The following is a 56515-nucleotide window of genomic DNA, read 5'->3' on the forward strand; positions in this document are numbered from 1 at the left end:
ACGATACGGCGGACATCGTCGCCGCGTTGAAAGACCGTTTCCCGGCGATTGAGGGGCCGCATAAAGAAGATATCTGCTACGCCACCACCAACCGTCAGGGTGCGGTGAAGGCGATTGCCACACGCGCCGATGCATTGATCGTGATTGGGGCACCCAATTCATCCAATTCCAACCGTTTGGTTGAGGTTGGTGCGAATGGCGGGTGCAGAAAATCCATGCTGGTTCAGCGTGCTGCCGACATTGATTGGGCGTGGGTGGATGATGATATCTATACGCTGGGCCTGACCGCCGGGGCATCGGCACCGGAAGTGTTGGTCGAGGAAGTGATCGCCGCAGCCAAGCAACGTTTCGACGTGACGGTTGAAGAGGTGACCATCACGCAGGAAAACGTGGTGTTTAAGGTGCCGGGGATTTTGTCAGCGGCTGAATAATCGGCGGTGGGGTCAGGCGGGGTTCGATATACCCGTTATAGGCCCGCGCCAAGAATTCCGCACGTGTAATCCCGATTGTCACCAACGCTTCACGCAGGGTGGGCAGACTGCGGTCATCGACAATCCCCAAATCCATATTCAAATCGCGCAGACTGGCCTTGTTATCAAAAGACAATTTGCTGGGGCGGGCGAAATCCTGCGCGCATTTCATGGCACCGGGGCGGGTGAAAGGGTTGGGGCCAAAGCCGTGGCCAATATCCAGAATGTCATCGGGGTCCAGGCGGACGAATATAATATTTTCTCCGTCATTGCGTATGCGTGATGCGATGATCTGTGCGTAATTGTTGATGGACAGCGCGTGATAATGGTCGGCAAAGCTGGTTGGGGGCTGGCCTGCGGGCAAAGGGCCGGCAAAGAAATTACGATCCAGAACCGTTTTAGCCGCGTGGGCCATGGCCGTGTGTAAATTGCCATAGGTCAGGCGCAGGGAATTAAAATGACTGACGCTCATCGGGTCGGTGCGTGATGTTTTGTACAAGGTTGCATCATGTACGGCCATCAGGCTGTTCAGCCAGGCTTGCTTCACATACGCATCCTGTTCGCATCGTTCCTGGGCTGTGATCCAGTCACGGGGACACAGGATGATCCGGGTCATCGGATTATAGGGGCTGGCGTGCAGGGCCGGGGCAGACGCCTTTTGCAGGGCGTGCATACCCTCGTGTATATGGGCGCTGAAAAGCAGGTTTTTATTGTCACGGGCTTTGGGGCCATAGGCGATGCGGTTATTAAATCCGTTACTTGCCGGATCGGCGGGATAAATGAAGGATTGATAGGCCGCCATACAGGATCCATCCGCCGTTGGAATATGGCGGCACCCGATCCGGGACAGTCGATTGATAAAATCAAGTCCAACCGCACCCAGATAAGGATCGTTCAATCGCGCCAGATCGGTGCGTAAAGCGGTCAGTGCAGAATCCAGCACCACCTGCTCGGCGGCATTGTTCCATGCGGATGAAAGCGACTGCGATGATGACGTCGCGGAATGTCGGTCACGCGGCGAATCTTGCATAATAAAACCTGTTCAATCGTTCTTATTGTTGATGGGGATTGTAGGGGGGCGGTTTCATTCTGGCAAGCCCGGCCCCGGTGCATACGGGCAAGGGACTGAAACTCTTGTATATTGTTTTGTATTGCGTTGAATTTGTGCATTGAAACAATTGGAAAATGATATGCTTTCCCTCGTTTGTGATTCACATTTTTTGAAAAATCATCATGGCCGTTTACACAAAAATCGACATAACCGATGCGCACGAATTACTCAGCCATTACAAACTGGGCGATGTGACGAAGCTGGAGGGGATTGAGCAGGGGGTGGAAAACACCAACTATCACCTACACACAACTGCCGGGCATTACATTCTGACCCTGTTTGAAAAGCGTGTTGATCCGGTCAATCTGCCGTTCTTTTTTGCCTGGACCGATTATCTGGCCACCAAGGGCATTACGTGCCCGCACATCGTGCGCGATGCCGATGGTGCGATGATCCGTAACGTGCGTGGCCGCCCGGCGGCGATTATTTCATTTTTGGAAGGCGAAGCCCTGCCGCATGGGAAGATTAACCCGGCGGCATGTGGCGAGGTCGGGGCTTTGCTTGGCAAGATGCACAAGCTGGGCCAAAAATTTGACCAGACGCGTGACAATTCCATGGGTTTGCCCGCGTGGAAGGATCTGGCGGCGCGTACGGCGGGGCGCGCGGATGATGTGGAGAAAGGGCTGGCCCATTTCATCTCCACCGAAATTTTTCAGTTGGAAAAGGAATGGCCGGGTGTGGATGATCTGCCGCGCGGGACCGTTCATGCCGATTTGTTCCCGGATAATGTGTTCTTTAAACGCGGAACGTTGTCGGGGGTGATTGATTTCTACTTCTCCTGCACGGACTTCTTCGTCTATGACCTGATGCTGACCGCCAATGCGTGGTGCTTTGATTCACGCCAGCATTTACTGGCGTCCCGTTGGGATGCGTTTATCGCCGGGTACGAGAGCGCGCGTAAATTGACCAAGGCGGAAAAGGCGTATATGCAATTCTTTGGCCGGGCGGCAGCATTGCGCATTATGTTGACGCGGCTGCATGATTTTCTGTTCCATCCGCATGATGCTATGGTGACGCCGAAAGATCCGGTTGAATATTTAAACATCCTGCGTTGGCACCAAAACCACGATATCGCCGAAAAATGAGTACATCACCGTCCAAAAAAGTTGAAATCTACACCGATGGCGCGTGCAGCGGGAATCCCGGGCCCGGCGGCTGGGGGGCGATTTTGCGTTGGAACGGGCATGAAAAAGAAATGTCCGGGGCCGAGGCCGATACCACCAACAACCGCATGGAAATGATGGCGGCGATTGTCGCGCTGGAAACATTGAAGCGCGGTGTTGTGGTTGACCTGTATACCGACAGTGAATATTTAAAACGCGGCGTCACCGAATGGATGGCGGGGTGGAAGGCCAAAGGCTGGCCCGCTCGCATTAAAAATCAGGATTTGTGGAAACGGCTGGATTCCGTTTTGCAAAACCATGATGTGAAGTTTCATTGGGTGCGCGGCCATTCTGGCCACCCGGAAAATGAACGCTGTGACGAACTTGCGCGCAACGCGATCAAGACACTGCGCTAACGAATCGATTCTCTGTTCACGATCATCGTTTTGAAGGCACCCCTTGTGGATAACTCGGTTATCCACAACGAAGACGCCTGATTCTGGCAAGAAACCGACCCGCTTAAGGTTCCATTAAATTTTGCGGCACAAGGTGGATGTAACAGCGCAGTGCACGAAGCCGCAACACAACGGAAAAATTTAAAAGCGGCACGTGACATCGATCAGAGGAAGGAGCGCACTATGACGACAGACATCAGAATGATGACGACGAACACGCCCAACCCGTTCATGCAGAACCAGGCCCATGCCGGTGACCGGATTGCTTTGCCGATCCCGCCCGCGCCGCATATTGGTATCGCACCGGAAGATAAACCGGATACGCGCTTTGAAATGGAAATTTATGCCCGCTTTATGCGCCATCTGCGCGATGTGCCGAACAGCCGGATGGATATTAAAATCCTGGCCGCGATCGGTTTTACCGCTGACATGATGGATGTGGGTGATGCCATGGTGGCCAAGACGCTGGTGGATATGGGTTTGCGCGCACCGCGCCGGGCGTTCCCGCACTCATTCCTGGAATTTGCCGACCGGACCCAACAACGCAGTGCGTGGGATCACACATCCAGCGCGCCGGACAGCATTGTGGCCCTGCAAACGCACTGGAACGCCATTGGTGAAGACCGATTTGCCAGTACCTCCCGCACGGATTTTGTCACGGTGAACGAATTCTTCCCGACATAAGATTGGTTCCACGGGTTCCTCCCCAAGGAAAAATCCCCCGACCTGTGCGGTCGGGGGATTTTCTCATTCCTGTTTACGCAATCTCAGTCGTTAAATGACCAGTCGCTCTTGCGCCCTTCTTCGTTTGCGCGCGTTGCCTGATATGTCGATCCGCCGAAAATGCCTGTGCGTGGCTGGTCGTTTGTTGCCGGAGCGGAGAGCAGGTTGCTGATCAAATCACCAAATGCGCTGTCGGAACTGTTTTCCGCGTTGGGGTCAAATTCTGTGACCGGGGCCGGGGATAAAGACGACATAAATCCACCACCGCCGCGGGCGTTATAGGCCCCCATAATGGTTTCACGCCAGATCCGTGCCGGGTACGAACCACCCGTTACGCGTTTCATGGAGGTGTTGTCGTCATTCCCAACCCAGACGCCAGCGATATAGGTATCGGTAAAGCCAATAAACCACGCATCACGGAAGTCCTGCGATGTTCCGGTTTTCCCTGCAGCGGGGTATGGCACCTTCGCGCCCTGACCGGTGCCAAATTCCAGCACGCCTGTCATCATGCCGGCCAACTCCTGCGTCAGGCGCGGGTCAACAACCGACCGTCCGCGCACGATGCGGCTGGACCGTTCATAAATCAGGCGGCCATCTTTATCGCGGACGCGGCGAATGGCATAAGGTTGAACCAGCGAACCTTGATTGCCGATGGTGGCATAGGCTGACACCATTTGAATGAGCGGGATGCCCGCACTGCCCAGCGACAGGCTGAGGTCGCGGTTCAGCGGTGCTTCAATGCCCAGACGCCGGGCCATATCAATCACCGAATCCACGCCAAAATGCTTGGTCAGTTGATAGGCAATGGTGTTGAGGGAATAGGCCAAAGCGGCATAAAGCGGGATTTCACCGTAATATTCGCCCTTAAAATTGGTTGGGCGGTATTTGCCCGTGCGGATGGGTTCGTCCACCACGATGGAATTGCGGTTCATGCCGTTTTCCAGCGCGGTCAGATAGACGATCGGCTTAAACGACGATCCGGGCTGGCGATATGATTGCACGGCGCGGTTAAATTGGCTCAAGCCATAATCGGTTCCGCCAACCATGGCCAGCACAGCACCGGAATAATCCATCACGACGATTGCGCCTTGGGATACTTTTTTCTCGGCGGCGTCTTCGTTACGCAAGGCTTTGGTCAGTGCTTCTTCCGCGGCGCGTTGAACACCGGCATCCAATGTGGTGTCGACAATCAAATCAGTGTTGGGCGTGCCGATCATGTCGGCCAGATCGCTCATCACCCAATCGCTGTAATACCGCACGATGTCGCCGCCCGTGGGCTTACGCAATGGGGCGGGGGCTTGTTCGGTGGCCCCTTTGGTTTGGGCGTCGCTCAAATACCCGGCATCACGCATCGCCATGATGACCGTGTCGGCGCGTTCGCGGGCCAGTGACGGGTTGCTGTGCGGGGAATATTTCGACGGGGCCTTTAACAATCCGGCAATGGTTGCGGATTCGCGCAAATTCATTTCGCGCGCAGATTTGTTGAAATAGGTCTGGGCTGCGGCTTCAACCCCGAACGTACCCGCACCGAGATACACACGGTTTAGATAAGCACTGAGGATCTCATCCTTGGTCAGTTTCTGCTCCAGCCAGACGGCCAGCATCGCTTCCTGAATTTTACGTTTGTATGTGCGTTCGCGCGACAGGAACAGGTTTTTGGCCAGCTGTTGCGTAATGGTCGATCCGCCCTGAACGACCCGGCCTGCCGTGATGTTGCGGGCGGTGGCGCGCAGCATGCCGATCGGGTCGATACCGAAATGGTAATAGAAACGGCGGTCTTCAATCGCCAGAACGGCGTGGATTAAATCCGGCGGCAATTCCGCCACGGTGACGTTGACGCCTTTCAGTTCGCCATAACGGGCGACCATTTCGCCACGGTCATCACGGATGGTGATGGCGGCTTTGCGTTCGAAATCCGGCTTGTCGATGAGCTTCGGCAATTCCGCGCCATACCACGCAATCACCAGCGACAGGGCAATGAAACCCCACAGCCCGGCGACAAGGCACCAGCGCAAGGCGCGGCTGAGCAATCCCTCCTGCGGGCGGGATTTCCGGGAGCGGGTGCTTTTACGCGTTGTGCTTTTCTGCGATGTCTTCTTTTTGGCCATGGCGGCGTGATACGGTCTTTTCAGTGTTTCAGCAAGAAATATAGGCCCAACATGCCCAAAATAGGGCGAAAAATGGGTTTTTTACGGATTATGAGCAATCCATCCAGTACCGGCGGCGGGCCGGGAACTGGGCTGTGGCGGCGGTTTCTTCTTCAAATGTACAGCCGGCCCCTTCGATAATCTCAATCGCCGATACGTTATCGGGCGATACGGTGATCAGCGCTTTTTCCAAACCGATATAATTGGCATAGGGGCGCGATTTGGTCAGGATTTTCTTGCCGTATCCCTTGCCGCGCATGGATGGGCGAATGGCAAAGTAAATATTGCCACCCCATTTTTCCAGGTGCCAGTTCAGACGATGACGGATTTTTACGGTACCCAGATAATGGTCGTCCTTTACAAACCAAAGGACGGTTTCCGGCACGGGTTCGGCCCAATCTTGTAGCGGCTGGTGTTCGACCCCACGTTCGGTGCGCAGCATTTTGACGAACCCATCAAAATCGGCCCGCAGGGTGAGCATGTCGTAATATTTCAAACGGTCTTCCGCATGAAATTCGGCCAGCGCTTCAAGGTAGCTGTCTTTATATTCGATGTCGGGGCGGACGAGATGGGAAGCGGTCATGGTTTTTACAGAAGGAAAATCGTTGCCAGACCAAGGAAGGCAAAGAAGCCTATAATATCGGTCATGGTGGTTAAGAAGACAGCCGAGGCCACAGCCGGGTCGGCCCCCAGTTTGTTCAGCACAATCGGGATTCCTGCGCCAAACAAACCGGCATTGATCAGGTTGATGATCAACGCCATGCCAATGACGACGCCCAGCATGGGATTGCTGAACGCAAATCCGGCGACGCAACCGATCAGGATGGCAAAGATGCACCCGTTGATCGCGCCGACCAGAATTTCTTTGATCACGATGCGGCGTTCGTTGATGGATGACAATTCCCGTGTGGCCAAGGCGCGCACCGCCACGGTCAGGGCCTGTGTTCCGGCATTCCCGCCCATGGAGGCCACTATCGGCATCAACGCGGCCAGTGCGACCAGTTGCTCAATCGTATTGCTGAACAGAGAAATGACTGCCGCTGCGGAAAAGGCCGTAAACAGGTTTACAAACAGCCACGGAAACCGCGCCCATGTTGTACCGCGGATGTTGCTGTACAAGTCGTCCTGTCCCACACCGCCGAGTTTCAGGAAGTCTTCCTGTGCTTCTTCGTCGATAACGTCGACGATGTCGTCAACGGTGACCACACCGATCAAGCGACCGGATTCATCAACAACCGGGGCGGATGTCAGGTTTTCACGACGGAACAATTGGGCCACTTCTTCCTGGTCCATCGTGGCCGGAATGGGGTGGATGTCCTCCAGCTTTAAATCTTCCAGTTTTTCCGATCGTTTGGATCGGACAACGCGGTTCAGCGGGATAATGCCGACAACGTGATAGGCCGGGTCAATCACGAACAAGTCAAAAAATTCATCCGGCAATTCTTCGGTCGCGGCGCGCAGGTAATCGATGGTTTTACCAATCGTCCAGAATTGCGGCACGGCCACAAATTCCCGCTGCATCAGACGGCCAGCGGATTCTTCCGGGAAGTTCAAACCTTCTTCCAGCGTGATCCGGGTCTTGGCGGACAGGAAGCGAATAACTTCGTGCTGGAAATCGTCCGGCAGGTCGATGATCAAATCCAGCGCATCGTCACTGTCCATCTCGGAAATCAGGGCGGCAACCTGCCGCGCAGGCATTTCCGTTAGAACCTTACGGCGCAAGCCGCTATCCAGTTCCGAGAACACATACGGGTCGAGCAGATCGCCATGGGTCTGGAGCAGGGTCTGGCGATCCTCGTCCTCGACCTTTTCGATCAGCTCCGCAATGTCGGCTTCGCTCAGGTCGGCCAGTTCGCGCGAGACGACGTCTTCATCGCCGTTGCGCAGGGCCTCAACAATCGCCTGAATGTAACGATCGGTCAGACCGAAAACGACATCATCGCCTTCACCCTCGGGCGCGATTTGCGCGCCGAGGCTGTCGGTGACGTCCTTTTCGATCATATCCTGATCGTTATTATCCATGGGCGATCCCTTTGCGGGTTATGTGTTTTACTTAGACGGCGATGGCCTGTTTTGGCGCATCCGCTCCGCTTTCGCTTTCATGGACCTGTGCGCTGACGGTGGCCAATGCGGTCATGTTGATGATGCCGCGCGGTGTGACCGACGGGGTCAGGATGTGCGCCGGCATCGCCAACCCCAACAGGATCGGGCCAATCGAAATGCCTTCGCCCAGAATACGCAGCATGTTGAAGCTGATATTCGCGGAATCGATATTGGGCATCACGAACATGTTGGCCACGCCGGTCAGTGTGGAATTCGGCATGCTGACGGCACGGATGGCTTCGGACAAAGCAGAATCCGCATGCATTTCGCCATCAATTTCCAGTTCCGGCGCACGATTGCGAATGTCGGCCAATGCGGCGCGCATGCGGCACGCCGTATCCGTGTTGCCCGTTCCGAAATTGGAATGGGACAGCATGGCGATTTTCGGTTTGATGCCAAAGCGGGACACTTCTTCAGCGGCCAGAATGGTCATTTCCGACAATTGCGCTACGCTCGGGTTCGGGTTTACCTGTGTGTCGCAGATGAAGAATGTGCCACGCGGCAGGATCAGCGCGTTCAGCGCCGCCGCCGTTTCCACACCGGGGCGCAGGCCGATAATATCGACAACGTCTTTCAGGTGGCTTTGATATTGGCCAACCGTGCCGCAAATCATGGCGTCGGCTTCGCCTTTACGCACCATCAACGCACCGATAACGGTGAAGTTGGTGCGCAGAACGGTCCGGGCCACGGCCGGGGTGACGCCACGGCGTTCCATGATCTGGTGGTATGACGACCAGTAATCGCGGTAACGCGGATCATATTCCGGATCGATCAGTTCAAAATCCTTGCCCATTTTCATGCGCAGGCCCAGACGCTTCAGGCGGGTTTCCACCACGTCCTTCCGACCGATCAGGATGGGGGATGCCAAATGTTCGTCCACAACCGTTTGCACGGCGCGCAGGACGCGTTCTTCTTCACCCTCGGCATAGACAATGCGTTTCGGGTGGGCTTTGGCGCGGCTGAACAACGGGCGCATCGCCATGCTGGTGCGATAGGTGTAGCTGTTCAGTTTTTCACTGTACGCGGCCCAATCGGTAATCGGGCGTGCAGCCACACCGCTTTCAATCGCGGCCTTGGCCACGGCGACGGGCAGGGTGGTGATCAAACGCGGATCGAACGGCTTCGGGATCAAATATTCCGGACCAAATTCCAGATGTTCGTCCGGATACACGGCGGCCACTTCCGCCGTGACTTCCTTGCGCGCCAGTTCGGCAATCGCGTTGACGCATGCCAGTTTCATGTCTTCGTTAATGGCCGTTGCGCCAACATCCAGCGCGCCACGGAACAGGAACGGGAAGCACAGAACGTTGTTCACCTGGTTGGTGTAATCGGACCGCCCGGTGCAAATAATCGCATCCGGTTTTGCTTCGCGCGCTTCTTCCGGCATGATTTCCGGTGTCGGGTTGGCCAGTGCCATGATCAACGGGGCTTTGCCCATTTTCTTGACCATCTCACCCGTCAATGCACCGGCGGCGGACAGGCCGAGGAAAATGTCGGCGCCTTCCAATGCTTCATCCAGCGTGCGGCTGTTGGTGTCGGATGCAAATTGTTCCTTGTACGGGTCCATCTGCTCAACGCGGCCCTTGTACACGACACCTTTGCGGTCACAGACGATGATGTTCTTCTTCGGCAGGCCCGCATTGACCAGCAGGTTCAGGCACGCCAGTGCCGCAGCGCCCGCGCCGTTGGCGACCAGACGGATATCCTCGAACTTGCGGCCTTTCAGGTGCAGCCAGTTTTTAATGGCGGCGGCGACGATAATGGCGGTGCCGTGCTGATCATCGTGGAACACGGGAATATTCATGCGCTCTTTCAAGCGCTTTTCAACTTCGAAACATTCCGGGGCTTTGATGTCTTCCAGATTGATGCCGCCGAACGATGGTTCCAGCGCGGCGATAATTTCAACCAGCTTGTCGACATCCTTTTCATCAACTTCGATATCAATCGCGTCGAGGTTGGCGAATTTCTTGAACAGGACGGCTTTACCCTCCATCACCGGTTTGGATGCCAGCGCGCCAATATCACCCAGACCCAGAACAGCGGTGCCGTTGGAGATGACGGCAACCAGATTGCCACGGCTGGTGTAGTCCAGCGCTTTCAACGGGTCTTTTTCAATCTCCAGACACGGCACGGCCACGCCGGGGGAATAGGCCAGGGCCAGATCCCGTTGGGTCGCCAGCGGCGTCGTCGGGGTAATGGAAATTTTCCCCGGTGTCGGCAGGCGGTGATATTCAAGGGCGGCGTCGTGCAGCGTGTCTTTCATCATAGTTCTCTGGCTGGTGTTTTGGACATAACCCCTGCGGCCATCGCATTTTTGTGTGGCGGGCGGGGGATTCTCAAAATGTGCCCCAACTGACCAGAATTTCAGGGCTTTTTCAAGGCCGCAGGCGGTATTGGGGTGTGTTCTCCATACGGGTCACGCGTGCGCTTTTTGCATAAGTTTTTGTGCAGAGCAAGGAAATGTTGACATAAAAACGCTGCGGGTGCTAAACCCCGGTCATAGACCTGAGTGACCTCTGCGGAAGGGTAGGACAATGGCGGGTAAAGTCGTTTCTTTTGAATATGTTGATAAAAAACAGCTGAGCGATATTACGGTGTTCACGCGCTTGACCGATGCGTTCTTGCTGGCCGTCAGCCGTGCGGACGATGCGGTTCTTGTCGCGAAAAAGGACACGCTGACCTTTACGGTCGGCTATGACAGCTTCCTGCGCCTGATGGACCAGCTGGTTTTTTACCCGTCAATGGTCGACGCCTTCAACAAAGCCGATGCCCGGATGAAAGAATTTGACGCGCAACGATCCTCGTTCGGTGCACGCTTGACGGACGCATTCCGTTATCAGGGCCTGATGACATCTGGCCAACCGCTGGCCGTGTGTGAGGAAAAGATCGATCTGGTCGACGACCTGAAAGTGTCGATCAAGCGCTACGGTCTGGCGAAAGCGCCGAAATAACGGTTCAGGGCTTCAGCGGCAATCCGGTGGTTTTGGCCATGAAGGCGACAAAGGCCGCGTCTTCGCGCAACATCAACCGGGGCAGGGCGGCGCGGAAATTGGGGCGCTCGCACCAGATTTCAATGTAATCCAGCCACGAGTTCCACATGCGGCGATAGCTGGGGGCCGTTTCCCCCTGAAGCAAAATGAACGCCCGTTCAAACAGGCTGACCAGCATTTCATACAGGATCAATTGGCGACGGGCGGCCTCGGCATCGTCCAGCGGGATGTCGTGCTGGTCCAGTTCGGGGTGTTCGAACAGTTTTTCCTGAATGCGGGAATAATGATCCATGAGCTTGTCATAAATCTCTTCCTGCTCGGATTCCCGCTCCTTATGTTCCTGAATGATAAAGATGACGATGGCCATCGGAATACCGACCACGGTTGCGACGTAGCTCAACAATTCCATGGTGGTCAGGAAAGACAGGGATTCCAGCATGCTGGTCAGGCCTAAAAAAATTTAGAAAATGGTGCGGCCGAGAAGACTCGAACTTCCACGGGGGTTAGCCCACAGCGACCTCAACGCTGCGCGTCTACCAATTCCGCCACGGCCGCACGCCAAAAGACTTGAGGTAGAGTGGGTTGTGATTATCAGAAGCGCGGGGGCTGCGCAAGTGGGGGCACTCCTGAGTTCCCTCTCCCATGGGGAGAGGGAGGAATAGGGGGGATTGTAACGCGCCGCGTTTCACCCTATTTTCCCCCTATGGAAATCAAAACCAGCACCGATTTTGTCGAATACCCGGACGCCCTCCGCTTTATGGAGGACCGCGTCGCGGCCATCCATGCGGGTGCGGCGGGGGATATGGTGTGGTTGCTGGAACACCCGGCCCTCTACACCGCGGGGACCAGCGCCAAGGCGTCCGATTTGCTGGATGCGCGCTTCCCGGTTTTTGATGCGGGGCGGGGTGGGGAATACACCTATCACGGCCCCGGTCAGCGCGTCGGGTATGTGATGCTCGATTTAAAGAAGCGTCAGCAAGTACCTGACTTAAAAAAATATATCTGGCAGCTTGAAGAATGGGTGATCCGCGCCATCGCGACGTTTGGTGTGAAGGGTGAGCGGCGCGAAGGGCGCGTCGGCATCTGGGTTGTCACGCCAACGGGTGAATCAAAAATCGCGGCGATCGGTGTGCGCATTCGCCACTGGATCACCTATCACGGTGTGTCGATTAATGTTGATCCTGATTTATCGCATTTCACTGGCATCGTGCCGTGTGGCATTCGCGATTACGGTGTGACGTCCTTAAAGGCGCTGACCGGGGTCGATGTACCCATGGAGGCGTTGGACAAGGCGTTACTGGAGGCGTGGGGCAGTGTTTTCTCCCTCAGCGTTTCCGGCATAAATTCTGCGGCGTGATGGAGTGCGTAATCGCGCAAAGCGGATGAGAATCCCGTCATAACAGACTGAAGTCTTTCCATTTTTTCTGCATCAATTTCAAGTGTGACCGGGTTCATATACTGATCCCGTACCACTTCAATCTGGATGCAATGGATGCCGTCATTGGGGGTGGAAAACTGGCGCAACAAATTGGCCCCGGAGAAGGGATCGTTGCGCGATGTTTTGTATCCGGTCTGTTCAAAATAGGCGGCGGCAAAATCGATCAGGGCCGGGTTGCACGCCGTGCCGTTCAAGTCACCCAGAACAATATCGACATCGTGAAGGTGTGTTTCCTCCGGCTTGAACCGGCGGCGCATGGAGTGCATGTCGCAATACAGGGCAAAGCCATGTTCATCGCGGGCATGATGCAGCATTTTTTGTAGGGTTTCGTAATATGGGCGGTGATACGAAACGATGCGGTTCTGAACTTCCGCGCTGTCGGGACGCAGATTTTCGTTGAAAATATTCACCATGCCTTTGTCCGGGTGGCGGACATATTCGGCAAACAATCCGAACCCTTCCTGAACATAGGGGGTCAGTTTATAGGGCAGGGTCCAGGAATCCCGTAAAGCGGCGGGATTCAGCTCATCCTCCGACCGGTTGAGGTCGATGCAGGCGCGGTGGATCAGCATTTCCAGAACGGGGCTGCCCGTGGCGGGAATGCCCGCCAGAAATTTTTCGACATGAAGGTCGGAAAGATGAGGAAAATCAGATGGTTCGCAGATGTAATCGAAGTGCGACGGGACAACCGTGCCGCTGTGCGGCGTATCGAACACAATGGGCGAGCGGCGGGTGCCGTTCGGAACATCGTGTATGATAAGGGGTTGATTCACCATTGAAAAAATACCTGTTTACAAAAAACATCATACTAATCCGCGGCCAGGTTGACAAGGTGCTGTTCCGCATAATTTGCGGAAAATGTAACCAGTTTGTCGATATCATCCTTTAACGCATTGTAATTCTTGTTTCTTTTGTTTTTGACCTCGTCCCAGTACAGGGCTTTGTTAATCTCAATCTGAATGGAGTGGCGGCCCCGGGCCGGGTCGGCATAGCGGCGGACCAGCTCCACACCCTTGTACGGGTTGTTCACACTGACTTTGTAGCCCAAACCTCTTAAGAAATCCCTTAGGGTGTGGGTGAAGGCAATATCGCAACTGGTCCCGTCGCGGTCGCCCAGAACGAAATCCGGTTGCGCCGGAAACACCGGCGGCACGGTCGGGGCGGCCGGAAATGGTCCGCGCGCCGGCAGTGTCATGGCCGCAGCCGAGGGCATGGAATGACAATTAATATGCCAAACCTGTCCATAGCGATAATGCGCGTCATCGATCAGATGTTTCAGGCACGCATGATAGGGGTGGTAATAATTGTGGATGCGATGCTGGATCGCGCGCACCGAAAGCTGTTTGTCATAGACGGGAACGCCCGGGCGCACCAATCGCCGGATCAATCCGATCCCGGCATAAGACCGCATGCTGGGGCGGAGCGGTCCCGGCCATTTTTCCGACAGCAGGTCGACATCAATGTCATCCTCCGCCCGGTTGGTGTCTATGTAGCACCGGGGGAACAGGGCGCATAATAATGTGCCGCCCGCATCCGCGACGGTGTCGAACAAGTGATCGACATCGTTATCTTCCGCCCGCTGCAACATGTCGAAGTCACAGGCATATCCAAAATCATCCGGGTAATCGCGTCCGCTGTGCGGTGAATCAAAAATCACCGGAACCTCACGCGTGCGGGGTTTTGTGACGTGGTACAGGCGGTCGCGGTGCAATGGGGGCGGCAATTGATTGATCATCATTTTGGTGTGCGGCTGATACGTTGGCGGATGGAGTTCATCCAAAATGTGAGGCCGTTGCCCGGGCCATCACGGTGAATGGCATGTGCGGATTTCACAACGCCAGCGGCGAAGGCCGCCTGCGCCGCGCGAAACCGTTCGCCAATTTCGGCAGGGGATTGGGCGCTGGGGTCGATGGCGCGGATATGGCCATCAAACGCCATCGCGGTTTCAAAAATGGTTGATCCGGCGGAGTCATAGGCGGCGGCAACATCGTTCTGTGCCATGCGGTCTTCCGCCGTGGCCCAGGGGATGGGCGAGCTGTGATTCATCTTCACGGCATCCCAATCCACGGTTCTGTCTGTGAGCGCCAGTTTCAGGGCCACCCATTGCAGGTCCAGCGGGGAGCCCAGCATCTCAACCCGGCAGGTGGCGACGGTTTGTTCGCCCTTCATAAATTCGACCGGGATCTGGATGGTTGAGCCTTTGCCAAGCGAGACATTCCTGTAAAAATTCCAGAATCCTTCGTCCACATTGGGGATCGTGTGACCCAACTGGCTGGCGGCAGTGCTAAATTTCTTGTTCAGAGTGGGCATTTTTTTATAGGCACTCGTGCTGTTTCCCCATTTTCGTCATACCGGCGAAGGCCGGTATCCATACAATCCATCCTATGGACCCCGGCCTTCGCCGGGGTGACGGGTGGGGTGGTGGGGGTATTTTCGCGTATCCCATGCCCCCTTTACCATTCGGGGGCAAGTTATTATAAGTATTACAGATTTTATATTAAACCATGCCGCTTGCAAAAGCCTTAACCGGAGCCGGATATGCACGATCTTCGCGCCATCAGGGAAAACCCTGAAATCTTTGACAAAAACTGGGCCCGTCGTGGTCTGGCGCCGCAAACATCTGCCATTTTGGCCCTGGATGAACAGCGCCGCGCCCTGCAAACCCAGATGCAGGAGCTGCAAAACCGCCGTAACGTCGCCTCGAAAGAGATTGGCCAGATCAAAGCCAAGGGCGGCGATGCCAGTGCCCTGATGGATGAAGTGGCCGCGATTAAAGAAAAAGCCCCGGCGCTGGAAGCCGAAGAAGCCGCCTTGGCCGAAAAGCTGAATGGCATTCTGTCCAGCCTGCCCAACATCTTGGATGCCGAAGTTCCCGTCGGACCAGACGAAGACCACAACGTCGAAGTCCGCAAGGAAGGCACGCCGAAAACCCAAAGCGGTCCCGACCATGTTGCCATTGGCGAAGGTCTGGGCATGATGGATTTTGAAACGGCGGCCAAAATGTCGGGCGCGCGTTTCGTGTTGATGCATTCCGGTTTGGCCCAGATGGAACGGGCTTTGGCACAGTTCATGTTGGACACCCACACCCGCGAACATGGTTATACGGAAGTATCGCCGCCGTTGCTGGTGCGTGACAACGCCGTGTATGGCACCAACCAATTGCCGAAATTTTCCGAAGATCTGTTCCGCACGACCACGGATCACTGGCTGATCCCGACGGCGGAGGTCTCGCTGACCAACATGGCGGCGGACATGATTATGGATGCGGAATCCCTGCCGTTGCGCGTGACCGCCTTTACCCCATGCTTCCGGTCCGAAGCCGGCGCAGCGGGTAAAGACACCAAGGGCATGATCCGCCAGCACCAGTTTTATAAAGTGGAAATGGTCACCATCACCACGCCGGATCAATCGGCGGCGGAACATGAACGCATGACCAATTGCGCGGAAAATATCCTGCGCAAACTGGAATTGCCGTTCCGCACGATCATCCTGTGCGAAGGGGACACCGGGTTTGGCGCACGCCGTACCTATGACCTCGAAGTCTGGCTGCCGGGGCAGGGGAAATACCGTGAAATTTCCAGCTGTTCCAACTGTGGCGACTTCCAGGCCCGCCGGATGAAGGCCCGCATGCGCCGCCGTGGTGGTAAGGACGTCGAATTCGTCCATACCCTGAACGGGTCGGGTCTGGCCGTGGGCCGGGCGCTGATCGCCGTTTTGGAAAATTACTACGATCCGGCCGATGGTGGCGTGTTTGTTCCGACCGTTTTGAAACCCTATATGGGCGGTTTGGACAAGATTATGCCGCTGGACGCCAACGCCCGCGTGTTACAGGCCGCGGCGGGGTAAGATTACCCATTCAGTATTAGGAGAGGCAGCCCCTCTCTCCAACCCCTCTCCCATAGGGAGAGGGGCTTTTTATTTGGGGTTTGGCCGTGTTCCCCTCTCCCCATGGGAGAGGGGTTAGGGGAGAGGGCGGGACCTGCTGGAAAAAAGCCGGATATTCCCCGTTGTCCCCCGGCCCATGTGTGTTTAGAATCGCCGGTGTTATGAACACACCCACACCCGCCCCAAAGATCATCCGCCTGATTATGGCCCTGCGCAGTGCAGGCATCACCGACACGGCCGTCCTCAGCGCCATGGAGCGGATTCCGCGCGAGATTTTTATCCCGCGCGCGATGCAGGATCAGGCGTATGAGGATATTGCCCTGCCCATCGGACGCGGCCAGACGATCAGCCAGCCTTTCATCGTCGCCTATATGACCCAGGCGCTGGAGCTGAACGACCGGATGAAGGTGTTGGAAATTGGCACCGGGTCGGGGTATCAGGCGTGCATTCTCTCCAAACTTGTTCGCAGGGTTTATACGATTGAACGGCATAAACCTTTGTTGGAACATGCCGAAAAGATTTTTGAGCAGTTGAAAATCCGCAATATCACGGCGATTGCCGGGGATGGGATGAAGGGCTGGCCGCAACAGGCCCCGTTCGACCGCATCATCGTCACCGCCGCCGCGCAGGATTCTCCGCCGCAAGCGTTACTGGAACAACTCTCCATCGGCGGCATCATGATCGTGCCCGTGGGGCGCACGGGTCATCAGGTTTTAAAACGGTACAAGCGCGAAGGCGATGATACCTATGCGGTCAAGGATTTGTTGCCGGTACGGTTTGTGCCGCTTCTGCCTGATCTGGCCCGGTATAGCGAAAATGCCGACGACCCGGTTGAAAACGATGACGGCGCGTAAATGGTTTTGCATTGTTGCCGGATTGTTGATGGTGTCGGGATGTGGTTCGGCACCGTACGATGTTCACACCTATAAATTCGGCCAGCATGGCGGCGCGGGCAGTTCCGGCGCGCATGTCGTCGCTGCCGGGGACAGTGTCTATGCGCTGGCCGAACGTTATCGGTTGGATATGCGCGATATTATCACCGTCAATAATTTGAATGCCCCCTATACGTTGGAACCGGGACAGCATTTGCTGCTGCCGCCGCCGCGCGAATATAAGGTGCGCGCTGGGGACAGTCTTTATACCGTGTCGCGTTTGTTCGGGGTCAGCGTGACCGATATTGCGCGGCTGAACAATCTGCGCACACCCTATACCGTTGTGGCGGGATCGACATTACGCATTCCCGTAACGGCGGTAGAGGAAACCGTGACGCGTCAGCATGTGGCCATGAAGGGCGCGGCCAGTACCGATGTGATTGAACGGGAAACATTGGCCCCGGTTAATCGGCCGTCACGCCCGGGGGCCGTAACGGCAGAAGTATTGCCTGCGCCATCGCCTGTTCCATCGTCTGGCCCATCGGCGGGAGCGTCGCCATCGTCGGCGTCTATCCCCGCGCCAGATGTTCGCCCGGCGAACCAGGCGTCACCAAAACTGGCCGCAAAAATTCCTGAAACGGTTCCGCCGCGCGCCTCGTCCAAATTCCTCCGCCCGGTGGAGGGGAATGTGATTTCGTCCTATGGCGCGAAGGCGGGCGGCCTGCATAATGATGGCATCAACATCAAGGCGGCAAAAGGGACACCCGTAAAAGCCGCCGAAAACGGCGTGGTTGTGTATGCCAGCAATGAGATGAAAGGCTATGGCAACATGGTCCTGATCCGCCACGCGGACCGGTGGATGACGGCGTATTCCCATATGGATTCCATCAGCATCAAACGCGGCGACACGGTCAAACGCGGGCAGGCCATTGGCACGGTGGGAATGACGGGGTCCGTGGATACCCCGCAACTGCATTTCGAAATTCGCCGCGGGGTTCAGGCACTGAACCCGGAAGCCTATCTGGATGGGCGGAAATCGTAATGGGTGGTGTGATCGGCCTGATGGCGGCGGTCCAGCAAGTCGGATGGCTGGTTGCGGGTTTGTTTTTCTGGTTCATCGCGTGTGTGATGATCCTCAGCCATGTCCATGATCGTCGGACCAAAACCACATATACCGGGCAGATTGCCGCTTTGCGTGTGCGTGGTGACGCGGCGAAGGGCAAGGCCGTTTATTATCCGATTGTGTCCTATACCAACGACGTTGGTGTGGTGGTTGAGGCAGAAACGCGCCACGGGTCATCGGGGTTGTCCGGAAAGTTGCCGGGGCGGGTTGTGCGCGTGATGCCGGATGTGCACGAACCGCGCGTGGCAACCATTCGCGATGGGTCCGGGATTGTCCTGACTCTGGTTTTGTGGGGTATGGGGGCCTTGCCGATTGCGATTGGTGTTTTGCAATATCCTGTAACGCCCTACACAATTTTTATCTTCGTTATCTTTGGTGCGTGGGTTGCGTGGAGAATTGCCCGCATGATCCGTCCGCGTCATGAATGGCAAAGCCGCGAAGAATTTCGTAAACGCAAGGCCGCAGAACTGTTGGCTAAACGCGCACAATGTCCGCGGATCAATCGCGATGAGGCCTTGGCACAATTAAAAACCATGGATGATCTGGCGCTCCGTTTTTTGCCGCTGAGCGTTTTGGTGGCTTTTGTTTTCATGGGCGTTGCCGGGTGGGTGGCGTATGACACAGGCACAATATTGCATAACCGCGCTTATGCCGAAGGGCGCGTTGTTGCCCTTGATCGGCCATCGGGGTCCGATGCTTATTATCCGGTGATTGAATATCGCACCCACGATGATGAATGGGTGCGTTTTACCGACAAGGCGGGCAGCAATGCGCCCAGCGTATCGGTCGGGCAGGGCGTTGATGTCATTTACGATGCGCGCAACCCGGATCGTGCGATGATCGAGGCGGGCGTGTCGGCGGTCTGGATCGTTGTGCTGGCCTCTGGTTTGGTCGGGTTGGCGGTGCTGGTGGCGGCGATCCGAACCGTTTTGGGGGTTGCGGGGCACCGTCGTCGGGGATATGTATCGATCTAACATATTGATTTAAATAAGATTTGTCCTTTTTATTGGGGCGTAAAATTCTTGCAATATTTCATAATGTTGCGCTACTGTGCCGCCCTGACAGGGCGAGATCCATGAAATTTTTGGGCATTAGTTTCGGGTTTAACAAGGGCAGCGGTGGGGCACAAACCACGGCGGCTTTGCCCGCGCCTGCAGAATGTTCGGCATCTGGTGTTGCGGCATCGTTTCAACGCGCCGTCTATGGCGTGACATGCCGCACATTGTCGTACCCGGCGGTTGTTGCAGGGGATGCGGTTTATTATCGCGCGTTGGCCACCACGACGACATTGGATCAATGGTGCATTCAAAAAATTACCGAACGCGCGGTTCAGTTGGAATCGAATAAAGCCCCGGTGGCCACCCCCAACAGAAAAATTGATGTTGTAAAAGAGGGGTTGGGTTTTTTTGATGCGCTGACCTATCTGGCCCGTGTGGAACAGGCATCGAAGATTGATCCCATCGGCCCCACGCGCGAAGAACTGGGCATGGATCATTACGAGGCCTTTGGCCTTTTGCACGATATCATTCCGGATGTGAACGGCATGCCTCAACCGACAATTGGTGGGCATCCTGCGGTGGCTGGGGTTTACGCGGATACGGCAACGGCGGCATTGTATGATGCGCGCGGGCAATTGGAATTAAAATCCATGCTGGCCCCAAAGGCACAAATGGATGCGCGTGGGAATGTCCTGAACCTTGGTGAAAAATTGCGCAATTTTATGGTTCAGTCGCGCAAGGAAGATGATTTAAAACGTGCGGCGCAAATTATGACGTTGTGGGTTGATCTATGTGCGGAGATTTGGAACAGGGACGATCTGTGTATCTCTGATCAAGGCTATCCGTCTTATGACAGTGAACCGTACAATGATCTTGCTCAATCATCATTGAATTACCGTTACGGTGTTGACATTCAATGTTACCGTTTTGACAGCGCGTATGATTATCGTGCCAGCAGTGTGTTTTCCCGCTGTGAAAAAATCTTAAGCGGAATCACCACATTCAGCGCGGAAGAAAAAGCAACGGTTCATTCCTATCTGCGGGAAGTGGCCTATATCGCTATGGTCCAAGACGCGGCCTATGTGTTGCGTGAGGCTAAAAATACGTCGGATGAAGCGGCCAAGGCATCAAAAACAATTTCCAGTATCCAGGATTCCGCCGCGCGGTTGCAGAGCGAGGCCAATGGCAAAGCGTATTATAAGGACGCCGTTGCAGATGAATATCAACGTCGCTTTATGGCTGATGTTGAAAGCTGGACCATGTTAAAGGCCATGCCGGATCACATCGTGTCCGCGGCCAGGGCCATGCAACGTATGGCCGGAGAGGCGGCGCAAATGCGCCACCAGGTTCTGGTGGAGGCGAAAGCCGCCCAGAGCAAAAACAGGCTCGGTTAGGCATGGGGTGAATTTATCCCACTGATATTTAATGGTTTTTGTTGTTTTTCTTACCCATAATTTTCTTGCAATATTCCATAATATAACGCTATCCTGCCCCATTCTGAAATAATGGGGGCAAGCCCCTATGCCGAAGGGCTGAGCGCGATGAAATGGTTGTTGAAAGATAAGGGTGCAGCGGACCGTGATGAGCGATCATTGCGCGACCAGCTGTTGGATAATTTCCGCCGCGCCAAATATGGCACGACATGTCGCACCTTGGCATTCCCAACCCAGATGGATGGCGAAAGCGAATATTACCGCGCCACGGCCACCACGCCGTTTTTGGATCAATGGATGGTGCAACGTGTTGTTGACCGTGCGGTGTTGTTGGAAGAATCAAATTTGCCCGTGGCCACCGACAACATCAAGCCGATCATCGTCAAAGAAAAGATCAATTTCTTTGATGCGATTGAGTATCTGGCCCGGTTCGAAGTAACCAGCTTCAGCGATCCCGTGGGGCAGGACCGCGATGCACTGGGCGCGGAACATTATGAAACGTTTGCCATGCGGCACGAAATTTTGTTCGACGCATCCGGCATGCCCCAGCCGACCATCAATGGCCAGATCGTAACCGACAATGCCTATGCCAAGCAGATGTTGGAAAAATTCAATGAGGTTCAGAGCCAAAAACTGAGCCTTTCTGATCAAGGCAGTGTGTGGCTGTGCGAGCAATTTAAGCAAAAAAGCAAGCTGGACCCGCTGGTTGAAAATTACCTGCGTAATAACAAAATTATGCTGGATGGGAGCGCCCTCATTCAAATTGTAAAGCCCGTGACGGACTTGTTTGATCATATGTGGCGTAATAAATCGCCCCATGTCTGGACCGATCCGGAGTGCCGGGATAAGCCACTTCTGCGCCTGGCACAACGTTTTGAAGGTCGGGTTGAACGCGAATATATGGCAGATCGAACCAAGGCTTTGTTCAGTCTAGTGCGACGGGATGCAAAATCGCCAATCTTTTCTGGTGCCGCAAAAGATTTGATTGAAACATTTCTGGATGAACTTGAATCCATCGCCCTGACACAGGAAGCGGTCTATCTGACGCATACGACGGGATTGCGCGATAACGAAAAAAATAACTGGATTTTGAAGTCTATTCGTAATCGTTACCTGGAATTACAGGGGGGTGGCCTGACGGCGCGATTTAATCCGTATTCTGCTGTACGTAAAGAATTTGACGATATTGTCCGCAATGCCATTTTTTTAGACCATGTTCCGCCGCATATTACCAAAATTGTGCGCGGCCTTGAAAATGGGCGTGCAACGGCGATGGAGGTTATAAAAAGCATCATGAGAAAGACTATCAATTGAAAACGGGTTTTTTGAAAATTTGGGGGTGGCCGTGGGCATCTGCTCCGCAGGAAGAGCGGGCATTATTGCCCGCGCCGGTGCAAGAGGAGTTGTCCGAATCCTTTTCAAAGGCTGCGTTCGGTCGTAAATTCCGGACCTGTGAATATACCAACGTCCATTTGCCCGAAGGCAATAGCCAGTATTTAAAAGTCGTTGCTCTGGCTGCCGATCAATGGAATGTGGTTAAGGTGTCCCAAATGGGGGATGATTACACCACCGTTTCTGTTTTGGAAAACGTTCCGTTTGGCAAGGCTGCGCAATATTTGCTGGAATATGAATCTACTGCGCTAGATATGAATTTGCTGCCCTGTGGTGCAGATAAAAACGATCTGGGGTTTGACCATGTCGAAAATTTCTGTCTGCGCGAGGGGTTCGTGCCGGATCGTAACGGGCGTTTGCATGAACCGGTTGCGGGTGAAATTGTCACATCCGGCAATTTTGATCCAAAAAATGTGAAAAAATACGAAGATTTATACGCGCAAATTCAAAGCAAGAATTTGGTTCTGACGAATGTTTGGAATTCGCAATCCATAACCGATCTATTCGCCCATTATAAAGACGGCCCGCAATGGAGCGACGTGCGTCAAGATATTACTCATATGCACCGTTTGAAAGAGATCTATTTCGCGGTGCGTTGTGCGGTTTTGATTGAACAATGTGTCCTGGATATTCAAAACGGATCAAAAAAATACAATGATGATCCGGTGAATAAGATCACAGGTCTTTTGGTGTTTGATGGATATTGGATCAATGATGAAGATATTCGCAATATGGCCGCAGCCGTGGTGGAAGATCGTAACTATACCATCGCGGATCATATTATTAAACGATCGATAGATATCATCGGAAATCCTGTCGACGAATTGGCCGATATTAAGGCCGAAGCCATTCGTTTCCTGCGAGATCTACGCATTTTTGAATGTGTGCGGGAAAGCAAAGATTTATTGTCAAACGGTGCCGTTTCCATGGGGGCGTATGAGAAAGAAAAAATTGATGAATGGATGTGTAGCGTGGTCACGATGGCAAAAAACAATGGCTATTCCGATGCGCAGGTCGACGATATTCGATCGGCTATGTGTAACGCCACACCTGTAAAAGAATTACCCCATGGGATCATAGACTTCATGAGTGGGCTTGAGAAAGCTTATCGTTCCGTTGCCATGGCGATTGACCAAAAAATTGGAAATGATCATGCGGTGGTTGGTGAATACAAGCGATTGCCACAATCATCTACCATCCACGTCACGCGCAAAAATGGCAGCAGTTCCGGGTGGGAATGGTAAGTAGGCGGCATGCAGAGATAGAAAAACGGCGATCCATTAACAGGATCGCCGTTTTTGTTTGTGCGGATTCAGTTATGCCGGTTTGGGCACGCCTGGGCTTTTTTTCAGGGAGGCCAGGCTGGTCAGCGGTTTGGCGTTGTCCGGGTTGGCCAGCCATGTGGCGTGAACCATATAGGCACCGTCTTTCATTACGACGCCTTCGGCATTATTGCCGCTGATCCGGTCGCGCAGGGATTGAACGGCGGCTTCGCCCGTGGCTTTCAATTCACCCAGTTGCGGTTTGACCTTGGAAAACGTATTGGCCAGCGTGGCGGCCATCTGAGCCTTGCCAATCAATCCACCTTTAACGGCACCAAGGAAGCTCATCGCCAGAGCCGGGGCCTCGTCTTTCAGCGTTTTGCCAACGCTCTTCAGATTTTCGACGGCCGCGTTCTTATTAAAGGCGAGGGCGGCGACGCCATCCTTTTTCAAAGCCGAGAGCATTTCAACCAGAGACACGGAGTCTTTTGCAGGTGTCCATTCCGGTTGGTTCAGCATACGGTACAGGCACAAAGACTGATCCAATTTGCGGATTTTGGTCTGGTCCAGATTGGTGGAGGCGAGCAGGGCGCTATACACCTTGCGCAGATCATTCAGGGAGCCCGCCACATGGTAATTCTGCCCCCCTTCACTTGCGCCGACAGCCAGAACATGGGTTGGTTTCGTGGTCATCGTGTTCTCCAAAAATTCGTTTAAATTCAATGTGTTAATATCCTGTAGCCTGAGTGTAGCCAAAAGACGGAAAAAAAGAAAGGAATTTTTCATAAAAAGCTTGCGCCGACCATCGGTGCGGGACTATAAGTTTCCGTAATATTTACGGCGTGCGCCAAAACCACATTAAAGGAACGAACAATGGCACCGAACAAAACGACAGATATTCAAGTTGAAGTTCTGCAGGGTGAAGACGGAACGCGTTTTTATAAAGACATTCCAGATTATCGCACAGCCGATGAAGAAACACGCGCCCTGATGGATGCCATGATTGATGGTGTCGATTGGCGCGATTTGAACACCATTATTGGCTTCGGTAAGGAAGCCAAAGACGGCGTTCTGCAAGTTTCACGTAAAATCAATGAACGTGTAATGGCCGACAACAGCTTTATCGCCGAAATGCGCGAATGTGCCGATGCTGTTTCCGGATTGGACATGGGGGCTTTGACTCAGCGTTTGGACGATTTGGCCAAAGGTGGTTTTGATATCGTAAAAAATAACAAAGCCGAAGTTGGAACAGGCTTGGCGCTGGCCATGTTCGTCAATCCGATTGTTGGTCTGCTGGCCGGGTTGGGCATGAAAGGTGCGCGCGTTGGAAAAGAGAAATACGATCAAGTGAAGGGCAAGGTCCGCGGTGAAATGGACCATGCAAAAGAAGCCGAAGCTGCCCGCGATGATTTGCGTAAGGCCATTTTGACCACGCGCGCATTGGTGGAAAAACTGGAAACCGCGAAAGAAAAAATCCCGAGCTACATTAACGAAGTGAATGCCATGGGCGGTGCGCGAACCAAGGCTTATGGTGCACTGACGCTGGCTATTGGTGCGGGGCAAGAATTGCAACGTCGCTTCTATGAAGAGATTTTGCCTGCGGAACAAGAAAATGGCGCTATTAGCCTTGAAGAACTGCAACAATTGCAGATGGCGGGTGATGTTATGGCCCGTACCGTCGAGGGCTTGCTGGGGTCGCGCGCAAACAGCTTGCAAAACATTGTGACGTTGTCAGAATCCTTGAAAATGTACACCCAGATGTACGTGAAGATTGAAGAGCATCTGACGTCGTCAGTGGGTGAGTGGGAGGGTCAAATTGCCCACGGTAATCTGATGGTGGATCGTATCGAGTTGCAGGCTGTCATTACTGCGGCAGATAAGAAGAGCGCAGACCTGGCAGAAAAGAGTGAGAAACTGCACGAAACATCTCGTGTCATGCACCAGAAGAGCATGGAGCAGGGGACATTCCACTTGGCACAGATTGCCGCTTCAACGGAACGTCTGGCGCAGCGTCTGTCTTCGGAAATGCTGACGATTACAGACCAAAGCCGCCGTCATGTTGCCGCACAAGAACGTCTTGAGCAGGCAACGCAGACCTTGGCAGAAACCTTCCAGTCCAATGCGCAAAAACGCGCCCAGCTGTTGGTGGGCTCGGCAACCAGTGACAAATTGTCCCTGCGGTTTGAGCAGAAAGCGGCCGGAAATGACAACGCACCCGACGTCGCAGAAGAGGCTCAGGTGATTGAGCAAACTGCAACCGCAGGCAAGGCTGAAAGAAAACCCCGTGCCCCGCGCACCGCAAAACCGGCCGCTAAACCGGAATAAGGCCCGAAATCTGGCTTAACGGCCTTATTTCACAGGAAAATTATGAACAAGCCCGCCAATCGCTTGCGTTTGGTGGGCTTGTGGCTATAGTCCGGGGACGATTCCACACATCTTTGTTACGAAAAATACGAGGGTTTTTGCGCCATGTTTATCTCTATCGCACATGCATCGGCTGATGCCGCCGCCGCAACCGGTTCCACGGGCGGGATGCTGACATCCAACCTGCTGATGATCCTGCTGATGGTTGTTATGTTCTATCTGCTGCTGATCCGTCCGCAACAACGCCGTTTCAAAGAGCACCGCGACATGCTGGACGCCCTGAAGAAGGGCGACAAGGTTCTGACCGCTGGTGGTCTGATCGGTGCGGTTGATTCCATCGACACCACGAATGGTGAAGTGGTTGTCGATTTGGGTAACGGTTTGAAGGTGACGGCTCTGCGCTCCACCATCCAGACCCGTATCGACCCGAAACCGGCCAACGATACCGTTAAGAAGTAATAGAGACGGTCCAAAGAAGGGCGACCCCCATGATTTATATTGAGACCTGGAAAAAGGTTCTGATCGTTCTGGTCTGTGTTCTGTCGCTGGTCTACAGCGCGCCGAACCTGCTGGATCAGTCCACGCGCGAAAAGATGGCCCAGACGATGCCGGGCTTCGTTCCGCACAAGGCGGTCAATCTGGGGCTGGATCTGCAGGGCGGGTCGCACCTTCTGCTCAAAGTTGAATTGGGCGACGTTCTGACGCAACGGGCCGATACGCTGGTTCAATCCCTGCGCCCGGAATTGCGCGAAGCCAAAATCGGCTATACCCGGATTGCCCCGGTTCCAAATGGTGTGCGGGTTTCCCTGCGCGCCGATGCGGACGTGGATCAGGTGAAGTCAATCATGCGCAAGCTGGATTCCGACCTGACCGTTCTTGTCAGTGAAGACGGGAAAACAGTTGAGGGGACGTTGAGCGAAGAGGCGGTGAAGAAAATCGCCGACCAGACGCTGGGTCAGTCCATTGAAATCGTACGCCGCCGGGTTGATGAATCCGGAACACGCGAACCGGTGATCGCACGTCAGGGTGATGACCGTATCGTCCTGCAATTACCGGGTGTTGATGACCCGCAACGGATCAAAGAAATTTTGGGTAAAACGGCCAAGCTGTCTTTCCACATGGTGGATACGGGCACGTCCGGGACGTCGTTGGCCGAAGGGGGCGGAACGCGCAGTTTGCCATCCGCCGATATGCCGGGTGTTGATATCACCATTTTCCGTCAACCGATTTTGACGGGCGATATGCTGACCAACGCACAACCATCATTCCAGCAACAGGGGCCGGCGGTCAGTTTTAACCTGAATTCCGTAGGGGCGCGCCGTTTCTGTGATGTGACCAGCAAGCCGGAAAATATCGGCCAGCCCTTTGCCATCGTTCTGGATGACGTGGTGATTTCCGCCCCGGCCATTCGTGAACCGATTTGCGGCGGCGCTGCCCAGATTTCGGGTAGCTTTACGGTTGAAGAAACAAACGATCTGGCTTTGTTGCTCCGCGCCGGTGCGTTGCCTGCTCCGTTGAGCGTGATGGAAGAACGGACTGTGGGCCCGTCCCTGGGGGCGGATTCGGTTGAGGCCGGGAAAACGGCGTGCCTGATGGCGTTGTTGTTTGTGATTATTCTGTCCATGACTGTCTATGGGTTGTTTGGCGTGTTTGCGTCTGTGGCCCTGTTACTGAACATGGTGATGATCATGGCGATTATGTCAGTGTTGCAAGCCACGCTGACCCTGCCGGGGATTGCCGGTATCGTTCTGACCATCGGTCTGGCGGTGGATGCCAACGTGCTGGTGTTTGAACGGATGAAGGAAGAATTGCGGTCCGGGCGCAGCATTAATTCTGCACTGGATACGGCCTATCGCCGCGCTTTGACGACCATTACCGACTCCAACCTGACATCGTTGATTGCGGCTTTGGTTCTGTTTTCCTTTGGCACCGGGCCGATCAAGGGCTTTGCCGTGACCATGACCATCGGCATTATTACGTCGTATTTCTGTTCGCTGGCGTTGACGCGGGCGATGATTGTGACGTGGTTGCACACCGTTAAACCCAAATCCATCCCGGTTTAAGAACAGGCCGGAGAGGGCAGGACATTATGATTATCAAGCTGATCCAGCTGGTTCCCGACAACCTGAAGATTGATTTCTTCGGTCACCGTTTCTACGCCTTTATGATGAGTTTGATCATCATTGGCGGGTCGATCCTGTGCCTGGCGACCAAGGGCCTGAATTTCGGGATTGATTTTACCGGTGGTACGGTCATTGAAATCGCCGTAGAAACCGACCCGGATCTGGTCGGGATGCGCGAAGATTTAAATGCGTTGGGTTTGGGTGATATTTCGATTCAGGAATTTGGTGATGCCAAGTCCCTGATGATCCGCCTGCCGCAGCAAGAGGGCGGCCCGGAAGAGCAACAAGGTGCCATTCAAAAAGTGCAGGACACGTTGACCGCCGAATTTGGCGAAGGTCAGGTTGATTTCCGCCGCACCGAATTTGTTGGCCCGCAGGTGGGGCAAGAGCTGAAGCGGGATGGCCTGATTGCGATGATTGTCGCCATTCTGGGCATCATGGGGTACATCTGGATCCGGTTTGAATGGCAATATGGGGTTGGGTCTTTGCTGGCCTTGATCCATGACGTCATGGGTATTCTAGGCTTGTTCTCGTTGACCCAAATGCACTTTGACCTGTCCACGCTGGCGGCCATTTTGCTGGTGGCGGGGTATTCGATTAACGAAACCGTGATCATTTTTGACCGTATCCGTGAAACGATGCGGAAATTCAAAAAGATGCCGATGCCGGACATTATCAACTATTCCATTAACTCCACATTGCCGCGGACGGTCATGACTTCCGGGTCGACCATTCTGGCCATTACGGCGTTGTGGCTGTTTGGCGGTGAAGTGATCCGCAGCTTTACATCCGCTCTGTTCTTCGGGATTTTGATTGGTACGCACTCGTCTTACTTTGTGTCGGCGCAATCTTTGTTCTATCTGAAACTGCGCCCGAATCCGAATGATGCAGGCAACGGTAACGGCGAAGAAGTGGCCGCATAATCCATCATGGATGTGACACCGCTCGTTCCCTCCGGGGCTCAGATTATCCAGGCCTATGCGGATGGAACATTCCGCGTATCCGGCGTCGTGCATGACGGTGCGGTGATGGTCTTCCCTGATAAAACTGTAAGTTGGACCGTATCGGTAAACGCGGATGTGGGCGTGGATGATTTCGCACCCCTTCTGGACCGTGCAGGCGAATTTGATGTCGTGCTTTTGGGTCTGGGTGCGACGGTCACAAACCCGCCGTTCGAATTGCGCCGTGCGTTGAAAGAGCGGGGCTTGAGTGTTGATTTTATGGATACCGGTGCGGCATGCCGCACCTATAATGTTTTGATGGCCGAGGGGCGACGCGTGGTTGCCGCCCTTTTGCCGGTTTAACGCCTAGCCAATTTGAGGGATAAAAAATGGCTGATCCGACGATGATGGCAAACCTTGCGACCGACATGACGATTGTCGAAATGTTGATGAGCCCGGCTGTATGGTTGAGCTTTGCGACATTGGCTCTGCTCGAAGTTGTTCTGGGCATCGACAATATTATTTTCCTGTCGATCATTACCGACAAATTGCCAAAACACCAGCAACCGCTAGCGCGAAAAATCGGGCTGGGGCTGGCTTTGCTGATGCGGATTATCTTGCTGTCGATGATTGCGTGGATTGCAACGCTGACAACACCCGTTTTCACGTTCTTCGCCGGTCCGGAAGGACTGGACCCGCATACAGTTTCGTGGCGTGACATGATCATGTTGGGGGGCGGTTTGTTCTTGCTGTGGAAAGGGACGGGCGAAATCCACCATACAATGGAAGGCCATGACGAAGATGTAACGGGCAAAAAATCCGCTGTATTCGGCTGGGTCATTGTCCAGATTGCTATTCTGGATCTGGTCTTCTCGCTGGACTCTGTCATTACCGCAGTTGGTATGGCCGATCATTTGCCCGTTATGATTGCCGCCGTTGTGTTCGCGATTGCTGTTATGCTGTTCGCGGCAGAGCCGGTCAGCAAGTTTGTGCATGACCACCCGACGATTAAAATGCTGGCCCTCAGCTTCATTCTGCTGGTGGGTGTGGTGTTGATTGCCGATGGTCTGCACCTGCATATTCCGAAGGGCTACCTATACTTCGCGATTGCGTTCTCGTTGGGTGTGGAAACGCTCAACCTGCTGTCCGCGAAACGCCGGGCACGCAAAAACGCGGAGGCTGCGCACTAAGCCGCAGGACCATAAAAGAAAAATGCCCGGTTATGCCGGGCATTTTTTATTGTTCGTGTTTTGCCTTTATGGTCCGGGCGGTGTGTTTGTATTAACCGCCCGTGACAACAGGAAGCTGGGTTGACGGATGCCGTACCCGGTAATGCGGATGGATGCATCATCTATCGTAACCAACGAAAAGGCCCCAATCGCGCGGCCCAGAATGGTATGACGCTGAACCAGCGATTGCTGGGTGATATAATGAATCCCGTTGATTTCATGGTGTTGATTGCGGTGGCGGTGGCCGGCCATGCAAAGGATGACCTTGCCGCTGTCTTCCATCATTTTGCGAATATCTTTGCCCTCGCGGTAAAAGGCGGGGAAATAGTTGGTCAAATTCTTCTCGATATACTCGTCATCTGCAGCGGAATTATCCAGCGGGACGTGGGAAAAAACGATGCAGGGTTTGGCCGCACGGGCGAGGGCATCGCGGAACCAGTCAACATGGCTGGCCCAGGCGGATAAATACCCGTCGCCATCGCGCCCGTTCACGTTCGGACTCCACAGGATCAAATTATAATCACCCACATCGACCAGTTGCGATTCCGGGGAATAGCCCAGGATGGCGGCGTTATCGGCACGCGACAAGTTTTTCAGATCATGGTTGCCGTTAATTGAATAATGCGGGCCCGATCGCTGATTGAAATGCTGGGTCAGTTGCTTCAAGTAATGAGCATCATCAGCCGGAGTCTTGAGAATGACCCGGTCCCCCATATCTACAGAAAAATCGACCCCGTTCCCGTTCGCGACTTTGACAAACCGGTCCATAAGCTTCGGTGCTTTGGACCCTTTTTTATTATTGATGTCAAAGCCGTAATGAATATCGGTCACGACTGCAAAACGTAACGCCATGAAGGGGTTATAGCAGATTCGTATTCCGCCCTCCCAGAAAAATCGGATTGCGGCCATCCCGTTGAAACGTCATGGAAAAAAGGGGCCGCTGCAATGGCAGGGGCCCCTTTAATCGTTTGTGCGCTGCAAATTAAGCGGCGATTTTCAGCGGACCTTTTTCAAACAACTGGCCGACATAGTCCCAGTTGATCAGGCTGTCGACAAAGGCTTCCAGATATTTTTGGCGCGCGTTGCGATAGTCGATGTAATAAGAGTGTTCCCAAACATCGCAACCCAAAATCGGCGTCTTGCCATAGACCAGTGGGTTTTCGCCGTTGGCGGTTTTAGTGATTTCCAGTTTGCCCGTCGCATTGTCTACGGCCAGCCAGCACCAGCCGGACCCGAATTGCGTCATACCGGCCTGAATGAAATTGCCACGGAATGTGTCAAAGCCCCCCAGATCGGATGTGATTTGTGCATCCAGTTTCCCGGGGATGGATTTTCCACCACCGTTCTTTTTCATCCAGTTCCAGAAATGGATGTGGTTGTAATGCTGGCCCAGTTGGTTGAACAACCCGGCTTTGGATTTGTCTTTGAACGCGGCGACCATCGCTTCTTCCAGCGACAGGTTTTCCAGACCGGATCCGGCCAGCAGCTCATTGCCCTTGTCCACATAGGCTTTGTGGTGTTTATCGTGGTGGAATTCCAGCGTTTCACTCGACATAAAGGGTTGGAGTGAATCATACGCATAGGGAAGTTCGGGAAGGATGAGAGCCATGCTATTCTCCTGATCGCAATTATGGTTATAATCTCTTGCGGTATTAGACCGCTGACCAAGATACATCGCTGACGGGTTTTGACAACAGTGAAAACAAGTAAAGATTCATTAGGGTATGCAGGCGATCTGGTCCGGGATCAGGATCCGGACCGTTTTATGATAACCCTGTTTTTTGACGGTGATGTCCGTGCCGATTTGTGGACGCTGTATGCCTTTCACCATGAAATCGCCAAAACGCGTGAAGTGGTTACCGACACGCATATCGGTCTGATCCGTCTGCAATGGTGGCGTGACGCGATTGCGGCGATGTATGATGGCGGCGACGTGCCGCATCATCCGATTACCGAACCACTGGCCGATATGATTAAACGGCGCGGGTTGAACCGCGAATGGTTTGATGCGGTGATCTACGCCCGCGAATTTGATCTGGAAGATGTTCTGCCCGGCAATTTACCTGGCTTGATCAATTACGCCGATTTCACACAAACGCCGTTGATGCGTCTGGCGTTACAAATTACCGGCGATGATGTCGATGCACCCGATGTCGCGCCGATTGCGATTGGGTGGGCGTTGTCCGGTTTGATCCGCGCCGTTCCATTTCATGCGGGGCAATCGCGGTGTTTCATGCCGGGGGATTTAATGAACCGGGCGGGGTTATCGACCGATGCGCTGTATGCCGGGCGCGATTTGGATAAACTGTCCGCAATTGTTGCGACCGTGCGGGATCAGGCCCAAAGCATGATCCAAAACCTGTCGGGGAGCAGCCGTCTGGCGCGCCTGTATCATGCCATGGCATCGTTCGATCTGGCTCGTGTGGCCAAGGCACAGGACAATGTTTTTAGGGCAAAACTGGCCCATCGCGGCCCATTTTTCCCGCTTTTACTCTGGCGCGCGGCTCGAAAGTAACATTTTGGAAAGACCCCGGCCTGTATAATAAAGACGGGTCAAAAAAAGGGGTTTCTGATGGCTTTACCGCCGATTATTTCGAACTTGCCGATCTTCAAGTTCTTCCGTTCGGAAGCGCCGACGCAGGCGCCGCAACAAACACAAACCGCAAAATCCGGTGGCGGGGCGTTGCCGCGCGACGTGGTCGAAGTGTCAGAGGCTGCGCTGGATAAACTGAGCCAGTCACAAGACAAAATCCGCAACGAAGCGCAGGCGCGTGATACGGCGGAAGATGTCCGGGATGACCTGGCCGAGAATGACGATGTATCCCTCGGCCTGGATGAAGAGCGTCTGAGCGCTTAGACTTTAAATCCTATAACGGATTATTTGTTGTGCTGGGCGCCGTCGGGCCCAGAATGTGCATCTGCTCGATGGCTTCCTGACGCAAGGCCGGGTCGCTTGGCAGGTTGTCCGCCGCCGGCGCAGGCATCGGTGCTGGCATCGGTGCTGGGGCTGGTGCGGGGTTTGCCGACGATGTTGCCGCCTTTGCGTTATCTTCAATTTTTTCCATCGCATCAGCGTCCGGCTTCAAAACAATCGGCGGTGGGTTATGCGGATCGGTTGGTCGCACGGGTTCCGGCACACGCGGCGCATCTGCGACAGACGCCGGTCCTTCAGCCGGGGCGGTGGTTTCCGTGGCAGATTCCGGTGCCGGTACCACATCTGCCGCTTGTTCAGGTGCAGGTGCGGCAGGTGTTTCAGAAACCGTCGGGGCCGCAGGGGCATCATTTGTCTGGCCTAGGGCCGGAGCGGCGATGGCCTCGGGTTTTGTTTCCGCTTGCGTCTCAGCCTGTGTTTCGGGTGCGGTTGTTGTGTTTGTCGCGGGGGCGTTCAATGCGTCTTCCGCGCTGACTTCGGTGGGAGCTGTGGCTTGTGTCGCGTCCTGTGCCGGAGGCGTTGGCGTTTCGGCTATTGCGCCAACGTTCAGTTCAGCCGCAGGGGCCCCTGCGGCGGTTTTGCGTGCAACGGCGGCGTCCTTGCGATCTTGCTGTACGGCGCGGTGATCTGCAAGATGATCGCGATGTTCCGCCTGAATCCGCTTCATGGCATTGCGTTTGCCATACGGACCGGTTTGTTCCATCTCAACAAAAATTCCAGTATTGGCGAGGAAAAAATCACGATAATCCGCTCGCTGTGTTTCAATACGCGGGCGCCATGCCGCGACCAGATCATCGGCATTACCGTTCATCCGCGTGCGGGTTTGTGCCATGGTCAGGGCCTCTGTCGTCCACGGGCGGCCGCGTTCCGGAATGGAATTGGCGTTGCGGATAAAGGTGCCTTCGCCTTCGCGCAGAATGATGCGGCCACGATTTGTTTCAATCGTCAGTTCGCCTTTCGGCACGTAGACACCGTACAGGTCGTCGACCATGCCGGCCCAGACATCGGTGCCGCGAACGTTGATTTTACCGTATCCGGTGACCAGCGTGACATCCGGTCGTTCGGCATCCGCAACCTGTCCCGGTTGGAAATGAAATGGGCCGATAGGAAAGCGGAAGCGGGCGAAGCTTTGTTTTGAATCCAGATCGTTGAAATTGAAATTATCAATGCCCATTTCAGCTTCGGCACCAATCGCGGTGCGGCTGCCGTCGATGAAGGCGATCATGGCGCGGCTGTCTTTGCCCGTGGCGATGACATCGTGAATTGCAACCGGGGCGCCAACGGTTAATTGTTCCGCCGCTGCGCCCGCACCGCCGCGCAGAATCATGGCCGATCCATCAATCGCTACAACTGTGCCGATGGATGGCAGGGTGCGCGCGTCTTCCTCGCTCGCGGCGGCGGCGGGGGCAGACGTTGCGTTCTGCGCCATCGCAGGCAAAGCGAGAACCGTCAAGGCCATGGCCGAGGTGACAACGCTGCTGAGAAGGATGTGGCGATAGTGGTTCATTATAAAACTCTTTCAATGGATGCGGGTGGTCCGATTCTCCAGACCATCACAGTGTTAGGCTGGATTTTGGCGGATTTGCGGCCCGATCTCAATGAAATCGGGCCGTTTTTATGGGGTTTTCCGCAATATTGGTGACTTTATCAGTGTAATTTCGGGAAATGCCCGTCTTTGAGGAAGGACAGGATGCCACGGCGGGCAGCCGGATTATTCATGATAAAGGCATGGGCGGCCGGGACGGTCATGTGATCGGCCATGCCGGGCAGTTTTGTGCTTTCGACCGTAACCAGACCGTCATTGGGTCCGACAGATGCCGGACCGAACATCGACATCACCGCGCTGGTTCCTGCGATCACGCCCAATTCAAAATCAACCGGATGATCGCCATAGGGTGCGCGGGATTCCGTCGTCAACTCCTGTCCAGCCGGGCCGAAGAAGGCTTTGTAGAACCAGATGTCTTTCAAAAGATCGGCCACCTCGCTGCCTTTATTCGGCGGCCCCATCATCACCACGCGGCCCAGATTGGGCGGACGGTGCCGTTCGATATAGGCGCGGGCAACCAACCCACCCATGGAATGGGTGACGAAATGAATTTGATCAAACGCATTAAACGCATCGTGGTGGACCAGTTTTTTATGAATTTCCCCCGTTAACCGATCAATCGTCTTGTCGGTGGATGGATAAGACAGATTCAAAACGGCATAGCCGGAATCTTCCATAAATTCGGCCAGCCCCGACATGATAATACGGGGCTGGGCGATGCCATGCATCAGGACGACGAGTTGTTTTTCAGTATTGACGGTCATTTTTTCTGCGGTTCGGTGATGTCCAAAACGCGATGGTCGCCCGTTGCGGGATCAAATACAACAATACGGTGGTTGTTGGTGTCGGCAATCCACAATTTCCCGTCAATCGCTGCAACATCGCCCGGTTCGTTCAGGGGCAGGCCCTTCAAATCCATCGTCGTCAGCTGACCGTTTTGCAGATCATAGGTGCGCAGAGTGTTGTTATAAGTGTCGGCCAGAACAATCTGATTGTTCAGTGTTGTTAAACCCTGTGCGTGTTGCAGGCGGGCATCCGGATACATCCCATCAACCAAGCCAAAATCAAACAGCCCGGTTCCAACCAGTGTTTGGACATTGTTATTTTCCACCCGACGCAGGGCCGAACTTTCCGCGTCAACGAAATACAGGGCAGAGCCAATGTTTTTCAATCCGCTCGGTTGTGCCAGGGTGGCCTCCAAAGCCGGGCCGTCGCCGACGGCTTCGGCGCCGCTGCCCACCATGACCTGCATTGTGCGGGCGGTGGGGGCATAGCGCCAAAGTTGATGTACGCCGGCCATGGCAATGGCCACCGAGCCATCGGGCAGGGCTTCGACATCCCATGGCGAGGCCAGTTCGGTTGTCATCGCTTTCTGTGCCTTGAATGGTGGGGCAAATGTGCGCTTGCCGTTACCGGACAATGTCATGACCGATCCGCTATCCAGATTGGCGACACGCAACATATGGTTATCGGTATCAGCGATATACAAATTGCGGCCAATTAAAACCATGCCACGCGGATGGTTGAATTTAGCCATCACGAATGATCCATCCTGATGGCCGAGTTCGCCAGACCCGATGGTCATTTTAACGGCCCCCGTGCGATCCAGGACCAGAATGCGGTTGTGCCCGGAATCGGCAACAAAAATGAAGTCGCCTGCATCTTCAATCCGGGCCGGGAAAGACAGAGTGGATGTTTTTGTACGGGCCGGAACCAATGTGGAAATATCTGTAAAGGGTGGTGTGATGCTGGCTGTAGTGGCGGATATTGCGGCGTCAATCGCCGTGCGGTGGCCTTCACCAGACCAGCGGGCGGCTTCGCGCCCGTCCGGACCAATCAAAACCTGTGTCGGCCATGCGCGGACGCCAAAACTTTTCCAAATGGCGTAATCGGAATCATTGATCACGGGATGGTTGAGGCCAAAGCGTTGTGCGGCGGCCAGAATGCGTTCGTTGCCTTTTTCGCCTTCGAATTTGGCCGAATGGACACCGATGACCAAAAGTTTTTCACCATATTTGCGTTCCAGAAAATCGAGATCGGGAACAATCTGCATGCAGTTGATGCAGCCATAGGTCCAGAAGTCGAGCAGGACGGCGCGGCCCTGTAAATCCTGCATCGTGACGGGGCGTGTGATGTTCAGCCATCCGCCCGCGCCGCCGGGCAGCAGGCGGTCATAGGTGGTGTCCTGTGCTTGCGCCGGAATGAGGGTGATGATTGATAAAAAGAGGGCAAGCAGGATCGTGCGCATTCTTCGCTCCATTGTAAAATAAACCTCAAATAAAACTCTATTGTGTCATTCCTGCGAAAGCGGGAATCCAGAGGGCCGGGACAGTATGACCCTCATGGCTCTGGATCCCGGGTCAAGCCCGGGATGACAGTGTGTTTTACGCAGCCTGACGCTGCTGCTGGGCCAGCCATTGATCCAGATCGCGCAGGGCGCGAGAGGTCAGAGCCCGTTTTTTATCTCCTCCACGCACCGGACGGCCACGGCCATCAGTTTCTTCCGCCGGGGGAAACAGGCCGAAATTCACGTTCATTGGCTGGAATGTTTCGGCATTCGCGCCGCCGGTGATGTGGCTGAGGATTGCGCCCATTGCCGTTGTTTGTGGCGGAGCGATCAGCGATTGGCCCAGCCGTTCGGCGGCGGCGAAGCGCCCGGCCATAATGCCGACGGATGCGCTTTCCACATATCCCTCACACCCCGTGATTTGCCCGGCGAAGCGCAAGCGCGGCATGGCCTTCATCCGCAATTGCCCGTCCAGCAATTTGGGTGAATTGATGAATGTGTTCCGGTGCAATCCGCCAAGGCGGGCGAACACGGCATCTTCCAATCCCGGAATCATTTTCAATACGCGCGTTTGTTCGGCGTATTTCATTTTGGTTTGGAACCCGACCATATTGTACAGCGTGCCGAGCGCGTTATCCTGCCGCAGCTGAACAACGGCGTAGGGGCGTTCATTCGTGTGCGGGTTGGTCAGGCCGACGGGTTTCATCGGGCCAAAACGCAATGTTTCCGGTCCGCGCGATGCCATCACTTCGATCGGCATGCATCCTTCGAAATAGGGCGTGTTGGCTTCCCATTCCTTGAATTCTGTTTTTTCGGATGTCAGCAACGCATCAATGAACGCGTAATACTGATCCTTGTTCATGGCGCAGTTGATATAGTCCTTGCCCGTACCTGCCGGGCCTTCTTTATCATAGCGGGATTGGAACCACGCCGCGTCCATGTTGATGCTGTCTTTATAGACGATCGGTGCAATGGCATCGAAGAACGCCAGTTCATTTTCACCGCCCAGATTTTTAATCGCATCGGCCAGAGCGGGGGAGGTCAAGGGGCCGGTGGCAATAATAACGCTGTCCCAGTCTTCCGGGGGCAGGCCAGCCACTTCGCCACGTTCAATGGTGACCAGCGGATGATCGTGCAGGGCCTTGGTCACGGAATCCGAAAATGCGTCGCGGTCAACGGCCAGCGCACCGCCCGCAGGCACGGCGTGTTTGTCGCCCATCTGCATGATCAGCGAATTGCATTTGCGCATTTCCGCGTGCAGCAAGCCAACGGCGTTTTGTTCCGCATCATCCGACCGGAACGAGTTGGAGCAGACAAGTTCCGCCAATCCTTCGGTCTTGTGTGCGTCGGTGGGGCGCACCGGGCGCATTTCGTGGAGAATGACGGGCACGCCAGCCTGCGCGATTTGCCATGTGGCTTCGCTTCCGGCCAGACCGCCGCCAATAACATGAATGGGTTTTACGGTCATTGGTCTGATTACGAATCTTTGTACAGGTCGATGTTTTTGGAATAGTAGCTGCCCGAACGGTAGAAACCGTTGCGTTGATATAGACGTTCAGCATCTTCGGCGCCGATATCGGTATCCAGTTCCAGCAATTTGCAACCTTCTTCCATCGCGCGGCTTTCGGCGAATTTGATCAGTTGCGCGCCGTAACCCTGGCCACGGTGGCTGGCTTCGACCACAACGTGTTCGATATAGGTGACAAAACCATCATGAATGTTGTGGTTCGGCATAATGCCGATCACGCCGACAACTTCGCCGCCGATTTGCGCCACGAACATCCGGTATCCGGTCGCACGGGCGACGAACACGCGGCGGGCATAGGTTTGCATATCCAGATGCGGGAACAGTTGATGAATGATGGGATAGGCGCGGTGGTAATCGGCATCCGAACGGGCTTCGCGCACAACCATGCGCGGGTTTTTCCCGTTTGCCTTTTTCTTCGCGGCTTTGGCCGCCGCGTTGCGTTGGGCGGACGTTGTTTTCTTCGCCGGGGTTAAAGGCTGTTTGCCTTTGCGTGTCAGCGTAGAGGCCTTTGCCTTTTTCGTATCTTTTTTGGGGGCGGCCTTTTTGGTTGTTGTTGCTTTCTTAGCGGGGGCGGCTTTGCGCGTTGTCGTTTTTTTCGACATGGGACACCGTTTCTTTTCTTGCGTCATCAATGATGTGAATGATGGCCGCAACCTTAGCACAGCAGTGCAATTGCGGCAATATTGTCATAATAACACAGTTTAGGGCATTCAGGCGGCAATGCTGGTTTTCTGCGGGGTTAACGCCCGCTTCATCATGCGGTCCCATACCATTTTGCGTGATAATTCGCCCTTGATCAGTGTGTCGATAATTTTCCACCGCCGGTTAAAGGACGGGTTGGCATGGTTGTACAAGGTGCGGCTGAGCGTCGTTGCGCCGTGTTCCAGATGCGGGCTGCATAGGATCGCATGCCCCTTGCCCACGCCGCATTCGATAATCGCGGCGGGGCTTCCGGGCAGGGATGTATAGCGCGCCAGAATTTTTGTGCCCGGCTCATCATCGGCGCCGATAAAAACCGGGCCGCCATTGTAGTGCACGGTCGCGGGCATCGGGCCCATATCGTCAAGCCATTCAATCTGCGCGGCATGGTTCCATGATTTTGTGACGTCGCGATCTTCGATAAAATCCATCACCGGGCCAACGGCCGTGCCGGGGAAGAAATTGAGTTCGCGCAGGCCGATGATGGCTTGGTCTTCGACCCCCTCGGCCCATTTGATGTCGCGGCTGGCGTAATACGCACCGGCGCATAGGCCGAGATAGGCACCGCCGTCCTCGACATAATGGCGGATGATTTTATTGCCCGCGCCATTCAATTTTTCACAATTATAAAGGTCTGCCCCGCCCGGCATGATGAACAGATTAACGGACTTGTTCAAAATGCCCGTGTGCAAATCCCCGGCGTCACACGTTGTCACAGCGAACGGACCATAGGCATCGCGCAAGGCACGGTGCAATTGCGCATTGTTGTGAACGTAATCTTCGTACACCAGAATACGGGGCGTTGCGGTCATGGTTTTCCTCCGGGAAGGCTGGATTTTTGCAGGTTTTTAGGCGAATGCGCAATCCTGTAAAGGGTGGTTTTTGCCCTTATTCGCTAAATTCCGCCAGATCCGGCACGCGTGAGAAGGCGATTTTCGTGCCGACAAATCCGGCCTGTGTTTTCGGGGATACGCCCAGCCGCAGCGATTCTGCACCGTACTTCGTGTTGATCTTGTCCATCACGGCGGACAGGGCGTCATCCTTCGCCGTTTGTTTGCGCACGGTCGCGGACGCGGTGTCAAATAGATCGTCAGTGATTTCGCCATCGCGGCACAGTTTATAAAGCGACACCGAAACTTTGCGCATCTGCATTGCGCGTGTTTCATCCATCATAGCATCCCACATTTCATCAAGGGCGCGCAGGAAGGAGAAATTGTCCTGCGCAGGAGGCAGGCGAGCCTCTGCCGCCCACCGTGTTTCCATCCGTGTGGCGGGATCAATGATGCGGGTGGAGAAATTTAATCGTGCGGCGAAGAATCCCTCGCGGCGCAACCGCGTGGCGGCCTTGATCAGCAATCGGCGCGCCACTTCGCGCGCGGCATCGGGACGGCGCAGGGCGGGGTCCAGAATACGGCTGTGGCCAAAGATGGATCGATCCGTTTCCGTGTCGGGTACATCATAACCACGCAGATTGTACCAGAACCTTTCGCCCGCAACGCTGCCCCAGACGCGGCGGGCGTGTTTGGGTGATATGTTCCACAGGCCTTCAACGCTTGTAATACCGGATTTTTTTAACCGTTCATTCATGGCGACATTGATGCCGGGCAGATCGGTCAGTTTCAGGGCGAAAAGTTTTTCGGCCATCGTTGCGGGGTCCAGAATGACAAAACCATCCGGTTTTTTCATGTCGGTTGCGACCTTGGCCAGAAAACTGTTCGGGGCCACGCCGATGGAACATTTGATCTGTGTGCCGACATTGTCGCGCAATCCGGCTTTGATCCGTTGCGCCAGCGCGGTTACGGATTCCGCATTGCGCTTGTTCGGGGGCAGGCGGCTGGATAATTCATCAATCGACCAGATTTTATTGATTGGGGTGTGGCGGATGACTTCATCCAGAATCTTATTGTGATAAATCACATATTGATCGTGCCGCGCGGGAACGCAGACCAATTTGGGACACATACGTTTGGCGTCACGAATGATGGTTCCCGTTTTGACGCCATACAATTTGGCTTCGTACGATGCGGCGATGGCACAGGTGTGATCTGTCATCATCGGCACCACGGCCACGGGCCGCCCGCGCAGGTGCGGGTTCAGTTCTTGCTCAATGGTGGCGAAGTAGCTGTTCAGGTCCAGGAACAGCCATTGCAAACCGGATTGTTCGGGTGGGGTGAAGTTCATGATGGCACACACGCATAATTTAGGATTATATACCTGTATTATAGGGGTAAATAAGAACAATTCAAGAACAAAATATAAAATAAAGCTGTCATCCCGGAAAAGGCGCCCGCCTTTATCCGGGATTTTTGCCGTGATGGTCCCTCAATGGCACAAACCCCGGATAATCCCTGTCGGGATTTCCGGGGTGACGGTTTGAAGTTGGGTGGGAGAGTGCTAAACAAAGAACCATGAATTACCGCCATATCTACCACGCCGGAAACTTTGCAGACGTTATCAAGCACATCGTGCTGATGCGGGTGCTGGATTATCTGAAACAAAAAGACAAAGCGTTTTTCGTTTTGGATACCCATGCGGGAATTGGCATTTACGATCTGGACGCCGATCAGGCTCGCCGTACCGCCGAGGCCGATGACGGGATTGCGCGCGTCATGGCGCATGCCGATACGGCGCCAGAGGCCGTGCGCGCCTATGTCGATCTGGTGCGCGGGTTTAACCGGGGGGATGAATGGCGGACCTATCCGGGATCGCCCGCGATTACGCACAGTTTGATCCGCGACCAAGACCGCATGGTGGTCAACGAATTGCATCCCGATGATGTTGTGACACTGGAACATCACATGGGACGTGATGATCGGGTGCGGGTGGAGCATATGGACGCGTATCAGGTGATCAAGGCTCTGTTGCCACCGCCGGAACGACGCGGCATGGTTCTGGTCGATCCGCCGTTCGAAGTGACCGATGAATTTGCCCGCATGACCAAGGCCCTGATCGATGCCCATAAACGCTGGGCCACCGGGGTCTATGCGTTTTGGTACCCGATTAAGGACCCGCGCGTGATTGCCCGGTGGCACAATGATCTGGCCGATACAGGGATTCCCAAAATTATGGCTGTGGATTTCATGATCCGCCCGGCCAGCGACGTCACCCGCCTGAACGGCAGCGGTTTGGTTCTGGTGAATGCGCCATGGACGTTGGAATCGGAATTGAATACAATCTTGCCGTGGCTGGTTTCCACCCTGACCAAGGGTGCGGGATCGTTCACCATCACACATCTGACGGGGGAATAATCATGACGGATCAAACGCAAGGCCAGGCGCAGGAGATGTCGGACAGCCGATTCCACATGTGGCGCGCTATTTTCGCCATGGCCCATGCCGATTCCGTTGTAACGAACGAAGAACGTGCGTTCATGTATAAGATTTTGACGGAAGAACCGCTCTCCGCCATTCAGCGCGCGCAGTTGGAGCGCGATATTTCCGCGCCGCAATCCATTCCGGATATGTTTGCCAAAATTACCGACCCCGATGATCGGAGCCAGTTTTTCTATTTTGCCCGTATGCTGGTCTGGACCGATGGTGACTTTGGCGCGCAGGAACAAAAAATCCTGCTGGAGCTAAACAAAGCCCACGTGAAAATGACGGATATGGATTCCTTTACCGGGGATATGGCCTTTGAACTGGATGAAGAAGATAAAATGAACATCCTGTTCGACCATACGGCCGTGGAAGAGGGGGCGCAAGGCGGATTGCTCGGCGCGTTTTATCGCCGCTTCAGGAAGAAATAATCTGTTGTTACCCCTATCCCGTCATCCCGGAAAACGCGTCAGCGTTTATCCGGGATTTTTGCCGCAGTGGTTCAATTGAGAGCTCAGCGGCATGAGCCCCGGACAAGGGCGTTGCCCTTTCCGGGGTGACGGTTTTTTGGGGGGTGTTTAGGGGAACGCCCTAACACCGTCATGCCGTGTATAGGCAATATTGGCGGGTGGTTCGTTGAGTGGGTTGCCGGGATAGGCCGATCCATCAAACTTCAGTGCGACTTGCCGGGCCGGTTCCCATGATTGTCCGCGCACCTCAATCACAATATCGCGCCAACCATTATTCCGTGTTTCCGCAACCAGAACAGGTCCGCGAATGGGCATAATGTTGCTGATCGGGGTGAAGGATTCATTGTCCGCTTTCATCACAATCATGCTGCACCCCGAGATGCTGCACCAATAATTGTGCGGCCCCTTCATCATCACTAGCGCATCGCGTCGCCCGTCATTGTCCAAATCGACGCGCAGGAAATCATATTGGCTGAAGGCCGGGCCGCGCCCGGATTTGATCATGCTGGCGATGGATTGTTCCAACGCCTTGTCGCTGGGGTCTTTGGGGGCCAGAAAATCCGGCATCGGTGTCAGTGGGCCGTCTGGAATGACGGCCATTTCGGGCGAAGACCCGCATCCCGCCAGAGACAAGGCCAAAGTTGTGACGATGACGGGAATAAAGGAACGCAAATGCACAGACCTTGCGAAAAGAGCGGAAGGGGAGATGTATCCCCGCCGCCCCGAATCTGATCACCGGGGACAAGCGGGGTTTGATTGCGGTGATTGTCCAAGGCCACGTCCGATTTGGCAAGGATTTGCCCCGGAAACGCGCCATTGGGATGTGGACAAATATGGATTATCGCGGGCTTGGCGGGGGTGAAGGTTGGGCGTTCGCCTTTTGGGCCTCCTCATCCTCCAGCTTTTTCCAATCCGGTTTCCCAACAACGGTTTTCGGGAGCTCCTCGGTCCGCGTTTCGAAAGAACGCGGAATCTCCAAGGCGTGCAATTTATCGGCCAGGAAAGTGCGCCATTGCTCGGCGGTGGGTTTATCGGTTGCATCGTCCTTATACCGGATAAATGCCTTGACGGATTCCTTTACCGTTCCCTTGTTCACGCCAATCACAACACATTCAGCAACGGATGGATGCGCATAAAGCGCTTGTTCCACCATGTTTGGATAAACCTTGAATCCGTTGATGGCCAGCATGCGTTTGAGGCGGTCCGTGATAAACACATAACCGTGATCATCGATATGGCCGATGTCGCCAGTGCGGAAAAATCCGTCCCGCGTCATTGTTTTTCGCGTTTCGTCCGGTTTGTTCCAGTACCCGCGCATAACCTGTGGCCCGCGAATGCAAATTTCCCCCGTGGTCCCGTTGGGCAGTGATATATCCGGGTTTTCAGGATCGACGATTTTAATTTCCGTCCGCGGCATGGGTTGACCGACGCTGGCCGGATGGTTTTCCCCGCAGGGCGGGTGGCTTGTGGCCACAGGGCTGGTTTCGGACAGCCCATATCCCTGATATACGCCGCAACCGGTGGCTTTTTCAAAGGCGGCCTTAACATCGGGTGGCAAAGCGGCACCACCGGAAATCACGGCCCGGATGCTTTTCAGGTTGTAGTGTTCCAGATCCTGATGCGCGACGATGCCCTGTAACATGCGGGGCACGGCGGGGAATACAGTGGGGCGATGTTTGTGAATGGCCTCCAGCGTGGCCGTCATATCGCGTGGGTTGGGCAGGATGATAATTTCCGATCCTGTCGCCATGGCATTGATCAATCCGACAGTCAGACCAAAAATATGAAAGAACGGAATGCTGACCAGGAATTTTTCACGTCCCATTTGGATCAGGGCCGGGTCATGGTCGCGGTCCGGCCGCGCGCCAAACATCTCTTCGATCTGTTTGACGTTCGCGGCAATGTTGAAGTGGGAGAGCATCGCGCCCTTTGGTGTCCCTGTGGTCCCGCCCGTATATTGCAACAGGGCGACATCGTTCGGATGAATATTTACCGGGAATGGTTTGACGCCGTATAAACCCAGATCGCTGAACGTGCGGATGGCGGTGCTGCTGCGGTCGGGGCTGAATACGTCTTTGCTTTTAAAAAGTCGAAACAAGATGGATTTAAAGGTCGGCAACATATCAGCCATGGGGCAGACGATGAGTTTTTTCAAAGATCCATCTTTGACCAAATCCGGTGCGCTGTTCTTGGCGTCGCCATATTGTTTTAAATCCAGCGCCACCATGACTTCGGTGCCGCTGTCCGCGATTTGTTTGCGCAATTCATCGGCGGTGTAGAGGGGGCTGAAATTGACGATGGTGGCGCCCAGTTTCAACGCCGCAAACATCATCACCGGGTAGAAAGGTGTGTTCGGCATGTATAATCCGACACGCGTGCATTTGCGAACACCTTGCTGCTGCAAGCCCGCCGCAGTGCGGTCAACCATCTGGCCGAATTCGCGGTAGGTGATATGCCGGCCCATAAAGTTGATAAAGGGGCGGTCGGGGTAACGGTGCAGGGCCCGGTTCAGCGCGTCCACCAATGTGATGCGGGGGATGGCCATGTCCCATTGTGCGCCCGGCGCATAATATTCGGCTGGCGGAGCAATGCTCCGCGTGGTGCGAGAATTCTTCCCTGTCATAACGATCCCTGTCTGTTCGGTCCGCTCTTTTAAGGCCAGGCGGTATGGAATCTGCATAACAGTCTGTTTTTATACTGTAAACCCACACGCAATGTTGCGGGTGCACAGTGTAAAGAGGCGCAACGTCTTAATAACCCGCCGCATGCGGGCGTGTCATATAGGCCTGAAACGCCCGAATGCTGTCATTAAAGAGAGTGAGCAACCTGTGGATAACGTCAATCGGTGGTGTGATGCCGCCACGGGCCAGGTCGGATTGTTCGTCCAAAAGCTGGCGGCAATACTGGGCCAGGCGGCTCAGGCCGAAATTGCCGGCAACGCCAGTCATGGAGTGTAAATCTCCCCGAGGAATTGACCCCGATTCTTCCAGTGTCGTCAGGATGCGTTCGGCATCCATGATGAAATCATGGAAGAGCTTCAGGAGCTGGTCGTCGCCAATATAGCTCGAAAATTGTTCAACCTGTTCCGTGTTGAGAAGGGGAACGGGAAGTAAATCATTTGCGATGACCGGTGGCGTGACAAACGGATCATCCGCGCCTAATCCCAGAACGGAGTCGATCGTTTTATAAAGTTTCAGGGCGTCCACGGGCTTAACCAGACATTCATCCATCCCGGCTTCCAGGCAGGCTTTCATCTCGTCGGGCAGGGCGTGCGCGGTTAAGGCGACGATGGGCAAGTCGATAGCGGATAGTCCCAACTCTTCGCGAATAACGGTTGTGGCTTCAATCCCGCTCATTCCGGGCATTTGAATATCCATCAGAACCATATCGTACTGTTTTGACTTGACGGCTTCGACCGCGGCATAACCGTTGTCGACAATGTCAAAACTGTATCCGCCTTTTCGCAACTGGGCGGACACCAGGGCTTGGTTCATTGGGATGTCTTCGGCAATCAAAATGTGGGCTTTTTCAGTCTGTTGCGTCATCGCCTGCTCGGCATCCAGAGTGTTACTGGCGGGAATAATTCCATCGGCAACCAATGTGGGCAGTGTGACTGTGAATGTCGTCCCTCTGCCATGTTCGCTGTTCACTGTGATTTTTCCATCCATCTGGGTCATCAGGTTGAGCGCAATGCTCAGTCCCAATCCCGTTCCACCAAAATTGCGTGTGATGGATGTGTCGGCCTGTTCGAAAGCCTCAAAAATGATTTTTAACTTATCTTCGGCAATACCAATTCCCGTATCGGTGACGGAAATGGTCAGCGTTTCATTTTGCTCGTCAATCGGGCTGGAGTGTAAGGACAGCCGGACCGATCCGGATTGCGTAAATTTCAGGGCGTTGGACAACAGGTTCATCACAACCTGACGCAGGCGCAATTCGTCATTGACGATATATTCGGGAACATTCGGTCCGATCACCATGTGCAGTTCCAGGTTTTTTCGGTCTGCATCCGGTTGCACCAGATCGATACAGCTTTCCATCAAGCTGCGAATGTTAAATGTATGTTTGACGATCTTCATTTTTCCGGCCTCGATTTTTGAAAAATCGAGAATGTCATCAACCAGCAGAATCATGGATGACACTGCGGAGTGGATTTGTTTCAGGTAATAATCCTGCGTTTCATCCAGTTTTGTTTTTCGCAAAAGTTCGCTGAAACCGAAGACGCCGTTGATAGGGGTCCGTATTTCATGGCTCATCTTCGCCAGAAACAGTGATTTGGCTTTTGTCGCTTCCTCGGCGCGCTTTTCGCTGGCCGCCAGATCGTCAACAAGCTCGTGGCGCCGCAAATCCTGCAACATGATCAGGCCAAAGACAAATGTCCAGAAAGCCGTGGTCATGTACAGGGCCTGAATAACGCCGGACGATACAATTTCCTTTACCGAAAAGGGCATCAGGAAGAAGACCGACAACGTTATAATGGGTGAGATAATCGAAAACAGCAGGATGTTCAAAACACCAATACGTTGATTGTTCTGGTCCAGCCACGCGCGATAAGCCAACCCGCAACCAACGGAAATCCACATGCCCATGATCGCCGTGGGAACACCAAGCCCGCCGAAATACGCACGGGTGGCCGATGTAATCAGCGCGGCAATTGCCGCCGGGATGGGGCCGACAAAGAACGCACAAATGGCCAGAATGGCATTGCGGGCATCCAGAACAACCTCGCTGGAATAACGCACGGCCATGGCAATCATCAGTGAAGCTAGGCATCCGAAAACGATGCCGACAATGATTTTGCGGCGCGCCGTGTTCTGTGATCGCGACCAATCTTCGGCCAAGCCGAACAAAGCAAAAATCCCAACCGTGATCAGGAAATGTTCGGCGATGGTCTGCAGCGATGTAACGCTGTCTGTGGGGAAAAGAATGGTTTTATGGTGCATCTAAATACGTTGGCTCTATGTCTTGGGCTGAAAATCAGGGCATATTAACCGCCTTTCAGGTCAGGGCGAGTCTTTATTTTCCATTTTCCCGGCTTTTTCCAGTGGCTGGACAGGCGCGCTTTCTGGCTCTAAAGAATCTAAAGTCTATAAAAACAGGGAGTTATATTATGTCCTCTCACACACAGGACCCTATTGTTATCGTTGGCATGGCCCGCACCCCGATGGGTGGGTTTCAGGGCGATTTCGCCAATCTGACCGCCCCGGAATTGGGCGCGGCCGCCATTCGTGCGGCATTGCAACGATCCGGCGTGGCAGGGGTGGATGAGGTCATCATGGGCAATGTCCTGTCCGCCGGGCAGGGACAAGCCCCGGCGCGGCAAGCATCGATCGGTGCAGGCATTCCCAATTCCGTGGGCTGTACCACCATCAATAAAATGTGTGGATCGGGGTTGAAGGCTGTCATGCTGGCGCATGATTTGATCACAGCCGGAACCAATGACGTGATGATCGCGGGGGGCATGGAAAGCATGACCAATGCGCCATACCTGTTGCCCAAGGCGCGTGGCGGGTACCGCATGGGGCATGGTCAGGTGATTGACCATATGTTTTTGGACGGTCTGGAAGATGCGTATGACCGTGGCAAGTTGATGGGTGTTTTCGCGGAGTTGTGCGCCGGTGAATATAAATTCACGCGTGAAGCCCAGGATGCCTTTGCCATTGAATCGCTGGCCCGTGCGCAAAAAGCCGATTTCACGGCGGAGATTGTTCCCGTGACGGTCAAGGTTGGCAAAGAAGAAAAAATTATCTCCATCGACGAACAGCCGGGCAAAGCCCGCCCGGATAAAATTCCGGGACTGAAGCCTGCGTTTAAACCGGATGGCACGGTCACGGCGGCGAATGCAAGCTCGATTTCCGATGGTGCGGCGGCGCTTGTATTGATGCGCCGAAGTGCGGCGGAGAAAGGTGGTCATAAAATTCTGGCCACGATCGCCGGTCATTCAACCTTTGCCCATGAACCGGCATGGTTCACCACCGCCCCCGTTGGTGCGTTGAAAAAATTGTCCGATAAAACCGGATGGGCGATGAAGGCTGTCGATCTGTTTGAAATCAACGAGGCCTTTGCCGTCGTGACCATGGCCGCAATGAAGGACCTGGATCTGCCGCATGACAAGGTGAACGTCCATGGCGGGGCCTGTGCCCTTGGTCACCCGATTGGGGCATCCGGCGCGCGCGTGTTGGTGACGTTGATTGCGGCGCTGGAAAAATACGACCTGAAACGCGGTATGGCGACATTGTGCATCGGTGGCGGTGAAGCCGTGGCTGTGGCTGTAGAGCGCTGAACGAAAAGAGAAAATTTTAAGGGTGTTCGGGCTGGCTATTCGCCTTACCCTTAATCAGGACGCTTAAAAACAAGCAAAGGAGGTTCTCCATGCTTCAATATGCTGTCCTTTTTCTGATTCTGGCGCTGATCGCGGGCTTCTTTGGATTTAGTGGTGTCGCAACCGTGTCGGTGGGGTTTGCAAAAATCCTGTTCTTGCTCTTTGTTGTGCTGTTTATCGCATCAGCTGTGTTCGGTTTTATTCGCCGCCCGCATGCCTGAGGTGGATAACCACAATTTTTTGCACGACAGCATGGGATGACGCTTTCGTACCGGGCTCCCAGCCTGTACGATTGCGCCCATGTTGACCGAAGAGCAAAAATCTATCCGTGATATGGTGCGGGATCTGGCCCGGGACAAAATTGCCCCGGGTGCACGCATGCGTGATCAATTCGCCATGTTTCCCCGTGAACAATTAGACGCCATGGCCGAACTCGGCCTGCTGGGTATGCTGATCCCCGATGAATGGGGTGGTGCGGATGCGGGCGTTTTGAATTTCTGTCTGGCGATTGAGGAAATTGCCGCCGCCGATGGGGCGTTGTCTACCATTGTGTCTGTGCATTCGTCACCGTCTTCCACCTGTATCCTGAAATACGGCAACGATGCACAGAAAGAACGGTTTTTAAAACCGCTGGCACAAGGGCAGTGGATTGGTGGGTTTGCCCTGACCGAGCCTGGTGCGGGCTCGGATGCGTCCGCCATGGCCACGCGCGCGTACCGTGATGGTGATGATTATATTATCAATGGCGCGAAACAATTTATTACATCGGGTAAAAATGGCGATGTGATTATCGTTTTTGCTGTGACGGACCCCGATGCCGGGAAAAAGGGCATGTCCGCCTTTATCGTGCCCACGGACACACCGGGCTATAATGTCACGCGGATCGAAGAAAAAATGGGGCAACATGCATCCGATACCTGTGCATTGAATTTCGATGATATGCGCATTTCTTCCGCCAACCGTCTGGGTGAAGAAGGGCAAGGCTACGCGATTGCGCTGGCCAATCTGGAAGGCGGGCGTCTGGGTATTGCCTCCCAATCTCTCGGCATGGCGCGGGCGGCGTATGAATCGGCACTGTTCTATGCAAAGGATCGCAAAAGCTTTGGCAAGTCCCTGATGGATCATCAGGCGGTGGCCTTCAAACTGGCCGACATGGCGACGCAGATCGAGGCCGCGCGATTGATGATTCATAACGCTGCGCGGATGAAAGACGCGGGATTGCCCTGCACGCGCGAAGCTTGCATGGCGAAATTATTCGCATCCGAAATGGCGGAAAAGGTCGTTCATGATGCCATTCAAATCCATGGTGGTTATGGTTATCTGGCCGATTTTCCGGTGGAACGTATTTACCGCGATGTGCGTGTAACCACAATTTACGAAGGAACCAGCGATATTCAACGCATGGTGATTGCCCGCGAAATCGCGAAGGAGAGCGTATAATGGATATTCAAAATCAAACCGTCATAATTACCGGCGGCGGGTCCGGCATGGGCGCAGAAACGGCCCGATATTTTGCCAGGGCCGGGGCCAAAGTGGTGTTGTGGGACATGAATTTTCCCGCCGCAGAGGCCGTGGCGAAAGAGATTGGCGGCGTGGCCGTGCAATGTGATGTCACCAATGAAGACAGTGTGAAGGCCGCGATTGAAAAATCCGGTTCGCCCCGTATCCTGATTAATTGTGCGGGTATTTTGCTGGGCAAACGGATTGTCGGGCGCGATGGTCCTGCGGACCTGGATCATTTTATGAAGGTGATCAACGTCAATCTGGTCGGCACCTATAACACCATGCGTTTGGTTGCGGGGGTGATGACGGGGCTGGATCCGGTGAATGATGATGGCGAACGCGGCGTGATTATCAACGCCGCATCCATCGCCGCTTTCGAAGGCCAGATGGGGCAGGTGGCGTATAGCGCGTCCAAGGGCGGAATCGTTGGTATGACACTGCCCGCCGCACGCGATCTGGGCAAACTGGGTGTGCGCGTCATGGCGATTGCGCCGGGCGCGGTGCAAACCCCGATGATCGACACGATATCGCAGGAGTTACAGGATTCCATCGCCGCGAATATCCCGTTCCCATCCCGTATGGCGAAACCGGATGAATTTGCGAAGCTGGCATTGCATATCGTGGATAACGCCTATCTGAACGGATCGGTGATCCGGCTGGACGGGGCGTCACGGTTGGCGGCGAAATAGAATAAAAAACCCGGCGCATTGGCCGGGTTTTTTGTTTTTATTGTCTGTCTTTTTACTGCGGGCCGTTCATGTCGTTGCGGGGCGCTTCGCGTTTTTTCTTATAGCTTATATGTGCCAGCGCACCGGCTCCGACCAGAGCGGCGAAAAGTCCGACCACTCCACAGATGCGAGTCACAGCCAAGGCCATGCCTTGTCCGGCTTTTTGTCTTTCCCATGTATCCTGGGCGCATTTCGTCAATAATGGATCTTGCGGATCAACCCAGATTTTCACAGGGGCTTCTACCGTTTCCTTGTCAGTGTAATACCATTCCAATTGCCGTTCGGCTTCGCGCGAAACACAACGTTTTTGATAGTGCGCCCGAATGTCGTCCTGCGTCATGCCTTTCAATCGGTCATGTTCATCTGAAAGCGTATTGTGTGCACTGATAAGTCCCGACCCGGCAATACCCAAGGCTGTCAGCATAAGAGCGCCAGCAACGAGATTGAAGGCCATTTTGATTTTTGAATTGGGTGTATGTGTCATTTGATACTTTTTTGAATAAAGAGTTTCGGAATGAAAATTTACGATGGTTTTGGTTCTTTCTTTTTACCGCCACCAAGTGCCAGATAACCCATCATGCCGCTCAAGACCAGGCATGAGAGGCCGGCAAAAATATTAAAATGGTTGGCGGATTTTGCGACCGCAATGATAGCCTCATGCGTTTTTTGGGGGCATGATTGTACCGATTTTGAATTGGGGTCTGCGGTAATTGTAATCGTGTGTGGCCCATTGGCCGTAATTGTTTTTACGGATGTTTCAAACGCCTTTCTGGCATCGCGTTGAAGGCACAGATCGGCGTAATGGGCCTGGATCGCTTCATCGGACAGATTTTTCCTTTTGTCCAGGGCTTCTTCGCCCATTTTAACGGCAATTGGCGTTGTTGCGCTTGCGATCAAAAAGCTCACACTCAATACACCCATGATATAGCGGCTGGGCTTGCTTAAATCGTTCGACATTTTAAATTCCTCTTTAAAAAATTACGGCTTGGGCGCATTCAAACGGCGGGAACGCCAAACCAATCCGCCAACGGCATACAGGCTGACCATGCCTCCAAACAGAACGCCGGATTTATTGATGCTCAGCGCGGTCGCGGCAGATTTCATGGCCTGAGTGTGTTCAGATTCGGCGCAATCTTTAACCGCAGTGGAGTTGGGATGAACGGGAACGGTGAAATGTTCATCACGGTTCTGGTCACCCGCGTCCAACGTATAGGCCTGTTCCCAAACGACATTAAACGCATTGCGGCGTACGCACAGGTCTTTATATGTTTCATGCGCCTGTTCGGTCGTCATGGACTTCATCTTTCCATGTGTTTCGTTGCGCTCGCCAATCATGGCGCCGTTATAGGCGGCAACCGCTGCGCCAAAAACCAGGGCCAAGCCCAAGGCCTTGTTGCTGCGCAAATACCAGGGGAGTTTGGGTGTTGTGCTTGTCATGGTAAACCATCCCATTTTTAATAATTTTGCGGGAGAATAGGCCTCCTTTCATAATCTGTCAAAAAGTGAGGGCTGGGGGCATTTTGGGCTGGCGTTTGGTTTTAAAACACCTATTCTTTCAATGAATTAGCCGTAAGTGTAGGAGCTTTGCCATGACCCCGTCCCAAGCCTTTAAATCCGCCATTGTCGCCGAAAAGCCGTTGCAAATTGTTGGTGCGATCAACGCGTATTCTGCTCTGTTGGCACGCGAAGCGGGGTTTAAGGCGATCTATCTCTCCGGCGCGGGCGTGGCGAATGCGTCGTTCGGTTTGCCCGATCTGGCGGTCACGACATTGAATGATGTGGTGGAGGATGCGCGGCGGATTACAGGGCGCGTCGATCTGCCCTTGCTGGTCGATATTGATACAGGGTGGGGTGGAGCGTTTAACATTGCGCGGACCGTGCGTGAATTTGAACGCGCTGGCGTGGCCTGCGTGCATATCGAGGATCAGGTCGCGCAAAAACGGTGCGGCCACCGCCCGGGCAAGGAATTGGTCGATAAATTCGAAATGGGTGACCGGGTGAAGGCCGCCGTGGATGCGCGGTCTGACCTCCTGATCATGGCGCGCACCGATGCGCTGGCTGGTGAAGGACTGGACGGTGTGATTGAACGTTGCGTTCATTACGTTGAATGCGGGGCCGATATGATTTTTGCCGAGGCGATGACCGATTTATCGCACTACAAGAAAATCAAAGATGCGGTGAAGGTTCCGGTTCTGGCCAACCTGACCGAATTTGGCAAGACGGACTATTACACAACAACGCAAATGGCCGATGCGGGCGTGGATATGACGCTGTATCCGCTCAGCGCCTTCCGTGCCATGTCGCGTGCGGCGGAAATGGTTTATGCCACCATTCGTAAAGACGGGACGCAGAAGGACGCTGTTCCATCCATGCAAACGCGTGAAGAATTGTACAAAGTTTTGGATTATTACGCCTATGAACAAAAACTGGACGCCTTGTTCGGAAAAAAATAAATGAAACAGATTATTTGGGCTGTTTTGTTGAGTGTTGGTTTTTCGGGGGCGGCCCATGCCGCAACCTGTATGACCGGGGACCCGTTTCCGTTCAAAACCCAATATGCGTTGGATGAATGCCCGGCGGATATTCAGGCCTTGCTCAACCGCATGAATGCCTGCGCCCATTTTGCCGGGGAAGAGGCATATGACGCCGACCGTAAGGCGCAGATCGATGCTGCGATGACCGAAAACCAATGTGAAAAATTGGGATGTGATTTCCAAAAGGTTTTTGAAACGCACGAAGGCGATATCGTCTATACCGGAATCCTGTTCGAATATGCCCGCGTGGTGTATGGCAGTGATGAGGCTGTTCCGGAATGCACGGATGAAGTGAAGTAAAGAAAAACCCCGGTTTGACCGGGGTTTTTTTATTACGGCTGTGGGGCGGTGGCGTGTTCGGCCTTGATACGGATTTTGGCCACATTCAGTGCTATGCGCGCATCAATCAGAGCTTCGTGGATGGCTTGGCGCGTTTCGTATGGCGCAGGTTGAGGGGATGCGTTGCATGCGGCATTTGTTTTGGTAAAAACGTCCAGATAATCCTCAGCCTGTTTCAGCAATTTTAAATTTTCCGGCGTGGTTTCAAACGGCTGTTCCAGCCAGCGCGTAATCGCATTCGTCATGCGGATCGTCGTATAAGCGGAACAGGGATAAACGACCACGGCTGCGGGCCCGTTTTCCATTTCGGATGGTACGGCATATTCCACAATGCCCGTTGCTGAGTTGATGGACAGCTGTCCCAAGGCCAGCCCGTCTGTATTGAACGTATGGGCCTGAGGTGGAATCGGGACTGTTTCCAGTTGCGGTGCCGGAGTCCATGCGGCACAGCCGGAAAAGATCAGGGACAGGCTCAAAAGGGCGGTTTTGTTTTTCATGGTTTTAAGGAACTCTCACACTGTTCGGTTTAGGGGACCATAGTTAACATAAGCGCCGTGCGCAACCCACCCTGAAAACCCGTTGAAAAAGCTGGGGTTTTTGTGCGCTGAACAAAGACTTTTGCTGGCCCACCTGCTACAGAATCGGGGTGCTAACAGTGAGGATAAAAAGATGACAAATGCAGCCGTAAAACCCGCTCCGAAAAAGACAGGCGGCCTGGCCGGGGTCGTGGCCGGGGAAACGAAAATTTCTGCCGCTGGCGGGGCGCACACGCTCGAATATCGTGGCTATTCCATCTATGAACTGGCCGAGCATGCCGAGTTTGAAGAGGTTGCCTATCTTCTGGTTTACGGTGAATTGCCGAACGCAAAACAATTGGCGGATTACAAAACACGTTTGAAATCTTTCCGCGATGTACCGCAATCGTTGAAAAACGTTCTGGAACATATTCCGGCCACCGCGCACCCGATGGATGTGATGCGCACGGCAACCTCCTTCCTCGGCAATATCGAGATGGAAGATGCCAGCCGTGACCAATACCATGTCACCGACCGTCTGCTGGGTATTTACCCGGCGGTGTTGTGCTACTGGTGGCACTTTGCCCAGAATGGCAAGCGCATTGATTGCAACAGCGCGGGCGAGGGCATTGCCGACCACTTCCTGATGCTGCTGCATGGTCGTGCGCCGTCGAAACTGCATCACAAGGCGATGAACGTATCGCTGATCCTGTATGCGGAGCATGAATTTAACGCCTCCACCTTCACCGCACGCATTATCACTTCGACCAAGTCGGATATTTATTCGGCGGTGACCGGGGCGATTGGGGCCTTGCGTGGTCCGTTGCATGGTGGCGCGAACGAAGCGGCGATGGAATTGATCGAAAAGTTCGACAGCGCCGAGGCCGCCACCGCTGGTGTCAAACAAATGATGGCGAACAAAGACCTGATCATGGGCTTTGGTCACCGTGTCTATACCGAGGCCGACCCGCGCAACGTGGTGATTAAATCATGGGCGAAGAAACTGGCCGATGATGCGGGCAATACAGTGTTGTACCCGGTCTCCGAAGCCATCGAGAAATTGATGTGGGATGAAAAACATCTGTTCCCGAACCTCGATTTCTATTCGGCATCGTCCTATCACTTCATGGGCGTTCCCACCCCGATGTTCACGCCGATTTTCGTGATGTCCCGTGTATCCGGTTGGGCCGCGCATATCATGGAACAACGCGCCAACAACAAACTGATCCGCCCGTCCGCCGATTACACCGGCCCGACGACGCGGAATTTTGTGCCTGTGAACCAGCGTTAATGACCCTCCCGTCATCCCGGAAAACGCGATAGCGTTTATCCGGGATTTTTGCCGTGATTGTTGGATTGAGTAAGGCGGTATACGTCACGGATAAAACCCCGGATAAATCCTTCCGGATTTTCCGGGGTGACGGATGGTTCGGAGGGGGAGTGTGAAAAGATTTTTTGTTTATATTCTGGCAAGCAAGAAAGACGGTTTTCTTTATACCGGCCTGACCTCTGATTTGCCCAAGCGGATATGGGAACATAAGGAAGGCGTCGCCGAAGGGCATACTAAATCCTACAGCATAAAGCGTCTTGTGTATTACGAAATTCATGACACGTTCGAGCAGGCGGAGATCCGAGA

Annotated in this window: 56 protein-coding genes, 1 tRNA gene and 1 pseudogene (2 of these 58 cut by a window edge); 31 read left to right on the top strand and 27 right to left on the bottom strand. The window is 54.2% G+C overall.

The window, feature by feature from the left end; all coding sequences use genetic code 11:
* On the top strand, positions 1-431 hold the 3' end of the coding sequence (gene ispH, locus MICA_RS03770) for a 4-hydroxy-3-methylbut-2-enyl diphosphate reductase (protein WP_014102366.1). It extends 544 nt beyond the left edge of the window; the window shows 431 of its 975 coding nt (coding positions 545-975); its start codon lies off the left edge, out of view; it ends in the stop codon at positions 429-431.
* On the opposite strand, the gene MICA_RS03775 is transcribed toward ispH, so the two are convergent.
* Complete coding sequence (locus MICA_RS03775) at positions 397-1500, bottom strand: hypothetical protein (protein WP_014102367.1); 1104 nt, start codon at positions 1498-1500, stop codon at positions 397-399. The genes ispH and MICA_RS03775 overlap by 35 nt on opposite strands.
* A 203-nt stretch (positions 1501-1703) precedes the next feature.
* On the opposite strand from MICA_RS03775, the gene MICA_RS03780 reads away from it, so the two are divergent.
* From MICA_RS03780 to MICA_RS03790, 3 genes are all read left to right on the top strand, one after another.
* A complete protein-coding gene (locus tag MICA_RS03780; protein WP_014102368.1) occupies positions 1704-2666 on the top strand; it encodes a homoserine kinase in 963 nt (320 codons plus the stop codon).
* On the top strand, positions 2663-3100 hold the full coding sequence (gene rnhA / locus MICA_RS03785; protein ID WP_014102369.1) for a ribonuclease HI: 438 nt from the start codon (positions 2663-2665) through the stop codon (positions 3098-3100). The genes MICA_RS03780 and rnhA overlap by 4 nt, the downstream gene beginning before the upstream one ends.
* Before the next feature lie 222 nt (positions 3101-3322).
* Positions 3323-3823: a hypothetical protein gene (locus tag MICA_RS03790; protein WP_014102370.1), complete on the top strand. Its 501-nt coding sequence runs from the start codon at positions 3323-3325 to the stop codon at positions 3821-3823.
* 83 nt (positions 3824-3906) lie between these two features.
* Here MICA_RS03790 and MICA_RS03795 read toward each other — a convergent pair whose 3' ends face one another.
* From MICA_RS03795 to MICA_RS03810, 4 genes are all read right to left on the bottom strand, one after another.
* The gene (locus MICA_RS03795; RefSeq protein ID WP_014102371.1) at positions 3907-5970 is read right to left on the bottom strand and encodes a transglycosylase domain-containing protein; all 2064 of its coding nucleotides are present in this window, start codon (positions 5968-5970) and stop codon (positions 3907-3909) included.
* Between the two features lie 88 nt (positions 5971-6058).
* Positions 6059-6592 (bottom strand): GNAT family N-acetyltransferase, encoded by a 534-nt coding sequence (locus MICA_RS03800; RefSeq protein WP_014102372.1) that lies wholly within the window; start codon positions 6590-6592, stop codon positions 6059-6061.
* A 5-nt stretch (positions 6593-6597) separates the two neighbouring features.
* Positions 6598-8031, bottom strand: a complete 1434-nt coding sequence (mgtE, locus tag MICA_RS03805; protein WP_014102373.1) for a magnesium transporter — start codon at positions 8029-8031, stop codon at positions 6598-6600.
* 31 nt (positions 8032-8062) lie between these two features.
* Positions 8063-10375 carry an NADP-dependent malic enzyme gene (locus MICA_RS03810; RefSeq protein ID WP_014102374.1) on the bottom strand — a complete coding sequence of 771 codons (2313 nt, stop codon included), beginning with the start codon at positions 10373-10375 and terminating at the stop codon, positions 8063-8065.
* A 271-nt stretch (positions 10376-10646) separates the two neighbouring features.
* Between MICA_RS03810 and MICA_RS03815 the strand changes: the two genes are divergently transcribed.
* Complete coding sequence (locus tag MICA_RS03815; RefSeq protein ID WP_014102375.1) at positions 10647-11063, top strand: hypothetical protein; 417 nt, start codon at positions 10647-10649, stop codon at positions 11061-11063.
* A 4-nt stretch (positions 11064-11067) separates the two neighbouring features.
* On the opposite strand, the gene MICA_RS03820 is transcribed toward MICA_RS03815, so the two are convergent.
* Together MICA_RS03820 and MICA_RS03825 are read right to left on the bottom strand one after the other, a co-directional pair.
* On the bottom strand, positions 11068-11541 hold the full coding sequence (locus tag MICA_RS03820) for a hypothetical protein (protein WP_014102376.1): 474 nt from the start codon (positions 11539-11541) through the stop codon (positions 11068-11070).
* A gap of 29 nt (positions 11542-11570) precedes the next feature.
* A tRNA-Leu gene (locus tag MICA_RS03825) sits at positions 11571-11657 on the bottom strand.
* Positions 11658-11805: 148 nt separating this feature from the next.
* On the opposite strand from MICA_RS03825, the gene lipB reads away from it, so the two are divergent.
* Complete coding sequence (gene lipB, locus MICA_RS12015) at positions 11806-12459, top strand: lipoyl(octanoyl) transferase LipB (protein ID WP_081463062.1); 654 nt, start codon at positions 11806-11808, stop codon at positions 12457-12459.
* 107 nt (positions 12460-12566) lie between these two features.
* Here the strand turns inward: lipB and MICA_RS12305 are convergent.
* The 3 genes and pseudogenes from MICA_RS12305 to MICA_RS03840 all read right to left on the bottom strand — a co-directional run.
* Positions 12567-13316: pseudogene (locus MICA_RS12305) on the bottom strand (N-formylglutamate amidohydrolase); the annotation flags it as partial.
* Between the two features lie 32 nt (positions 13317-13348).
* On the bottom strand, positions 13349-14278 hold the full coding sequence (locus MICA_RS03835; protein ID WP_014102378.1) for an N-formylglutamate amidohydrolase: 930 nt from the start codon (positions 14276-14278) through the stop codon (positions 13349-13351).
* A complete protein-coding gene (locus MICA_RS03840; protein WP_014102379.1) occupies positions 14275-14850 on the bottom strand; it encodes a hypothetical protein in 576 nt (191 codons plus the stop codon). The genes MICA_RS03835 and MICA_RS03840 overlap by 4 nt, the downstream gene beginning before the upstream one ends.
* A 228-nt stretch (positions 14851-15078) precedes the next feature.
* Here MICA_RS03840 and serS point away from each other — a divergent pair, with 228 nt between their 5' ends.
* The 7 genes from serS (at position 15079) to MICA_RS03875 (ending at position 23487) form a co-directional block, all read left to right on the top strand.
* Positions 15079-16386 (top strand): serine--tRNA ligase, encoded by a 1308-nt coding sequence (gene serS, locus MICA_RS03845; protein ID WP_014102381.1) that lies wholly within the window; start codon positions 15079-15081, stop codon positions 16384-16386.
* Between the two features lie 200 nt (positions 16387-16586).
* Positions 16587-17279: a protein-L-isoaspartate(D-aspartate) O-methyltransferase gene (locus tag MICA_RS03850; RefSeq protein ID WP_014102382.1), complete on the top strand. Its 693-nt coding sequence runs from the start codon at positions 16587-16589 to the stop codon at positions 17277-17279.
* On the top strand, positions 17242-18339 hold the full coding sequence (locus MICA_RS03855; protein WP_236619959.1) for a LysM peptidoglycan-binding domain-containing M23 family metallopeptidase: 1098 nt from the start codon (positions 17242-17244) through the stop codon (positions 18337-18339). Before MICA_RS03850 ends, MICA_RS03855 begins: the two co-directional genes overlap by 38 nt.
* Positions 18339-19394: a DUF3592 domain-containing protein gene (locus tag MICA_RS03860; protein ID WP_014102384.1), complete on the top strand. Its 1056-nt coding sequence runs from the start codon at positions 18339-18341 to the stop codon at positions 19392-19394. Before MICA_RS03855 ends, MICA_RS03860 begins: the two co-directional genes overlap by 1 nt.
* A gap of 101 nt (positions 19395-19495) precedes the next feature.
* On the top strand, positions 19496-20812 hold the full coding sequence (locus MICA_RS03865; protein WP_014102385.1) for a hypothetical protein: 1317 nt from the start codon (positions 19496-19498) through the stop codon (positions 20810-20812).
* Positions 20813-20959: 147 nt separating this feature from the next.
* Entirely contained in the window at positions 20960-22165 is a 1206-nt protein-coding gene (locus MICA_RS03870) for a hypothetical protein (RefSeq protein ID WP_148260415.1), read from the top strand.
* A gap of 89 nt (positions 22166-22254) precedes the next feature.
* A complete protein-coding gene (locus MICA_RS03875; RefSeq protein WP_236619960.1) occupies positions 22255-23487 on the top strand; it encodes a hypothetical protein in 1233 nt (410 codons plus the stop codon).
* A 72-nt stretch (positions 23488-23559) separates the two neighbouring features.
* On the opposite strand, the gene MICA_RS03880 is transcribed toward MICA_RS03875, so the two are convergent.
* Complete coding sequence (locus MICA_RS03880; protein ID WP_236619961.1) at positions 23560-24198, bottom strand: hypothetical protein; 639 nt, start codon at positions 24196-24198, stop codon at positions 23560-23562.
* A 180-nt stretch (positions 24199-24378) separates the two neighbouring features.
* Here MICA_RS03880 and MICA_RS03885 point away from each other — a divergent pair, with 180 nt between their 5' ends.
* From MICA_RS03885 to MICA_RS03910, 6 genes are all read left to right on the top strand, one after another.
* The gene (locus MICA_RS03885; protein ID WP_014102389.1) at positions 24379-25830 is read left to right on the top strand and encodes a coiled-coil domain-containing protein; all 1452 of its coding nucleotides are present in this window, start codon (positions 24379-24381) and stop codon (positions 25828-25830) included.
* Positions 25831-25974: 144 nt separating this feature from the next.
* On the top strand, positions 25975-26328 hold the full coding sequence (gene yajC, locus MICA_RS03890) for a preprotein translocase subunit YajC (RefSeq protein WP_014102390.1): 354 nt from the start codon (positions 25975-25977) through the stop codon (positions 26326-26328).
* Between the two features lie 29 nt (positions 26329-26357).
* Complete coding sequence (secD, locus tag MICA_RS03895; protein ID WP_014102391.1) at positions 26358-27932, top strand: protein translocase subunit SecD; 1575 nt, start codon at positions 26358-26360, stop codon at positions 27930-27932.
* 26 nt (positions 27933-27958) lie between these two features.
* On the top strand, positions 27959-28915 hold the full coding sequence (gene secF, locus MICA_RS03900; protein WP_014102392.1) for a protein translocase subunit SecF: 957 nt from the start codon (positions 27959-27961) through the stop codon (positions 28913-28915).
* 6 nt (positions 28916-28921) lie between these two features.
* Positions 28922-29296 (top strand): Mth938-like domain-containing protein, encoded by a 375-nt coding sequence (locus tag MICA_RS03905; RefSeq protein ID WP_014102393.1) that lies wholly within the window; start codon positions 28922-28924, stop codon positions 29294-29296.
* Between the two features lie 26 nt (positions 29297-29322).
* Positions 29323-30123, top strand: coding sequence for a TerC family protein (locus tag MICA_RS03910; RefSeq protein WP_014102394.1), 801 nt, complete (start codon positions 29323-29325; stop codon positions 30121-30123).
* 66 nt (positions 30124-30189) lie between these two features.
* On the opposite strand, the gene MICA_RS03915 is transcribed toward MICA_RS03910, so the two are convergent.
* Complete coding sequence (locus MICA_RS03915) at positions 30190-31014, bottom strand: metallophosphoesterase family protein (RefSeq protein ID WP_148260417.1); 825 nt, start codon at positions 31012-31014, stop codon at positions 30190-30192.
* A gap of 130 nt (positions 31015-31144) precedes the next feature.
* Positions 31145-31771, bottom strand: coding sequence for a superoxide dismutase (locus MICA_RS03920; protein ID WP_014102396.1), 627 nt, complete (start codon positions 31769-31771; stop codon positions 31145-31147).
* 87 nt (positions 31772-31858) lie between these two features.
* Between MICA_RS03920 and MICA_RS03925 the strand changes: the two genes are divergently transcribed.
* Both MICA_RS03925 and MICA_RS03930 read left to right on the top strand, forming a co-directional pair.
* Positions 31859-32677 (top strand): phytoene/squalene synthase family protein, encoded by an 819-nt coding sequence (locus MICA_RS03925; RefSeq protein ID WP_014102397.1) that lies wholly within the window; start codon positions 31859-31861, stop codon positions 32675-32677.
* A 57-nt stretch (positions 32678-32734) separates the two neighbouring features.
* Positions 32735-33019: a hypothetical protein gene (locus MICA_RS03930; protein ID WP_014102398.1), complete on the top strand. Its 285-nt coding sequence runs from the start codon at positions 32735-32737 to the stop codon at positions 33017-33019.
* Positions 33020-33029: 10 nt separating this feature from the next.
* On the opposite strand, the gene MICA_RS03935 is transcribed toward MICA_RS03930, so the two are convergent.
* The 7 genes from MICA_RS03935 to MICA_RS03965 form a co-directional block, all read right to left on the bottom strand.
* Complete coding sequence (locus MICA_RS03935) at positions 33030-34601, bottom strand: FecR domain-containing protein (RefSeq protein WP_014102399.1); 1572 nt, start codon at positions 34599-34601, stop codon at positions 33030-33032.
* A 140-nt stretch (positions 34602-34741) separates the two neighbouring features.
* Positions 34742-35404, bottom strand: a complete 663-nt coding sequence (locus MICA_RS03940; RefSeq protein ID WP_014102401.1) for a lipase family protein — start codon at positions 35402-35404, stop codon at positions 34742-34744.
* Positions 35401-36888 carry a thioredoxin-like domain-containing protein gene (locus MICA_RS03945; RefSeq protein ID WP_014102402.1) on the bottom strand — a complete coding sequence of 496 codons (1488 nt, stop codon included), beginning with the start codon at positions 36886-36888 and terminating at the stop codon, positions 35401-35403. The genes MICA_RS03940 and MICA_RS03945 overlap by 4 nt, the downstream gene beginning before the upstream one ends.
* A gap of 136 nt (positions 36889-37024) precedes the next feature.
* The gene (trmFO, locus tag MICA_RS03950) at positions 37025-38395 is read right to left on the bottom strand and encodes a methylenetetrahydrofolate--tRNA-(uracil(54)-C(5))-methyltransferase (FADH(2)-oxidizing) TrmFO (RefSeq protein ID WP_014102403.1); all 1371 of its coding nucleotides are present in this window, start codon (positions 38393-38395) and stop codon (positions 37025-37027) included.
* Between the two features lie 8 nt (positions 38396-38403).
* On the bottom strand, positions 38404-39057 hold the full coding sequence (locus tag MICA_RS03955) for a GNAT family N-acetyltransferase (RefSeq protein ID WP_014102404.1): 654 nt from the start codon (positions 39055-39057) through the stop codon (positions 38404-38406).
* Positions 39058-39165: 108 nt separating this feature from the next.
* The gene (locus tag MICA_RS03960; RefSeq protein ID WP_014102406.1) at positions 39166-39966 is read right to left on the bottom strand and encodes a BPL-N domain-containing protein; all 801 of its coding nucleotides are present in this window, start codon (positions 39964-39966) and stop codon (positions 39166-39168) included.
* 76 nt (positions 39967-40042) lie between these two features.
* Entirely contained in the window at positions 40043-41335 is a 1293-nt protein-coding gene (locus tag MICA_RS03965) for a Y-family DNA polymerase (RefSeq protein ID WP_014102407.1), read from the bottom strand.
* Positions 41336-41562: 227 nt separating this feature from the next.
* On the opposite strand from MICA_RS03965, the gene MICA_RS03970 reads away from it, so the two are divergent.
* Complete coding sequence (locus tag MICA_RS03970; protein WP_014102409.1) at positions 41563-42402, top strand: 23S rRNA (adenine(2030)-N(6))-methyltransferase RlmJ; 840 nt, start codon at positions 41563-41565, stop codon at positions 42400-42402.
* A 2-nt stretch (positions 42403-42404) separates the two neighbouring features.
* Positions 42405-42899, top strand: a complete 495-nt coding sequence (locus MICA_RS03975) for a tellurite resistance TerB family protein (RefSeq protein ID WP_014102410.1) — start codon at positions 42405-42407, stop codon at positions 42897-42899.
* 147 nt (positions 42900-43046) lie between these two features.
* Here MICA_RS03975 and MICA_RS03980 read toward each other — a convergent pair whose 3' ends face one another.
* The 3 genes from MICA_RS03980 to MICA_RS03990 form a co-directional block, all read right to left on the bottom strand.
* Positions 43047-43616, bottom strand: coding sequence for a lipoprotein (locus MICA_RS03980; RefSeq protein ID WP_014102411.1), 570 nt, complete (start codon positions 43614-43616; stop codon positions 43047-43049).
* A gap of 160 nt (positions 43617-43776) precedes the next feature.
* A complete protein-coding gene (locus MICA_RS03985; RefSeq protein WP_236619962.1) occupies positions 43777-45561 on the bottom strand; it encodes an AMP-binding protein in 1785 nt (594 codons plus the stop codon).
* A gap of 127 nt (positions 45562-45688) precedes the next feature.
* On the bottom strand, positions 45689-47881 hold the full coding sequence (locus MICA_RS03990; RefSeq protein ID WP_014102413.1) for an ATP-binding protein: 2193 nt from the start codon (positions 47879-47881) through the stop codon (positions 45689-45691).
* A 167-nt stretch (positions 47882-48048) separates the two neighbouring features.
* On the opposite strand from MICA_RS03990, the gene MICA_RS03995 reads away from it, so the two are divergent.
* From MICA_RS03995 to MICA_RS04010, 4 genes are all read left to right on the top strand, one after another.
* Positions 48049-49221 (top strand): acetyl-CoA C-acyltransferase, encoded by a 1173-nt coding sequence (locus MICA_RS03995; protein ID WP_014102414.1) that lies wholly within the window; start codon positions 48049-48051, stop codon positions 49219-49221.
* Positions 49222-49310: 89 nt separating this feature from the next.
* The gene (locus MICA_RS12020; protein ID WP_014102415.1) at positions 49311-49481 is read left to right on the top strand and encodes a DUF1328 domain-containing protein; all 171 of its coding nucleotides are present in this window, start codon (positions 49311-49313) and stop codon (positions 49479-49481) included.
* A 79-nt stretch (positions 49482-49560) separates the two neighbouring features.
* Positions 49561-50700 (top strand): acyl-CoA dehydrogenase family protein, encoded by a 1140-nt coding sequence (locus tag MICA_RS04005; protein WP_014102416.1) that lies wholly within the window; start codon positions 49561-49563, stop codon positions 50698-50700.
* Complete coding sequence (locus MICA_RS04010; protein ID WP_014102417.1) at positions 50700-51452, top strand: SDR family NAD(P)-dependent oxidoreductase; 753 nt, start codon at positions 50700-50702, stop codon at positions 51450-51452. The genes MICA_RS04005 and MICA_RS04010 overlap by 1 nt, the downstream gene beginning before the upstream one ends.
* 52 nt (positions 51453-51504) lie before the next feature.
* Here the strand turns inward: MICA_RS04010 and MICA_RS04015 are convergent, their stop codons facing one another.
* The 3 genes from MICA_RS04015 to MICA_RS04025 form a co-directional block, all read right to left on the bottom strand.
* Positions 51505-51915 carry a hypothetical protein gene (locus MICA_RS04015; RefSeq protein ID WP_014102418.1) on the bottom strand — a complete coding sequence of 137 codons (411 nt, stop codon included), beginning with the start codon at positions 51913-51915 and terminating at the stop codon, positions 51505-51507.
* Between the two features lie 98 nt (positions 51916-52013).
* Positions 52014-52448, bottom strand: coding sequence for a hypothetical protein (locus tag MICA_RS04020; protein WP_014102419.1), 435 nt, complete (start codon positions 52446-52448; stop codon positions 52014-52016).
* A 21-nt stretch (positions 52449-52469) separates the two neighbouring features.
* Positions 52470-52928: a hypothetical protein gene (locus MICA_RS04025; RefSeq protein WP_148260418.1), complete on the bottom strand. Its 459-nt coding sequence runs from the start codon at positions 52926-52928 to the stop codon at positions 52470-52472.
* A 152-nt stretch (positions 52929-53080) separates the two neighbouring features.
* On the opposite strand from MICA_RS04025, the gene prpB reads away from it, so the two are divergent.
* Together prpB and MICA_RS04035 are read left to right on the top strand one after the other, a co-directional pair.
* Positions 53081-53944, top strand: coding sequence for a methylisocitrate lyase (prpB, locus tag MICA_RS04030; protein ID WP_014102421.1), 864 nt, complete (start codon positions 53081-53083; stop codon positions 53942-53944).
* Positions 53945-54325 carry a hypothetical protein gene (locus MICA_RS04035; protein ID WP_014102422.1) on the top strand — a complete coding sequence of 127 codons (381 nt, stop codon included), beginning with the start codon at positions 53945-53947 and terminating at the stop codon, positions 54323-54325.
* A 32-nt stretch (positions 54326-54357) separates the two neighbouring features.
* Here MICA_RS04035 and MICA_RS04040 read toward each other — a convergent pair whose 3' ends face one another.
* Positions 54358-54861, bottom strand: a complete 504-nt coding sequence (locus MICA_RS04040) for a hypothetical protein (protein WP_014102423.1) — start codon at positions 54859-54861, stop codon at positions 54358-54360.
* A 172-nt stretch (positions 54862-55033) separates the two neighbouring features.
* On the opposite strand from MICA_RS04040, the gene prpC reads away from it, so the two are divergent.
* The gene (gene prpC, locus MICA_RS04045; RefSeq protein WP_014102424.1) at positions 55034-56170 is read left to right on the top strand and encodes a bifunctional 2-methylcitrate synthase/citrate synthase; all 1137 of its coding nucleotides are present in this window, start codon (positions 55034-55036) and stop codon (positions 56168-56170) included.
* Between the two features lie 133 nt (positions 56171-56303).
* A protein-coding gene (locus MICA_RS04050) for a GIY-YIG nuclease family protein (RefSeq protein WP_014102426.1) crosses the window boundary here: on the top strand, positions 56304-56515 show its 5' portion. It continues 97 nt past the right edge of the window; 212 of the gene's 309 nt are visible here — the first part of the coding sequence; the start codon lies at positions 56304-56306; its stop codon lies beyond the right edge, outside the window.

It is taken from the genome of Micavibrio aeruginosavorus ARL-13 (genome assembly GCF_000226315.1).
Taxonomy (GTDB): domain Bacteria; phylum Pseudomonadota; class Alphaproteobacteria; order Micavibrionales; family Micavibrionaceae; genus Micavibrio; species Micavibrio aeruginosavorus_B.

Coding starts and splice junctions, on each gene's coding strand:
- mgtE (WP_014102373.1), bottom strand. CDS start 8,031: ATGGATAATAACGATCAGGATATGATCGAAAAGGACGTCACCGACAGC.
- MICA_RS03810 (WP_014102374.1), bottom strand. CDS start 10,375: ATGAAAGACACGCTGCACGACGCCGCCCTTGAATATCACCGCCTGCCG.
- MICA_RS03775 (WP_014102367.1), bottom strand. CDS start 1,500: ATGCAAGATTCGCCGCGTGACCGACATTCCGCGACGTCATCATCGCAG.
- MICA_RS03835 (WP_014102378.1), bottom strand. CDS start 14,278: ATGATGATCAATCAATTGCCGCCCCCATTGCACCGCGACCGCCTGTAC.
- MICA_RS04020 (WP_014102419.1), bottom strand. CDS start 52,448: ATGTCGAACGATTTAAGCAAGCCCAGCCGCTATATCATGGGTGTATTG.
- MICA_RS03880 (WP_236619961.1), bottom strand. CDS start 24,198: ATGACCACGAAACCAACCCATGTTCTGGCTGTCGGCGCAAGTGAAGGG.
- MICA_RS04005 (WP_014102416.1), top strand. CDS start 49,561: ATGTTGACCGAAGAGCAAAAATCTATCCGTGATATGGTGCGGGATCTG.
- MICA_RS03920 (WP_014102396.1), bottom strand. CDS start 31,771: ATGGCTCTCATCCTTCCCGAACTTCCCTATGCGTATGATTCACTCCAA.
- MICA_RS03870 (WP_148260415.1), top strand. CDS start 20,960: ATGAAATGGTTGTTGAAAGATAAGGGTGCAGCGGACCGTGATGAGCGA.
- MICA_RS04040 (WP_014102423.1), bottom strand. CDS start 54,861: ATGAAAAACAAAACCGCCCTTTTGAGCCTGTCCCTGATCTTTTCCGGC.
- secF (WP_014102392.1), top strand. CDS start 27,959: ATGATTATCAAGCTGATCCAGCTGGTTCCCGACAACCTGAAGATTGAT.
- MICA_RS04025 (WP_148260418.1), bottom strand. CDS start 52,928: ATGACAAGCACAACACCCAAACTCCCCTGGTATTTGCGCAGCAACAAG.
- MICA_RS03850 (WP_014102382.1), top strand. CDS start 16,587: ATGAACACACCCACACCCGCCCCAAAGATCATCCGCCTGATTATGGCC.
- MICA_RS03915 (WP_148260417.1), bottom strand. CDS start 31,014: ATGGCGTTACGTTTTGCAGTCGTGACCGATATTCATTACGGCTTTGAC.
- prpC (WP_014102424.1), top strand. CDS start 55,034: ATGACAAATGCAGCCGTAAAACCCGCTCCGAAAAAGACAGGCGGCCTG.
- MICA_RS03800 (WP_014102372.1), bottom strand. CDS start 6,592: ATGACCGCTTCCCATCTCGTCCGCCCCGACATCGAATATAAAGACAGC.
- MICA_RS03860 (WP_014102384.1), top strand. CDS start 18,339: ATGGGTGGTGTGATCGGCCTGATGGCGGCGGTCCAGCAAGTCGGATGG.
- serS (WP_014102381.1), top strand. CDS start 15,079: ATGCACGATCTTCGCGCCATCAGGGAAAACCCTGAAATCTTTGACAAA.
- MICA_RS03940 (WP_014102401.1), bottom strand. CDS start 35,404: ATGACCGTCAATACTGAAAAACAACTCGTCGTCCTGATGCATGGCATC.
- MICA_RS03865 (WP_014102385.1), top strand. CDS start 19,496: ATGAAATTTTTGGGCATTAGTTTCGGGTTTAACAAGGGCAGCGGTGGG.
- MICA_RS04010 (WP_014102417.1), top strand. CDS start 50,700: ATGGATATTCAAAATCAAACCGTCATAATTACCGGCGGCGGGTCCGGC.
- rnhA (WP_014102369.1), top strand. CDS start 2,663: ATGAGTACATCACCGTCCAAAAAAGTTGAAATCTACACCGATGGCGCG.
- MICA_RS03905 (WP_014102393.1), top strand. CDS start 28,922: ATGGATGTGACACCGCTCGTTCCCTCCGGGGCTCAGATTATCCAGGCC.
- MICA_RS03970 (WP_014102409.1), top strand. CDS start 41,563: ATGAATTACCGCCATATCTACCACGCCGGAAACTTTGCAGACGTTATC.
- MICA_RS03930 (WP_014102398.1), top strand. CDS start 32,735: ATGGCTTTACCGCCGATTATTTCGAACTTGCCGATCTTCAAGTTCTTC.
- MICA_RS04015 (WP_014102418.1), bottom strand. CDS start 51,915: ATGCTGACAGCCTTGGGTATTGCCGGGTCGGGACTTATCAGTGCACAC.
- MICA_RS03990 (WP_014102413.1), bottom strand. CDS start 47,881: ATGCACCATAAAACCATTCTTTTCCCCACAGACAGCGTTACATCGCTG.
- MICA_RS03780 (WP_014102368.1), top strand. CDS start 1,704: ATGGCCGTTTACACAAAAATCGACATAACCGATGCGCACGAATTACTC.
- MICA_RS03795 (WP_014102371.1), bottom strand. CDS start 5,970: ATGGCCAAAAAGAAGACATCGCAGAAAAGCACAACGCGTAAAAGCACC.
- MICA_RS03910 (WP_014102394.1), top strand. CDS start 29,323: ATGGCTGATCCGACGATGATGGCAAACCTTGCGACCGACATGACGATT.
- MICA_RS03960 (WP_014102406.1), bottom strand. CDS start 39,966: ATGACCGCAACGCCCCGTATTCTGGTGTACGAAGATTACGTTCACAAC.
- yajC (WP_014102390.1), top strand. CDS start 25,975: ATGTTTATCTCTATCGCACATGCATCGGCTGATGCCGCCGCCGCAACC.
- MICA_RS03985 (WP_236619962.1), bottom strand. CDS start 45,561: ATGACAGGGAAGAATTCTCGCACCACGCGGAGCATTGCTCCGCCAGCC.
- lipB (WP_081463062.1), top strand. CDS start 11,806: ATGGAAATCAAAACCAGCACCGATTTTGTCGAATACCCGGACGCCCTC.
- MICA_RS03955 (WP_014102404.1), bottom strand. CDS start 39,057: ATGTCGAAAAAAACGACAACGCGCAAAGCCGCCCCCGCTAAGAAAGCA.
- secD (WP_014102391.1), top strand. CDS start 26,358: ATGATTTATATTGAGACCTGGAAAAAGGTTCTGATCGTTCTGGTCTGT.
- MICA_RS03935 (WP_014102399.1), bottom strand. CDS start 34,601: ATGAACCACTATCGCCACATCCTTCTCAGCAGCGTTGTCACCTCGGCC.
- MICA_RS03885 (WP_014102389.1), top strand. CDS start 24,379: ATGGCACCGAACAAAACGACAGATATTCAAGTTGAAGTTCTGCAGGGT.
- MICA_RS03965 (WP_014102407.1), bottom strand. CDS start 41,335: ATGAACTTCACCCCACCCGAACAATCCGGTTTGCAATGGCTGTTCCTG.
- MICA_RS12020 (WP_014102415.1), top strand. CDS start 49,311: ATGCTTCAATATGCTGTCCTTTTTCTGATTCTGGCGCTGATCGCGGGC.
- MICA_RS03790 (WP_014102370.1), top strand. CDS start 3,323: ATGACGACAGACATCAGAATGATGACGACGAACACGCCCAACCCGTTC.
- MICA_RS03840 (WP_014102379.1), bottom strand. CDS start 14,850: ATGCCCACTCTGAACAAGAAATTTAGCACTGCCGCCAGCCAGTTGGGT.
- MICA_RS03820 (WP_014102376.1), bottom strand. CDS start 11,541: ATGCTGGAATCCCTGTCTTTCCTGACCACCATGGAATTGTTGAGCTAC.
- prpB (WP_014102421.1), top strand. CDS start 53,081: ATGACCCCGTCCCAAGCCTTTAAATCCGCCATTGTCGCCGAAAAGCCG.
- MICA_RS03815 (WP_014102375.1), top strand. CDS start 10,647: ATGGCGGGTAAAGTCGTTTCTTTTGAATATGTTGATAAAAAACAGCTG.
- MICA_RS03975 (WP_014102410.1), top strand. CDS start 42,405: ATGACGGATCAAACGCAAGGCCAGGCGCAGGAGATGTCGGACAGCCGA.
- MICA_RS03855 (WP_236619959.1), top strand. CDS start 17,242: ATGCCGACGACCCGGTTGAAAACGATGACGGCGCGTAAATGGTTTTGC.
- MICA_RS03945 (WP_014102402.1), bottom strand. CDS start 36,888: ATGCGCACGATCCTGCTTGCCCTCTTTTTATCAATCATCACCCTCATT.
- MICA_RS03995 (WP_014102414.1), top strand. CDS start 48,049: ATGTCCTCTCACACACAGGACCCTATTGTTATCGTTGGCATGGCCCGC.
- trmFO (WP_014102403.1), bottom strand. CDS start 38,395: ATGACCGTAAAACCCATTCATGTTATTGGCGGCGGTCTGGCCGGAAGC.
- MICA_RS04035 (WP_014102422.1), top strand. CDS start 53,945: ATGAAACAGATTATTTGGGCTGTTTTGTTGAGTGTTGGTTTTTCGGGG.